Origin of the sequence: Methylibium rhizosphaerae, from assembly GCF_006386545.1 — a bacterium.
In the GTDB taxonomy this organism is placed as follows: Bacteria; Pseudomonadota; Gammaproteobacteria; order Burkholderiales; family Burkholderiaceae_C; genus Pseudorivibacter; species Pseudorivibacter rhizosphaerae.
The window spans coordinates 54871-110994 of record NZ_SWAR01000012.1; the positions used below are offsets into that span (position 1 = coordinate 54871).

Annotated in this window: 51 protein-coding genes and 1 riboswitch (2 of these 52 cut by a window edge); of the genes, 33 read left to right on the top strand and 18 right to left on the bottom strand. The window is 69.4% G+C overall.

What is annotated here, in order from left to right:
- From E8D38_RS11155 to E8D38_RS11195, 9 genes are all read left to right on the top strand, one after another.
- Window positions 1–270: the 3' end of a glutathione S-transferase family protein gene (locus E8D38_RS11155; protein WP_140629474.1), read on the top strand. Its footprint begins 378 nt before the window's first position; only the last 270 of its 648 coding nucleotides appear in the window; its start codon lies beyond the left edge, outside the window; it ends in the stop codon at window positions 268–270.
- Window positions 271–296: 26 nt separating this feature from the next.
- Window positions 297–1049: a sulfite exporter TauE/SafE family protein gene (locus E8D38_RS11160; RefSeq protein WP_140629479.1), complete on the top strand. Its 753-nt coding sequence runs from the start codon at window positions 297–299 to the stop codon at window positions 1047–1049.
- A 124-nt stretch (window positions 1050–1173) separates the two neighbouring features.
- Window positions 1174–1392 carry a TOBE domain-containing protein gene (locus E8D38_RS11165; protein ID WP_140629485.1) on the top strand — a complete coding sequence of 73 codons (219 nt, stop codon included), beginning with the start codon at window positions 1174–1176 and terminating at the stop codon, window positions 1390–1392.
- A gap of 199 nt (window positions 1393–1591) precedes the next feature.
- On the top strand, window positions 1592–2188 hold the full coding sequence (locus E8D38_RS11170) for an RBBP9/YdeN family alpha/beta hydrolase (RefSeq protein WP_140629492.1): 597 nt from the start codon (window positions 1592–1594) through the stop codon (window positions 2186–2188).
- 126 nt (window positions 2189–2314) lie between these two features.
- Window positions 2315–3337 (top strand): sulfate ABC transporter substrate-binding protein, encoded by a 1023-nt coding sequence (locus E8D38_RS11175; protein WP_140629497.1) that lies wholly within the window; start codon window positions 2315–2317, stop codon window positions 3335–3337.
- A 174-nt stretch (window positions 3338–3511) separates the two neighbouring features.
- Window positions 3512–4531, top strand: a complete 1020-nt coding sequence (locus tag E8D38_RS11180) for a sulfate ABC transporter substrate-binding protein (protein ID WP_140629500.1) — start codon at window positions 3512–3514, stop codon at window positions 4529–4531.
- 20 nt (window positions 4532–4551) lie between these two features.
- Window positions 4552–5397 carry a sulfate ABC transporter permease subunit CysT gene (gene cysT, locus E8D38_RS11185; RefSeq protein ID WP_140629504.1) on the top strand — a complete coding sequence of 282 codons (846 nt, stop codon included), beginning with the start codon at window positions 4552–4554 and terminating at the stop codon, window positions 5395–5397.
- Between the two features lie 8 nt (window positions 5398–5405).
- A complete protein-coding gene (cysW, locus tag E8D38_RS11190) occupies window positions 5406–6296 on the top strand; it encodes a sulfate ABC transporter permease subunit CysW (RefSeq protein ID WP_140629512.1) in 891 nt (296 codons plus the stop codon).
- A 103-nt stretch (window positions 6297–6399) separates the two neighbouring features.
- Window positions 6400–7467: a sulfate/molybdate ABC transporter ATP-binding protein gene (locus E8D38_RS11195; RefSeq protein WP_140629516.1), complete on the top strand. Its 1068-nt coding sequence runs from the start codon at window positions 6400–6402 to the stop codon at window positions 7465–7467.
- A 16-nt stretch (window positions 7468–7483) separates the two neighbouring features.
- On the opposite strand, the gene E8D38_RS11200 is transcribed toward E8D38_RS11195, so the two are convergent.
- Complete coding sequence (locus E8D38_RS11200) at window positions 7484–8365, bottom strand: DUF72 domain-containing protein (RefSeq protein WP_425462764.1); 882 nt, start codon at window positions 8363–8365, stop codon at window positions 7484–7486.
- An 84-nt stretch (window positions 8366–8449) separates the two neighbouring features.
- Window positions 8450–8545, top strand: a riboswitch (cyclic di-GMP riboswitch).
- Window positions 8546–8626: 81 nt separating this feature from the next.
- On the opposite strand from E8D38_RS11200, the gene E8D38_RS11205 reads away from it, so the two are divergent.
- Window positions 8627–8971, top strand: coding sequence for a hypothetical protein (locus E8D38_RS11205; RefSeq protein WP_140629522.1), 345 nt, complete (start codon window positions 8627–8629; stop codon window positions 8969–8971).
- A 19-nt stretch (window positions 8972–8990) separates the two neighbouring features.
- Here E8D38_RS11205 and E8D38_RS11210 read toward each other — a convergent pair whose 3' ends face one another.
- The 3 genes from E8D38_RS11210 to E8D38_RS11220 all read right to left on the bottom strand — a co-directional run bounded on the left by E8D38_RS11210 (window position 8991) and on the right by E8D38_RS11220 (window position 11678).
- On the bottom strand, window positions 8991–9935 hold the full coding sequence (locus E8D38_RS11210) for a CysB family HTH-type transcriptional regulator (RefSeq protein ID WP_140629526.1): 945 nt from the start codon (window positions 9933–9935) through the stop codon (window positions 8991–8993).
- A gap of 10 nt (window positions 9936–9945) precedes the next feature.
- Window positions 9946–10590, bottom strand: coding sequence for a peroxiredoxin (locus E8D38_RS11215; RefSeq protein WP_140629529.1), 645 nt, complete (start codon window positions 10588–10590; stop codon window positions 9946–9948).
- A gap of 107 nt (window positions 10591–10697) precedes the next feature.
- A complete protein-coding gene (locus tag E8D38_RS11220; protein WP_140629534.1) occupies window positions 10698–11678 on the bottom strand; it encodes a Bug family tripartite tricarboxylate transporter substrate binding protein in 981 nt (326 codons plus the stop codon).
- Window positions 11679–12110: 432 nt separating this feature from the next.
- Between E8D38_RS11220 and E8D38_RS11225 the strand changes: the two genes are divergently transcribed.
- The 4 genes from E8D38_RS11225 to E8D38_RS11240 all read left to right on the top strand — a co-directional run bounded on the left by E8D38_RS11225 (window position 12111) and on the right by E8D38_RS11240 (window position 18988).
- On the top strand, window positions 12111–15473 hold the full coding sequence (locus E8D38_RS11225; protein WP_140629541.1) for a response regulator: 3363 nt from the start codon (window positions 12111–12113) through the stop codon (window positions 15471–15473).
- A 162-nt stretch (window positions 15474–15635) separates the two neighbouring features.
- Window positions 15636–17153, top strand: a complete 1518-nt coding sequence (locus tag E8D38_RS11230; RefSeq protein WP_140629546.1) for a glycoside hydrolase family 113 protein — start codon at window positions 15636–15638, stop codon at window positions 17151–17153.
- The gene (locus E8D38_RS11235) at window positions 17140–18240 is read left to right on the top strand and encodes a sensor histidine kinase (protein ID WP_140629549.1); all 1101 of its coding nucleotides are present in this window, start codon (window positions 17140–17142) and stop codon (window positions 18238–18240) included. Before E8D38_RS11230 ends, E8D38_RS11235 begins: the two co-directional genes overlap by 14 nt.
- 22 nt (window positions 18241–18262) lie before the next feature.
- A complete protein-coding gene (locus E8D38_RS11240; RefSeq protein ID WP_181179059.1) occupies window positions 18263–18988 on the top strand; it encodes a LytR/AlgR family response regulator transcription factor in 726 nt (241 codons plus the stop codon).
- A 15-nt stretch (window positions 18989–19003) separates the two neighbouring features.
- Here E8D38_RS11240 and E8D38_RS11245 read toward each other — a convergent pair whose 3' ends face one another.
- From E8D38_RS11245 to E8D38_RS11260, 4 genes are read right to left on the bottom strand one after another with little or no spacing between them, the layout of a single operon-like run.
- Complete coding sequence (locus E8D38_RS11245) at window positions 19004–20173, bottom strand: ABC transporter permease (protein WP_140629558.1); 1170 nt, start codon at window positions 20171–20173, stop codon at window positions 19004–19006.
- 12 nt (window positions 20174–20185) lie between these two features.
- On the bottom strand, window positions 20186–21349 hold the full coding sequence (locus E8D38_RS11250) for an ABC transporter permease (protein ID WP_140629561.1): 1164 nt from the start codon (window positions 21347–21349) through the stop codon (window positions 20186–20188).
- 24 nt (window positions 21350–21373) lie between these two features.
- Complete coding sequence (locus E8D38_RS11255; RefSeq protein WP_425462765.1) at window positions 21374–22093, bottom strand: ABC transporter ATP-binding protein; 720 nt, start codon at window positions 22091–22093, stop codon at window positions 21374–21376.
- 13 nt (window positions 22094–22106) lie between these two features.
- Window positions 22107–23348: an efflux RND transporter periplasmic adaptor subunit gene (locus E8D38_RS11260; protein ID WP_140629567.1), complete on the bottom strand. Its 1242-nt coding sequence runs from the start codon at window positions 23346–23348 to the stop codon at window positions 22107–22109.
- Window positions 23349–23454: 106 nt separating this feature from the next.
- Between E8D38_RS11260 and E8D38_RS28895 the strand changes: the two genes are divergently transcribed.
- Complete coding sequence (locus tag E8D38_RS28895; RefSeq protein ID WP_246099438.1) at window positions 23455–24123, top strand: CAP domain-containing protein; 669 nt, start codon at window positions 23455–23457, stop codon at window positions 24121–24123.
- Here E8D38_RS28895 and E8D38_RS11270 read toward each other — a convergent pair.
- Together E8D38_RS11270 and mnmA are read right to left on the bottom strand one after the other, a co-directional pair.
- Window positions 24090–25697: a methyl-accepting chemotaxis protein gene (locus E8D38_RS11270; protein ID WP_140629570.1), complete on the bottom strand. Its 1608-nt coding sequence runs from the start codon at window positions 25695–25697 to the stop codon at window positions 24090–24092. The two genes, E8D38_RS28895 and E8D38_RS11270, sit on opposite strands and share 34 nt — an antisense overlap.
- A 153-nt stretch (window positions 25698–25850) precedes the next feature.
- Window positions 25851–26969 carry a tRNA 2-thiouridine(34) synthase MnmA gene (gene mnmA / locus E8D38_RS11275; RefSeq protein WP_140629575.1) on the bottom strand — a complete coding sequence of 373 codons (1119 nt, stop codon included), beginning with the start codon at window positions 26967–26969 and terminating at the stop codon, window positions 25851–25853.
- Window positions 26970–27105: 136 nt separating this feature from the next.
- Between mnmA and E8D38_RS11280 the strand changes: the two genes are divergently transcribed.
- Window positions 27106–27570, top strand: coding sequence for a ferritin-like domain-containing protein (locus tag E8D38_RS11280; protein WP_140629578.1), 465 nt, complete (start codon window positions 27106–27108; stop codon window positions 27568–27570).
- Between the two features lie 18 nt (window positions 27571–27588).
- On the opposite strand, the gene E8D38_RS11285 is transcribed toward E8D38_RS11280, so the two are convergent.
- Entirely contained in the window at window positions 27589–28092 is a 504-nt protein-coding gene (locus E8D38_RS11285) for an NUDIX hydrolase (protein WP_140629581.1), read from the bottom strand.
- A 160-nt stretch (window positions 28093–28252) separates the two neighbouring features.
- Here E8D38_RS11285 and E8D38_RS11290 point away from each other — a divergent pair, with 160 nt between their 5' ends.
- From E8D38_RS11290 to E8D38_RS11320, 7 genes are all read left to right on the top strand, one after another.
- Window positions 28253–29371: a Re/Si-specific NAD(P)(+) transhydrogenase subunit alpha gene (locus E8D38_RS11290; protein ID WP_140629587.1), complete on the top strand. Its 1119-nt coding sequence runs from the start codon at window positions 28253–28255 to the stop codon at window positions 29369–29371.
- A 9-nt stretch (window positions 29372–29380) separates the two neighbouring features.
- Window positions 29381–29743: an aspartate 1-decarboxylase gene (gene panD, locus E8D38_RS11295; protein WP_140629590.1), complete on the top strand. Its 363-nt coding sequence runs from the start codon at window positions 29381–29383 to the stop codon at window positions 29741–29743.
- Window positions 29744–29751: 8 nt separating this feature from the next.
- Window positions 29752–30072 (top strand): NAD(P) transhydrogenase subunit alpha part 2, encoded by a 321-nt coding sequence (locus tag E8D38_RS11300; protein ID WP_140629593.1) that lies wholly within the window; start codon window positions 29752–29754, stop codon window positions 30070–30072.
- On the top strand, window positions 30072–31508 hold the full coding sequence (locus E8D38_RS11305) for an NAD(P)(+) transhydrogenase (Re/Si-specific) subunit beta (protein WP_140629595.1): 1437 nt from the start codon (window positions 30072–30074) through the stop codon (window positions 31506–31508). Before E8D38_RS11300 ends, E8D38_RS11305 begins: the two co-directional genes overlap by 1 nt.
- A gap of 220 nt (window positions 31509–31728) precedes the next feature.
- Window positions 31729–33399, top strand: a complete 1671-nt coding sequence (locus E8D38_RS11310; RefSeq protein WP_140629599.1) for a long-chain-fatty-acid--CoA ligase — start codon at window positions 31729–31731, stop codon at window positions 33397–33399.
- 162 nt (window positions 33400–33561) lie between these two features.
- On the top strand, window positions 33562–34353 hold the full coding sequence (locus E8D38_RS11315) for a 5'-methylthioadenosine/adenosylhomocysteine nucleosidase (RefSeq protein ID WP_140629604.1): 792 nt from the start codon (window positions 33562–33564) through the stop codon (window positions 34351–34353).
- On the top strand, window positions 34353–34874 hold the full coding sequence (locus tag E8D38_RS11320; RefSeq protein WP_140629609.1) for a hypothetical protein: 522 nt from the start codon (window positions 34353–34355) through the stop codon (window positions 34872–34874). Before E8D38_RS11315 ends, E8D38_RS11320 begins: the two co-directional genes overlap by 1 nt.
- Before the next feature lie 27 nt (window positions 34875–34901).
- On the opposite strand, the gene E8D38_RS11325 is transcribed toward E8D38_RS11320, so the two are convergent.
- Complete coding sequence (locus tag E8D38_RS11325) at window positions 34902–36383, bottom strand: M20 family metallopeptidase (protein WP_140629616.1); 1482 nt, start codon at window positions 36381–36383, stop codon at window positions 34902–34904.
- A 130-nt stretch (window positions 36384–36513) separates the two neighbouring features.
- Here E8D38_RS11325 and E8D38_RS11330 point away from each other — a divergent pair, with 130 nt between their 5' ends.
- Both E8D38_RS11330 and E8D38_RS11335 read left to right on the top strand, forming a co-directional pair.
- Window positions 36514–36921, top strand: coding sequence for an XRE family transcriptional regulator (locus tag E8D38_RS11330; protein ID WP_140629728.1), 408 nt, complete (start codon window positions 36514–36516; stop codon window positions 36919–36921).
- Window positions 36918–38177 (top strand): type II toxin-antitoxin system HipA family toxin, encoded by a 1260-nt coding sequence (locus E8D38_RS11335; protein WP_140629622.1) that lies wholly within the window; start codon window positions 36918–36920, stop codon window positions 38175–38177. The genes E8D38_RS11330 and E8D38_RS11335 overlap by 4 nt, the downstream gene beginning before the upstream one ends.
- Here E8D38_RS11335 and E8D38_RS11340 read toward each other — a convergent pair.
- The gene (locus E8D38_RS11340; RefSeq protein ID WP_140629625.1) at window positions 38174–39073 is read right to left on the bottom strand and encodes a LysR family transcriptional regulator; all 900 of its coding nucleotides are present in this window, start codon (window positions 39071–39073) and stop codon (window positions 38174–38176) included. The two genes, E8D38_RS11335 and E8D38_RS11340, sit on opposite strands and share 4 nt — an antisense overlap.
- 103 nt (window positions 39074–39176) lie before the next feature.
- Between E8D38_RS11340 and E8D38_RS11345 the strand changes: the two genes are divergently transcribed.
- Both E8D38_RS11345 and E8D38_RS11350 read left to right on the top strand, forming a co-directional pair.
- Window positions 39177–40082, top strand: coding sequence for a DMT family transporter (locus tag E8D38_RS11345; RefSeq protein WP_140629628.1), 906 nt, complete (start codon window positions 39177–39179; stop codon window positions 40080–40082).
- Window positions 40083–40103: 21 nt separating this feature from the next.
- A complete protein-coding gene (locus tag E8D38_RS11350; protein WP_140629633.1) occupies window positions 40104–40877 on the top strand; it encodes a pirin family protein in 774 nt (257 codons plus the stop codon).
- Here E8D38_RS11350 and E8D38_RS11355 read toward each other — a convergent pair.
- Window positions 40861–41730: an alpha/beta hydrolase gene (locus E8D38_RS11355; protein ID WP_140629636.1), complete on the bottom strand. Its 870-nt coding sequence runs from the start codon at window positions 41728–41730 to the stop codon at window positions 40861–40863. The genes E8D38_RS11350 and E8D38_RS11355 overlap by 17 nt on opposite strands.
- A 358-nt stretch (window positions 41731–42088) precedes the next feature.
- Here E8D38_RS11355 and E8D38_RS11360 point away from each other — a divergent pair, with 358 nt between their 5' ends.
- Complete coding sequence (locus E8D38_RS11360; protein WP_140629639.1) at window positions 42089–42811, top strand: hypothetical protein; 723 nt, start codon at window positions 42089–42091, stop codon at window positions 42809–42811.
- A gap of 175 nt (window positions 42812–42986) precedes the next feature.
- Complete coding sequence (locus tag E8D38_RS11365; RefSeq protein WP_140629642.1) at window positions 42987–43613, top strand: chalcone isomerase family protein; 627 nt, start codon at window positions 42987–42989, stop codon at window positions 43611–43613.
- A gap of 10 nt (window positions 43614–43623) precedes the next feature.
- On the opposite strand, the gene E8D38_RS11370 is transcribed toward E8D38_RS11365, so the two are convergent.
- The 4 genes from E8D38_RS11370 to E8D38_RS11385 all read right to left on the bottom strand — a co-directional run bounded on the left by E8D38_RS11370 (window position 43624) and on the right by E8D38_RS11385 (window position 48839).
- Window positions 43624–44034, bottom strand: coding sequence for a zinc-ribbon domain-containing protein (locus tag E8D38_RS11370; protein WP_140629646.1), 411 nt, complete (start codon window positions 44032–44034; stop codon window positions 43624–43626).
- On the bottom strand, window positions 44031–45383 hold the full coding sequence (locus tag E8D38_RS11375; RefSeq protein ID WP_181179060.1) for a HEAT repeat domain-containing protein: 1353 nt from the start codon (window positions 45381–45383) through the stop codon (window positions 44031–44033). The genes E8D38_RS11370 and E8D38_RS11375 overlap by 4 nt, the downstream gene beginning before the upstream one ends.
- 2 nt (window positions 45384–45385) lie before the next feature.
- The gene (locus tag E8D38_RS11380; RefSeq protein ID WP_140629653.1) at window positions 45386–46606 is read right to left on the bottom strand and encodes an RtcB family protein; all 1221 of its coding nucleotides are present in this window, start codon (window positions 46604–46606) and stop codon (window positions 45386–45388) included.
- A gap of 670 nt (window positions 46607–47276) precedes the next feature.
- Complete coding sequence (locus tag E8D38_RS11385; RefSeq protein ID WP_140629659.1) at window positions 47277–48839, bottom strand: vWA domain-containing protein; 1563 nt, start codon at window positions 48837–48839, stop codon at window positions 47277–47279.
- A gap of 189 nt (window positions 48840–49028) precedes the next feature.
- Between E8D38_RS11385 and rtcR the strand changes: the two genes are divergently transcribed.
- The 4 genes from rtcR to E8D38_RS11405 form a co-directional block, all read left to right on the top strand.
- Window positions 49029–50633 carry an RNA repair transcriptional activator RtcR gene (rtcR, locus tag E8D38_RS11390; RefSeq protein WP_140629662.1) on the top strand — a complete coding sequence of 535 codons (1605 nt, stop codon included), beginning with the start codon at window positions 49029–49031 and terminating at the stop codon, window positions 50631–50633.
- A gap of 70 nt (window positions 50634–50703) precedes the next feature.
- Window positions 50704–51942, top strand: a complete 1239-nt coding sequence (locus E8D38_RS11395; RefSeq protein WP_140629665.1) for a diguanylate cyclase — start codon at window positions 50704–50706, stop codon at window positions 51940–51942.
- A gap of 49 nt (window positions 51943–51991) precedes the next feature.
- Window positions 51992–55129 carry an NAD(P)-binding protein gene (locus E8D38_RS11400; protein WP_140629669.1) on the top strand — a complete coding sequence of 1046 codons (3138 nt, stop codon included), beginning with the start codon at window positions 51992–51994 and terminating at the stop codon, window positions 55127–55129.
- A 70-nt stretch (window positions 55130–55199) separates the two neighbouring features.
- Window positions 55200–56124, top strand: partial view of an erythromycin esterase family protein gene (locus E8D38_RS11405; RefSeq protein ID WP_140629672.1) — the 5' portion only. 401 nt of this gene lie beyond the right edge of the window; 925 of the gene's 1326 nt are visible here — the first part of the coding sequence; its start codon is at window positions 55200–55202; its stop codon lies beyond the right edge, outside the window.

Consider the following 56124-nt stretch of genomic DNA (forward strand, 5'->3'; position numbering starts at 1 on the left):
TGGCTGGACCGTGTGCAAGGCCAGCTGCTGGCGGCCTGTGCCGCGCTCGAGGCCGAGGTGAAGCGGGTGCCGCTTGCGGCCACCAGCGACACCATCGACCAGGCCGGCCTCACCTGCGCGGTGGCCTGGCAGTTCCTGCAGCAGACGCGCCCGGGCCTCGTGCCGGTGGCCGACCATCCGGTGCTGCAGGCGTATTCGCAGCGTGTTGAGCAGCTGCCCGAGTTCGCCGCCGCGCCGCACGGCGACGGCACGGTGGCCGGGCGCGGCTGACGGCCTGGCGGCTCGCACGGCACGGCATGGATCCGGTGGTGGTGGCGTTGGTGGTGCTGGGCGCGGCGGTCGGCGGTTTCGTGCAGGGCCTCTCCGGCTTTGCCTTCAGCATGGTGGCCCTGTCGATCTGGGCCTGGGCGGTCGAGCCGCGCCTGGCCGCCGCGATGGCGGTGTTCGGCGGCCTCACCGGGCAGGTGCTGGCCGCCGTGACGGTGCGACGGGGCTTCGACCTGAAGCGGCTGCTGCCCTTCCTGGCGGGCGGCGTGGTCGGCATTCCGATCGGCGTGGCGCTGCTGCCGCACCTGGACGTCACGCTGTTTCGCGTGCTGTTCGGCTCGCTGCTGGTGACCTGGTGCCCGGTCATGCTGATGGCGCGCCGGCTGCCGCACCTGCAGGCCGGCGGGCGCTGGGCCGACGGCGTGGTGGGGGCCACCGGCGGGGTGATGGGCGGGCTGGGCGGCTTCACCGGTGCGGTGCCCACGCTGTGGTGCACGCTGCGCGGCTTCGACAAGGACGCGCAGCGCGCCATCATCCAGAACTTCAATCTCGCCGCGCTGGCCATGACGATGGCGAGCTACCTCGCCTGCGGCGTGATCACCCGCGACATGCTGCCCATGTTCGCCATCGTGGCGCCCGCCATGCTGCTGCCCGCGCTGCTGGGTGCGCGCCTGTACATCGGCATCAGCGAAGCGGCGTTCCGCAAGATCGTGCTGAGCCTGCTCACCGCCTCGGGCGTCGCCCTGCTGGCGTCGTCGCTGCCTGTGCTGCTGCAGCGGTGAGCGGCTCGGCGCGCTGCACATGAGCTTTCCTCATGTGCAGCGCCGATAAGGTTCGTTCCGCCGCGACCTGCCGGCTCATAAGGTGTGCTCTTCCCAACACCCGAACACGGGAGCACATCGAGCCATGAGCATCAGCGCCATCAACGTACGCAACCAGTTCCGCGGCAAGGTCCGCGAGATCATCGAAGGCCCGGTCGTCTCGGAGATCGACGTCGAGACGCCCGCCGGGCTGGTGGTCACCTCGGTGATCACCACCCGTTCGGTCAAGGAGCTCGGCCTCAAGGTGGGCAAGGACGTGATCGCACTGGTCAAGTCCACCGAGGTGTCGATCGCCACGCTATGAGGCGCCCTGTGTTTACCTGGATGTCGAGGGCCGAGCGCCGGGCCGCTCCCAAGCCGGCCCGCATCCCCCCGGGGGATCGGCCGGCGTACTCGCCGGACGAGGGGCAGACATCCCAGAGGGCCGAGCGCCGGGCCGCTCCCAAGCCGGCTCGCATCCCCCCGGGGGATCGGCCGGCGTACTCGCCGGACGAGGGGCAGACATGAGCGCACACGCTGTTCGCGTGCTCGTCGTGCCGGGCCTGCACGGCAGCGGGCCGGATCACTGGCAGAGCTGGCTGCAAGGCCACTACCGCCACGCCGTGCGGGTGGAGCAGGACGACTGGGCCACGCCCGACGTCGACCGCTGGGCCGAGCGGATCGCCGCCACGCTGCGCCGGCACAAGCCGGCCCGCTGGGTGGCGGTGGCGCACAGCTTCGGCTGCCTGGCGCTCGCCCGCTACGTGTCCCGGCAGGGCCGCGCCCAGCACCTGCCGGTGCGCGCGGCGGTCCTGGTGGCGCCTGCCGAGCCTGACAAGTTCGGCATTTCGGGCCTGCTGCCGTCGAGCCCGCTGCCGTTCGGCTCGGTGCTGGTGGGCAGCCGCAACGACCCGTGGATGCGCCTGGACCGCGCTCGCGAATGGGCCGGGTACTGGGGCAGCCAGTTCATCGACCTGGGCCATGCCGGCCATGTGAACCCGGCCTCGGGCTTCGGCCCGTGGCCCGGCGGCAAGGCGCTGGTCGAGCGGCGCATCCAGCTGCTGCAGCGCGAGCGGCGCTTCGAGCAGGCCCATGCCACCGAGCTGTCGTTCGCCATCTGAAGTGAAGCGCCGGCCCGCCCAATGTCGGAAACCGGATATGCATGGCCGTTTTCATTCGTTCGTCGCGCAGCCCCGGCTTCCTAGCATGCCGGTCATCTTTTCGTTCCCGACCTCGTCACCCCCATCATGAGCACCGCTTCCCGTTTCATCCGCCGAACGCTGGCCGCCGCGCTGGCCGTGGCCGCCGCCACCACCGGCGCGGCCTTCGCCAAGGACATCTCGCTGCTGAACGTCTCCTACGACCCGACCCGCGAGCTCTACCAGGAATACAACGCCGCCTTCGCGAAGCACTGGAAGGCCAAGACCGGCGACAACGTCACCGTGAAGCAGTCGCACGGCGGCTCGGGCAAGCAGGCCCGCTCGGTGATCGACGGCATCGACTCCGACGTGGTGACGCTGGCCCTCGCCTACGACATCGACGAAGTGGCCGAGCGCGCGAAGCTGCTGCCCGCCGACTGGCAGAAGCGCCTGCCGCACAACAGCTCGCCCTACACCTCCACCTACATCTTCCTGGTGCGCAAGGGCAACCCGAAGGGCATCAAGGACTGGGGCGACCTGGTGAAGCCGGGCGTGTCGGTCGTCACCGCCAACCCCAAGACCTCGGGCGGCGCCCGCTGGGGCTACCTGGCCGCCTACGGCTGGGCGCTCAGGCAGCCCGGCGGCAACGACGCCAAGGCGAAGGAGTTCATCAGCAAGCTGTTCGCCAACGTGCCGGTGCTCGACTCGGGCGCCCGCGGCTCCACCGTCACCTTCGCGGAGCGCGGCCTGGGCGACGTGCTGCTGGCCTGGGAGAACGAGGCCCACCTCTCGCTGAAGGAATTCGGCGCCGACAAGTTCGACATCGTCTACCCGCCCAGCAGCATCCTGGCCGAGCCGCCGGTGGCGGTGGTGGACAAGGTGGTCGACAAGAAGGGCACCCGCGAGGTGGCGACCGCCTACCTGCAGTACCTCTACACGCCCGAAGGCCAGGAGATTGCCGCGAAGAACTTCTACCGGCCGATCGATGCCAAGGTGGCCGCCAAGTACGCGAAGCAGTTCCCGGCGGTGAAGCTGTTCACCATCGACGACACCTTCGGCGGCTGGGCCAAGGCGCAGAAGACCCACTTCGCCGACGGTGGTGTGTTCGACCAGATCTACACCCGCAAGTAAGCGAGTCCTCGCGTCGCATGCCCCAGGCGCGCACCGGACACCCCGGAGCGCGCCCGGTCTTTTGTCGCAAAACGCATAACGATCGAACAAATCAGTTGTTCGGCGCTGGATAGCCCTTCCCTACGATGCGGGGCTCATCCAATTTCCGGCCGCCCGTTTGCGGGCCGAAACACCATGGCTTCCTCGTTCTCCCGCCGCTTCCTGCTGTCCACGCTGGCCGCTGCCGGCCTCGCACTGGCCGCTCCCGTCGTGCACGCCGGTGCGACCCTGCTCAACGTGAGCTACGACGTCGCGCGCGAGTTCTACAAGGAGATCAACCCGGCCTTCGCGCGCCAGTGGAAGCAGCAGACCGGCGAGGACCTCACGCTCAACCAGTCGCACGGCGGCTCGAGCAAGCAGGCGCGTGCGGTGCTCGACGGCCTCGAGGCCGACGTGGTGACGATGAACCAGTCGAGTGACATCGACGTGCTGGCCACCCGCGGCAAGCTGCTGCCCGAGGATTGGGCGAAGCGCCTGCCGAACAACGCGGCGCCCACCACCTCGGTCACCGTGATCCTGGTGCGCAAGGGCAACCCGAAAAAGATCGCCGACTGGACCGACCTCGCCAAGCCCGGCGTCAGCGTCGTGATCCCCAACCCCAAGATCACCGGCAACGGCCGCTACACCTACGTGGCCGCCTGGGGCTCGGTCATCAAGGCGGGCGGCAAGCCCGAGCAGGCGCGCGAGCTGGTGAAGAACATCTTCGCCAACGTGCCGGTGTTCGACGGCGGCGGCCGCGCGGCCACCACCACCTTCGCGCAGCGCCAGATCGGTGACGCGCTTGCCACCTTCGAGTCCGAGGTCAACCTCATCAAGGCCGAGTTCGGCGACAACTTCGACGTCGTCTATCCGAAGTCGACCATCCTGGCCGAGAACCCGGTGAGCGTGGTCGACAAGGTGGTCGACAAGAAGGGCACCCGCAAGCAGGCCGAGGCCTGGCTCAAGTTCCTGTGGACCGACGAGGCCCAGGAGATCGCCGCCAGGCACCAGCTGCGCCCGCGCTCGCCGGCGCTGCTGGCCAAGTACGCGAAGGACTTCCCCAAGGTCAACACCTTCACCATCGACGAAGTGTTCGGCGGCTGGACCAAGGCCCAGAAGGAGCACTTCGACGACGGCGCGATCTACGACCAGATCCTCGGTGCCGGCAAGCGCTGACCGCAAGAAGGCGCGCCGTCATGATCTTCTCGCGCACCCTGCTGCGCAGGCACAGCGTGCTGCCGGGCTTCGACCTGGCGCTGGGCTTCACGCTGCTGTACCTCTGCCTCATCGTGCTGGTGCCGCTGTCGGCGGCCTTCCTGAAGACCGCCACGATGACGTGGCCGGCCTTCTGGGAGGCGGTGGCCTCGCCGCGCGTGGTGGCCTCCTACCGGCTCACCTTCGGCGCGTCGTTTGCCGCCGCGCTGCTCAATGCCTTGTTCGGCCTCATCGTGGCCTGGGTGCTGGTGCGCTACGACTTCCCCGGCCGCCGCCTCGTCGATGCGCTGGTGGACCTGCCGTTCGCATTGCCCACCGCGGTGGCCGGCATCGCGCTCACCGCGCTGTATTCGGCCAACGGCTGGATCGGCCAGTACTTCGCGATGCTGGGCATCAAGGTCGCCTTCACGCCGCTGGGCGTGTTCGTGGCCCTCACCTTCATCGGCCTGCCGTTCGTCGTGCGCACGCTGCAGCCGGTGCTCGAAGACCTGTCGAAGGAGCTGGAGGAAGCCGCCGCCACGCTGGGCGCGAGCCGCTGGCAGACCTTCAGCCGGGTGATCTTCCCCATCCTCACGCCGGCGCTGCTCACCGGCTTTGCGCTGTCCTTCGCGCGTGCGCTGGGTGAGTACGGCTCGGTGATCTTCATCGCCGGCAACCTGCCGATGGTGTCGGAGATCACGCCGCTGCTCATCATCACCAAGCTCGAGCAGTACGACTACGCCGGTGCCACCGCCATCGCGGTGGTCATGCTGGTGGCCTCGTTCGTCCTGCTGCTGCTGATCAATGCGCTGCAGGCGTGGACGCGGCGCCGGCAAGGCGGGGTTTGAACAACCACATGAACACAACCACCTTGTCTGCCCCTGCAGCGGCCAACGCCGCGCCGCTGGCGCCCACCCGGCCCGCCACCACCGAGCCGGCCTGGGTGCGCCGCGCGCTCATCGCGGTGGCGCTGCTGTTCCTCACGCTGTTCCTGTTCGTGCCGCTGGTCGCGGTGTTCGTCGAGGCCTTCAAGAAAGGCTGGAGCGTCTACCTCGCGGCCATCGTGGAGCCCGATGCGCTGTCGGCCATCAAGCTCACGCTCATCACGGCGGCCATCGCGGTGCCGATGAATCTGGTGTTCGGCGTGGCCGCTGCCTGGACGATCGCCAAGTTCGACTTCCGCGGCAAGAACATCCTGCTCACGCTGATCGACCTGCCGTTCTCGGTGTCGCCGGTGATCTCGGGCCTCATCTACGTGCTGGTGTTCGGCCTGCAGGGCTGGCTGGGCGAATGGCTGCGCGACCACGACCTCAAGATCATCTTCGCCGTGCCCGGCATCGTGCTGGCCACGGTGTTCGTCACCTTCCCGTTCGTCGCGCGCGAGCTGATCCCGCTGATGCAGGCGCAGGGCCAGGAACAGGAAGAAGCCGCCCGCGTGCTCGGCGCCTCGGGCTGGCAGATGTTCTGGCGGGTCACGCTGCCCAACATCAAGTGGGCGCTGCTGTACGGCGTGATCCTGTGCAATGCGCGGGCGATGGGCGAGTTCGGCGCGGTGTCTGTGGTCTCGGGACACATCCGCGGCCAGACCAACACGATGCCGCTGCACATCGAGATCCTCTACAACGAGTACCAGTTCGCCGCCGCGTTCGCGGTGGCTTCACTGCTGGCCTTGCTGGCGCTGGTGACGCTCGTGTTGAAGTTCCTCGTCGAGCGACGGGTGAATGCTGCGAAGGAATTGCTGCAATGAAACACAGCCACCAGGCCGGGCGGGCCGCCGCGCCGGGCCGCCCCAAGCAAGGCCCGACCCTCTCGGAGGGTCGATCGACGTACTCGGCGAGCGGGGAGTCGGCATGAGCATCGAAGTCAGAAACCTCAACAAGCGGTTCGGCAACACCGTCGTCTGCGACAACCTGAACCTGTCGCTGCCCAGCGGCGAGCTCGTCGCGCTGCTCGGCCCGTCGGGCTCGGGCAAGACCACGCTGCTGCGCATCATTGCCGGGCTCGAAGTGCCCGACAGCGGCAGCGTGCATTTCCATGGCGAAGACGCCACCGGCACCGACGTGCGCGAGCGCCAGGTCGGCTTCGTGTTCCAGCACTACGCGCTGTTCGGCCACATGAGCATCTTCGAGAACGTGGCCTTCGGGCTGCGGGTGCGGCCCAAGGCCACCCGCCCGAGCGAAGCCGAGATCAAGAAGCGGGTCATGGAGCTGCTGGAGCTGGTGCAGCTCGACTGGATCGCCGACCGCTTCCCGCACCAGCTGTCCGGCGGGCAGCGCCAGCGCATCGCGCTGGCCCGCGCGCTGGCGGTGCAGCCCAAGGTGCTGCTGCTCGACGAGCCCTTCGGCGCGCTCGATGCGAAGGTGCGCAAGGAGCTGCGCCGCTGGCTGCGCCGCCTGCATGACGAGGTGCATGTGACGAGCGTGTTCGTCACGCACGACCAGGAAGAAGCCATGGAAGTGGCCGACCGCATCGTCGTGATGAACCATGGCCGCATCGAGCAGGACGGCCCGCCCGACCAGGTGTACGACCATCCGGCTTCGCCCTTCGTGCTGCAGTTCCTGGGCGACGTGAACCTGTTCCACGGCCGCCTGGGCCATGCGCCCGGCGGCGCCGCGGCCAAGGGCGAGGTGAGCTATGTGCGCCCGCACGAGCTGCAGGTGCTCGGCGCGGCCGAGGAGGGCACGCTGCCGGTGACCCTGTCGCAGACGCTCACCGTCGGGCCGCAGACCCGGCTGGAATTCAAGCGGGTCGACGACGGCAGCTATGTCGACGTGGAACTGCCGCGCGCCGAGTACAACGCGCTGCGCGAGCAGCTCGGCCTGCAGGCCGGCAGCACGGTGTACCTGAAGCCACGCAAGCTCACCCGCTTTGCGCCCGGCGCCGCCGAAGAGCAGAACGACCCGGCGGCCATGATCTGAGCCTGGAGGCGAGCACTCAGGCCGCGCCTTCCGGCGGCGTCCACCCCAGGCGCTGCAGCAAGGCCATCGCCGCCGCCGGCGCGCGTTCCTTCGCGCCGCTGATCATGTAGATGAACACCTCGCGCGACTTCGCGGTCGCCTTGGCCGGCGGGTCTTCCACCCGCGGCAGCTCCGCCGGCTCCTCGCCGGCAGCCCAGGCGCGGGCATGTTTCGCCCAGTCGTCCAGCGCCTTCGGGCCATAGCCGGTGGGCACGTCCGACTTCGTGCGCATCAGCCGCGCATAGACGAAGTCGCCGGTCACGTCCGAGAACGACGGGTAGTCGTCCGAGTCGGTGAACACCGTGCCCACCTTGTACTTGCGTGCGAGCGCGAGGTACTGCGGCACCAGGAAGCTTTCATGCCGCACGTCCATCACATGGCGCAGCCTGAAGCCGTCCACGTCGTGGGGCAGCAACTGCAGGAAGGCCTCGAAGTCCTCGGCCTCGAACTTCTTGGTGGGCATGAACTGCCACAGCACCGGCCCGAGCTTGTGCTTCAGCTGCGCGATGCCGCTGTCGATGAAGCGCGACACCGAGTCGCCCGCCTCGGCCAGCACCTTGCGGTTGGTGGCAAAACGCGAAGCCTTGAGCGAGAACACGAAGCCGTCGGGGGTTTCGTCGTGCCATTTCGCGAAGCTCTCGGGCTTCTGCGTGCTGTAGTAGGTGCCGTTGATCTCGATGGCGCTCAGCTGGCGGCTCGCATATTCGAGCTCGCGCTTCTGCGGCCAGCCCTTGGGAAAGAAGTTGTTGCGCCAAGGCTCGTAGGTCCAGCCGCCGACGCCGACGTGGATGTTGTTGAGCTGCGGCTTCCTGGTCGTGGCCATTGCGGTGCTCTCGCCTTCGGGTTGCAGGGCGCACATGATGCCAACTTGTTCACGCCCTTGCGTGGCGGACGGCCGAGCGGCCATGCACGCAGGCGTTGCAGATGGATACGATCGACACCGTCGATGACAAGGCACACCCGGACGAAAGCCGGGGTCGCAAAGCTTCCGGTCTAAAGCATCTCTTGCGAGGGGTGCCACGACAGCGGGGTTGCCGGTGCGGCCACGCACCGTGTCCTCCCACGGCAGCCGATGCAATGCGCCGGGTCTTCGAGCCATGCAAGCCCAGGAGACCTCGCCATGCTGCCTCTCACCGTTCGCCAGACCCTGCACAACGACGGCAGGTCGATCATCGTGACGGCCGTCGACCCCGACCAGCGGGAATTCGTCGGCGTCGCTCGCCGCCACGGCGAAGCGCAGGACCACGACTTCGTCTTCATGCAGGTCGACCGGGTGACGCTGATGGAATACGACCGCGGCCTGGTGGACCTGCGCACGGTGATGGACCAGCGCTGCTCGGGCATGGTGGTCGAGGCCACCGGCTATGGCGAACTCGACGAGGTGATGACCGGCGCCGTGGTGCACTCGGCCTTCGGCGAGCTGCCGATGCCGGGGCCGGTCGTCTCGTGCGACCTCGAACTCTGACCTGAGCTGACCTCCGAGGTCAGATCTCGAACAGCGCGCCGGGCTCCCGGTTGAGCGCCTGCTCGACCACCGGCCGCGTGAGCGGCGAGGCAAACGTCTCGATGAAGTCGTAGACATAGGCGCGCAGCCAGGTGCCGCGCCGCAGCGCCAGCCGCGTCATGTTCACCGCGAACAGATGGCGCGCATCCACCGCGCGCAGGTGCTGGTCGCGCTCCTCGTCGTAGGCGATGGAAGCGACGATGCCCACGCCCAGTCCCAGCTCCACGTAGGTCTTGATCACGTCGGCGTCCATGGCGGTGAGCACGAACTGCGGCGCGAGCCCTTGCTTGCGGAAGGCCTCGTCGATGTGGGTGCGGCCGGTGTAGCCCGCGTCATAGGTGATGAGCGGGTACTGCGCCAGCCGCTCGAGGGTGAGCGGCCCACCGCCCAGCAGCTCGTGCCCGGGCGGCACCACCACCGAGTGGGTCCAGCGGTAGCACGGCAGCGCCACCAGCGACTCGTATTGCGCGAGCGCCTCGGTGGCGATGCCCAGGTCGGCCTCGCCCTCGAGGAGCATCTGCGCCACCTGCCGCGGCGAGCCCTGGTGCAGGTTGAGCTGCACCTTCGGGTGGCGCGCGCGGAAGTCGCGCACCGCGGTCGGCAGGGCATAGCGGGCCTGCGAGTGCGTGGCGGCGATGGTGAGCTGGCCGTGGTCCTGCTGGTTGTAGTCCTCGCCGGCGCGCCGCAGGTTGTCGGCTTCCAGCAGCAGCCGCTCGACGATGGGCAGCACCACCTCGCCGGGCGGCGTGAGGCCGGTGAGCCGCTTGCCGGCGCGCACGAAGATGTCCACGCCCAGTTCTTCCTCGAGCTCGCGGATCTGGCGGCTCACGCCGGGCTGCGAGGTGTGCAGCGCGTTGGCCACCTCGGTGAGGTTGAAGCCGCGGCGCACCGCCTCGCGCACCGAGCGCAATTGCTGGAAGTTCATCGCGCGCCTGCTAGGCCTTGTTCGGCTGCGGCGTGAGGCGCAGGTAGGACGTCACCGCCCGGTAACCCTTCGGGAACTTCTGCCGGATGACTTCGGGGTCCTGCAGCGAAGGCACGATCACCACGTCGTCGCCGTCCTTCCAGTTTCCCGGCGTCGCCACGCTGTGGTACTCGGTGAGCTGCAGCGAGTCGATGACGCGCAGGATCTCGTCGAAGTTGCGTCCGGTGCTGGCCGGGTAGGTGATGGTGAGGCGGATCTTCTTCTGCGGGTCGATGACGAACAGCGAACGCACGGTGGCGGTGGTGCTCGCGTTCGGGTGGATCAGGTCGTAGAGCTCCGACACCTTGCGGTCCGCGTCCGCCAGGATCGGGAAGTTCACCACCGTGTTCTGCGTGGTGTTGATGTCGCCGATCCACTTCCGGTGCGAATCGACCGGGTCCACCGACAGCGCGATCACCTTGACGTTGCGCCGGGCGAATTCGTCCTTCAGCTTGGCGGTGAGGCCGAGTTCGGTGGTGCACACCGGGGTGAAGTCGGCGGGGTGCGAAAACAGCACCCCCCACGAGTCGCCCAGCCATTGGTGGAAGCGGATGGGCCCTTCGGAAGAGTCCTGCTCGAAGTCCGGGGCCGTGTCGCCCAGTCGCAAGGAAGCCATGAACCTTCTCCTGAATCGATATGCGATCGGAGCATTATCAAAAGCCTCGCTTATGCGATGAACGACAGATTGCTTCTATCCTTAGGCGGCAGCTGAATAAACCGGGCTCAGTCGGCCTCGATCTTCGACGTCTTCACCACCTGGCTCCAGCGGGTGTATTCGCCACTGGTGAAGTCAGCGAACTGCTGCGGGTTCATGAAGTCGGCCTTGGCGCCTTGCTCGGCGGCCTTCTGCTCGAAGGCCGGCGTGGCCAGGATCTTCGCGATCTCGCTGCTGAGCCGGTCGACCACCGGCTGCGGCGTTTTCGCCGGCACGAAGACGCCGAACCAGGAACTCGCATCCAGCCGGGGCAGCCCGGCTTCGGTGGCGGTCGGCACGCTGGGCAGCGAGCCCAGCCGCGCCTTGCCCGTCACTGCCAGCGCCCGCAGCTTGCCCGACTGGATGTGCGGCATGAACGGAGGCGGCGTGCCGAAGGTCAGGTCGATCTGTCCGCCCAGCAGGTCCTGCAGGGTCGGTGCCGTCCCCTTGTAGGGCACGTGCGTCATCTGGATGCCGGCCTGCTGCTCGAGCATGGCGCCGGTCACGTGCTGCAGCGAGCCGTTGCCGGACGATCCATACGTCAGCTTGCCGGGGTTGGCCTTGGCATAGGCGATCAGCTCGGCCATGGTCTTCACCGGCAGCCCGTCGCGCACCACGATCACCTGCGGCGCGCTCAGCACGTTGGCCACCGGCCGGAAGTCGGCGGTGCTCCACTGCGCCGGCTGCCGGCTCACGTGCGGCGTGATCACGTGGTAGCCGGAGTACTGCATGAGCAGCGTGTAGCCGTCGGCCTCGGCACGCTTCACGGCCACGGCGGCCAGGTTGCCGCTGGCGCCCGAGCGGTTGTCGACCACCACCGTCTGGCCCAGCGCCTTGCCCAGCGGCTCCGCGAGCATGCGCGCCGCGATGTCGGTGGTGCCGCCGGCCGCGGCCGGCACGATCATCGTGACGGTCTTGTTCGGATAGCCGGTGCCCTGGGCGGCGGCCGGCAGGGCGGCTGCCGCCAGCACGGCGCTGGCGGCGATGAGGTGAAGCAGCTGGGTGGCCATGGTGTCTCCTGAGGTCTCGTGATGCGCCGGAACGGTGGTGCGCATTGTTGAAACGCGCCCGCGGTCGCGGAATGACCGAAACGAGAGGCGAGCTTTCGCGAAACGCAAAAGCGATTGCGGGCAAACCCGCAGACACACCGCCGGCCGGCGGTGTCAGGCGAGGCGATGTGCGGGTTTCCATAGGAGGCTGGAGGCGCCATCGCTGACATCATCGAATGCCGTGAGGCCGCCCGAACCGGACCTGGGCCGCCGCCCCGAGACCGGTCCCAGCCCGCAGCGCCGAAGCGACACGTAGCAAGCGATGAAAAGGATCCACCTGGCCATCACCGCCGCCGTGTCGCGGGCCCCATCCGCAGCCGCGGCGCAGGCCGCCGGGCCGGTGGCCAGCCCGAGCCCGCAAAGGTGAAAGGCGCCTGCGTTCGATGGGTTTGCGTGCTGGCGGGCTCGCTGCAGCTCGTGTGTGCGCACGGCCTGGCCGCCCCCATCGACGACTGGCGCCAGCGTGCCGCCGCGGTGCGCAAGCTGGCCGACAACGACGCCCCGGCGGCGTACCAGCAGGCGCAGCGCCTGCATGCCGAACTGCCGTCCGACGCGCCCGCTGCCGATCGGGTGCGCGCGCTCAATCTGCTCGCCCGCCTGGGTGTCCACCTGGCCAGGACGTCCGAGGCCATGGCCCATGCCGAGCAGGCGCTGCACGAAGCGGTGGCCACCGGCGACCGCGCGGCCCAGGCCGAAGCCAACATGAACATCGGGCTCGCCGCGGTGAACCGCAACGACGTCGGCCGGCTGGTCGAGGTGACCGAGCAGACCCTCGCCGCACTCGAAGGGGTGGACCGGCCCGACCTGCTCGCCGAAGCCCTGTTCCGGGGCGCCCTGGTGTACCGCCGCGTCGGCCGGCTCGAAGAGGCGGTGACGATGGCGCTGCAGGCACAGGACGCGGCCCAGCGCTCGGGCGAGCCGCTGGTGCTGGCGTACGCCCATCACGGCCTGGCGGTTTCATACCTGCATAGCGGGCGCCGTGTCGAAGCGCTGCAGCAGGCGCAGGAGATGCTGCGCCAGGCGCAGGCCGCGAGTTCGAAGCTGCAGGAAGGCTATGCCCTCGTGACCCTGTTCGAGGCCACCTACCAGCGCGACGCCCCGACCGAGGCCGAGCGTTACCTCGACCAGGCCATCCAGACCTTCAGGGCCGTCGGCTCGCCCACTGCAGTGGGCGTTGCCCTGAACCTGCGGGCCGAAACGGCGCTGCGCGAAGGGCGGCTGAAGGAGGCGCTGGCCGCCAACGAGGAGGGGCGCTCCATTCTCAAGATCACACGGCTGCCTGCCGGCCTGTTCTTTTCAGCGCTGCAGCGCAGCCAGATCGAACAAAGGCTCGGGCGCCCGGCCGAAGCGCTGGCCGAAGCCGAAGATGCCTACCGCCGCGCGCTCGAACTGGCGCAGCCGCTGCACCAGTCGCTGGCGACGCGCCGGCTGGCCGAGCTGGCAGCGGCGGCCGGCGATGCGCCGCGTGCCTATCGCCTGTCCATCGAGGCCGCCGACCTGATGGTCAAGGCCAGCACCGAGCGCAGCGCCGAGCGGCTGCTGGGCGCCGCCCAGCGTCGCCGCGACGAGGCGCGCCGCCAGCAGCTGGCCGAACTGCAGCGCCGCGGTGAGCAACAGGCCGCCGAGCTGCGGGCGCGCGAACTGAGGCAGCGTTGGCTGTGGACGGTGCTGGCCGGCAGCCTGCTCGCGCTGGGCAGCACCGTGTTCTTCCTGATGCGGCTGCGCCGCTCGCGGGCCGAGGTGCGGGGCCTGGCGGACACCCTGGAGCAGCGGGTGCGCGAGCGCACCGCCCAGCTCGAACACGCGCAGCATGCGGCCGAGGCGGCCACCCGGGCCAAGAGCGAGTTCCTGGCCAACATGAGCCACGAGATCCGCACGCCGATGAACGCCATCCTGGGCATGTCGTACCTCGCGCTCCGGAGCGGGCTGGACGCGCGGCAGCGCAACTACATCGAGAAGGTGCATGGCGCGGCTGAGTCCTTGCTGCACATCGTCAACGACATCCTGGACTTCTCGAAGATCGAGGCCGGCAAGCTGGAGATCGAGAACATCGCATTCGAGCTGGGCGACGTGTTCGAGCAACTGGCCAACCTGCTGGCCATGCGCGCCGAGGAGAAGGGCCTGGAGCTGCTGTTCGTGCTGCCGCCGGACCTGCCCACAGCGCTGGTGGGCGACCCCGCGCGGCTGGGCCAGATCCTGCTGAACATGGGCAACAACGCCATCAAGTTCACCGAGTGCGGCGAGGTGACGGTAGCGGTGTCGCTCGTCAGCCGCGAGGCGTTGCACGCGACGCTGCGCTTCGAGGTGCGCGATACCGGCATCGGCATGACCGCTGGGGCGCGCGAGCGCCTGTTCCAGCCGTTCACGCAGGCCGATGCGTCGACCAACCGGCGCTACGGCGGCACCGGCCTGGGGCTTGCGATCTGCCGTCACCTCGTGCGGTGCATGGGCGGCGACATCGGCGTAGACAGCGAACCGGGCCGCGGCAGCTGCTTCCACTTCACGCTGCCCCTGGGTCTGCAGTCCGGTGAGCAGCCGGTCGCCGAGGCTGGCGGGCTGCGGGGTGCGCGGGTCCTGGTGGTGGACGATCATCCCGCCACCCGCGAGCTGCTGCAGGTATTGATGGTGTCGCTGGGCATGGAGGTCCAGGCCGCGGCCGACGGCGGGTCGGCGCTCGCCGCCGTCGCGCAGGCCGACGCGGCCGACCGCCCGTTCAAGCTGCTGCTGCTCGACTGGCGCATGCCGGGCATGGATGGCATCGAATGCCTGGCGCGGCTGGCGGGCGGCCGCCATCCGCCGCCGACCGTGCTGATGGTCACGGCCTTCAACCGCGACCAGGCCGAGCGCCAGCTGCAGGCGCGCGGGCTGCAGGTCGGGGCCTTGCTGCCCAAGCCCGTCACGCCCTCGACGCTGCTGGACGCCTGCCTCGTCGCGCTCGGCCGCCCGGCGGTGCACCACCGTCGCCTCGAACAGCGCCAGGAGCTGCTGCAGACGCGCCAGGCCGGCCTGGCCGGCAGGCGCATCCTGCTGGTGGAGGACAACTCCATCAACCAGGAGCTGGCCTGCGATCTGCTGCAGCGCGCCGGCATGGCCGTCGACGTGGCGGCCGACGGCCGCGAGGCGCTGGCCGCGCTCGACGATGCGCGCTACGACGCGGTGCTGATGGATTGCCAGATGCCGGTGATGGACGGCTACGCGGCGACGCGCGCGTTGCGTGAGCGCCCCGGGCTGCAGGACCTGCCGGTGATCGCCATGACCGCCAACGCCATGGCCGGCGAGCGCGAGAAGGTGCTGGCCGCCGGCATGAACGATCACGTGGCCAAGCCGATCGACGTGGACGAGCTGTTCGCCACGCTGGTGCGCTGGGTGCGACCGCCGGAGGCGCCCGCGGCGCCACCGGGGCTGGACCGCCAGGCCGGCCTGGCCGCGCTGAATGGCAACGAGGCCTTGTACCGGAGGCTGCTCGGCAAGTTCCGCCTGCATGAGGCCGATTTCGAGGCCCGCCTGCGCGATGCGCGTGCACGAGGGGACGCCGAGTCCGCCATACGCTGCGCCCACGATCTGAAGAGCGTGGCCGGCACGCTGGGCATGCCCGGCCTGCAGCGGGCGGCCCAGGCGCTCGAAGCGGCGCTGGTCGTCGTGCATGAGCAGGCGGCCGGCGAGGCGGCGATCGAGCCGCTGCTGCAGGACGTGATGCGGCAGCTGGAGCCGCTGATGCGCGCTTTGCCGCAGCCCGTGGCAGGCACCAGCGCTTAGCGGCAGCCTGACCGGCGGCCCGCAAGACCCGGGCGCCGCGCCGTCCAACCCTTGTTTCATGCAGTCCGAGGGGCGGCATCGACCGTTCGCCGGGCTGCCGCTTCCCGCGGTGGCGGCGGCTGCGCAGCATGCGCGCCTGCACAAGAACACCGGAGGAAAGGCATGGATCGAAGGAGCTTCTCGCTGTGGGCCGCCGCAGCCGCGCTGAGCGGCTGCGGCGGCAGCGACGAAGGCGATACCGCCGTGGTAGACGATGGCGGCGGCCCCGGCTCGGGCACCAGCGTGGTGAAGCACGTGGCCGAACCCAACCCCACCGGCCTGCGATGGGGTTTCTGGGAGGTCTACAACCAGCAGGCCGCCACGCTGGCGGCCGTGGGCCGGCGCCCCAGCGCGCGGGTGAGCTTCGACGGCTGGGCCGCCATCGAGCAGCGCCCTGGCATCCATACCTGGCCCGACCCGGCCCGTTATGCCGACACCCACCTGCATGGCGAAACCATCCTCGGTGCGGTGAACGTGAGCTTCAAGGTACCGGCCCACTACGCCGACGACATCACCGACGCCACCACGCGCCGCGCCGCCCTGGACTTCGTGCGTGCCTATGTGCAATGGCTGCTCGGCAACTTCGGCGCGGCCGTGCTCACCATCGACTACGAGATCGTCTCCAACTACCGGCTGCAGCAGCCGGGCAGCGAGCCGCGCGCGCAGGAGTGGGCGGCCTGGTACCTGGAAGCCGCCGCGGCCGCGCGCGAGGCTGCGGCGCAGCTGGGCAAGTCGGCGCTGCTCGCGCTGCAGCCCATCTTCAACGGCGACCCCTTCCTGGCCGACAGTCCCATCGCCAAGGGCGGCGCGCACAACCCCTGGCTGCGCGACGTGGTGGCAGCCTCCGACTACCTCGCGCTGGACACCTACCACCGCGACACGACGCGCCCGCTCACCGACGCGAACCGCACGCTGGAGATCATCCGTTTCTGGATCGACGAATTCGCCGGCGACCGCGAGGTGGTGGTCACCGAAAACGGCTTCTCCACCGCCGCCGACGGCGCCCCCGGCGTGCCGCTGGACCCGCGCAAGTACAAGGGCACCGAAGCGGAGCAGGCGGGCTACTACGCCGACCTCTTTCCCAAGCTGCTGGCGGCCAACCAGCGCAGCGGCGTGTTCCGCAACCGGCTGCGGGGTTTCCACATCTGGTCGATCACCGACAACCCGAAGGCCGATGACCTGGACGACCGCCACTTCGGTCTCGTCACTGCCGAAGGGCGTGACAAGCCCGCCGCACCGATCGTGCGCGCGGCCATCGCGCGGGCCGAGGCCGACCCCTTCCATCGCCCGTACCACACCGCCGCGCTGGACGGTCGCAACCTCGCCGACAAGCTGGCCGCCGGCAGCGAAGCGGTGAGCCTGTCGTTCGCCGAAGGCGACCGCTTCGAGTTCCTGCGCTGGCAGGGCAGCGGGCCGCAGTCGGCCGGCGAGGTGCGGCTGCAGGTGGCCTTCGCGACCCTGGGCAACCTGCTGGTCAACGTCAACGGCCATTGGCGGCTCGAGCAGAACCGTTCGGCGTTCGACATCGACATTTCGGCACACTACCGGCCGGGCGGGCCGAACGTGATCGACGTGCATGCCACCGCCCCCGCCTTCCCCGTGAACCAGCAAGTGCTGTCGCTGCGAGTTGTCTACGCCTGAGTCCTTTCCTGCCGACCGCTCCGACTCCGTCGCCGCCCCGCGCGCGCTGGAGGGCTATGCCGTGGTGCTGGCGCCGCTGGGGCTGGGCCTGGCCGCGCTGGTGGTGGCGCTGGCCACGCGCAACCCGCGGGTCGCGGTGTACCAGGTGCTGCCGGCGGTGCTGGCCATGCTGCTGGGGGGCGGCGCTGCGGCCCTGTGGCTGCTGCGCCGGCGTGTCCCGCTGTGGTTGCTGCTGCCCGGCGCGGCGCTGGCCACCTGGGCGGCCCTGGTGGCCACGGTGCTGGCCATGGCCACGCTGTACGGCCGGCCGATCGAGTACGTCTTTGCGCGGCCGGTGGTCGAGCGCGGCATGGTCGGCGCGCCGGTGCTTGGGGCCCTGATGGCAGCCGGCCTGTGGCTGCTGGAGCGGGCCCGGCAGCGCGAGCGCGCCGCCTGGGAGGCCGAACGCGCGGCCCGGGTGCAGCAACAGCAGCTGCAGCACGAGCGCACGCTGGCCCACCTGCAGCTGCTGCAGGCCCAGATCGAGCCGCACTTCATCTACAACACGCTGGCCAACCTGCGCCAGCTGGTGCGCACCGACAGCGCCCGGGCCCTGCAGATGCTCGACCACCTGATCCGCTACTTCAAGCTGGTGCTGCCGAGCTTTCGCGCCGACCGCCTGCCGCTGCGCGACGAGCTGGCGCTGGTGCAGGCCTACCTGGACCTGCTGCGCGAGCGCATGGACCGGCCGATGCACCTGGTGGCCGATGTGCCCGAGCCGCTGGCCGGGTTTGCACTGCCGCCGGGGGCGCTGCTGTGCCTGGCCGAAAACGCGGTCAAGCACGGGCTGCCCGAGGACGGCGAGGCGCTTTCGCTGCACATCGCCGCCCGCCTGGTGGGCGAGCACCTGCTGGTGACGGTGCGCGACAACGGCGGCGGCCTCGCCGCCGTGCCGCCAGGCGCGGCACGCGCAAGCGGCAGCGGCACCGGCCTCGCCAACCTGCGCGAGCGGCTGCGCCTCCTGCATGGCGACGCGGCCAGCCTGCAGCTGCACAATGCCCGCCCCGGCTGCGAGGCCGTGCTCACGCTGCCGTGGCGGGCGAGCTGAAAGGGAAAGAGGGGGAGGCCGCATGCGCGCACTGATCGCCGACGACGAACCGCTGCTGCGCGCCGAGCTGCGCGAGGCGCTGGCCCTGGCATGGCCCGAGCTGCGCATCGTGGCCGAGGCCGCCGACGGCCGGCGCGCGCTGGCGGCCGTGCTGGAGCACCGCCCCGAGGTGGCCTTCCTCGACGTGAACATGCCGCACCTGGACGGCATGGCCGCCGCGCGGCAGATGCGCGAACGCGGCTATGCCGGCGAGATCGTCTTCGTGACCGCCTACGACCAGCATGCGCTGCAAGCCTTCGAGGCGCGTGCCATCGACTACCTGGTGAAGCCGCTGGAGCCGGCTCGCCTGGGCGACACGGTGACGCGGCTGAAGGCACGCCTGGCCGGCCTGCCGCAGGCTGCCGCCCTGCCGGCGGCAGAGGCGGCGTCGCCCTGGCTGCGGGTGACGCGCGGCACACAGACGCAGCTGCTGCGCCTGGAAGACGTGGCCTGCCTGCGCGCGGTGCCCGGCTACACCCAGCTCGTCACCCGTGACGGCGAGCACCTGGTCGAGCTGCCGCTCAAGGCGCTGCAGCCGCGCCTGGACCCGCTGGCCTTCGTGCAGGTGCACCGCGCGGCCATCGTGAACCTGCACTTCGTGGCGCGCATCGTGCGCGACCGCCCGGGTCACTGCGTGGTGGAGCTCAAGCACGGGCTCGGGCAGGTGGAGGCGAGCCGCGCCGGCGCCGAGTTGCTGCGTTCGCTGTAACCGGCCGGCGGGGCGCTACGCCTCGCGCAGGCAGTCCACGATCTTCAGCCGCCCGGCCCGCCAGGCCGGGATGAAGCCGCCCACGAAACCCATCACCAGCGAAAACGCGAGCGTCTGCACCGCGATCGCCGGCGTGAGCTTGAACTGGAAGGCCAGCTCGGAGAAGGTCTGGAAGTTGGTGGTCGAGATGTTCACCGCCTGCATCAGCGAGGCGGCGGCCAGCCCGGCCACGCCGCCCACCAGGGCCAGCAGCAGCGACTCGGCGAGAAAGGCCGTGAGCACCGCGCTGCGCCGGAACCCGAGGGCGCGCAGCGTGCCGATCTCGCCCACGCGCTGGGCCACCGCGGCAAACATGGTGATCATCGCGCCCACCACCGCGCCGATCGAGAAGATGATGGACAGCGCGAGCCCCAGGTAGCGGATGAAGGTGGCCAGTGCGCGCGACTGCTCCTCGTAGAACTGCCGCTCCGGCTTGGCGTCGAGCGACAGCCGGGGGTCGGCTTCGAGCGTGGCCCTGGCCCGCTCGAACTGGCCCGCATCGGCCAGCCTGAAGATCACGCTCGAATACGAGTTGCGCCGGAAGGCCTGCATCATCTGGTCGGCATCGCCCCAGATCTCGGAATCGAAGCCGGTGCGGCCGGCATCGAACACGCCCACCACCGTCCAGTCGCGCCCGGCGAAGCGCAGCGTCTCGCCCAGTGCCGCGCCGCTGAAGCCGCGCGCGATCGCGCTGCCGGTGACGATCTCGCTGCTGCCGGGGCGGAACGGCCGCCCTTCGACCAGCCGCACCTGCGGCCGCAAGGCAAACCCCAGCCCGGAGGTGCCGCGCACCGTCACGTTGCTGGGCTTGCCGCTGCCGCGCTTGGGCAGGTTGTTCAGCACCACCGGCTCCTTGGAGACGATGCGCCGGCCCTGCCCGTCGGTCGCGATGCCGGCCAGGCTCTCGACGATGGCGGCCTGCTCGCGGCTCACGCCGGAGTTGATCTCGGCGCCCGCGCCCTTGCGCAGCACGATCACGTTGTCCGGCTGCCCGGTGGCCACCAGCGTGGCCTTGATGCCCTCGCTCATCATCAGCACGGTGGCGAACACGTAGACCACCAGCGCCATGCCGCCGGCGGTGAGCGCGGTGGTGACGCGGCGCACCCAGAGGTTGCGGGCGATGTAGCTGAGGGGGAGGGGTTTCATCGCTTCACCGCGCTACGCCACGTGCCTCAACCCCTGCACGATGTCGATGCGGCTCATCTTCCACGCAGGCCAGGCTGCAGCCACCACGCCCACGACCAGGCAGGCCCCAAGCTGCAGCGCCTGCGTCAGGGCGCTCACCTCGAACACCGGGAACAGCGTGCCCACCGCGTTCTTGAACGCGGCCGCCACCGGTAGCGTGACCAGCAGCCCCAGCCCGCCGCCGAGCAGCGCGATCAGCAGGCTTTCGCCGAACAGCAGCTTCACCACGAAGCCCGGTGAAAAGCCCAGGGCCTTGAGCGTCGCGTATTCGGCCAGCCGCTCGCGGGCCGTCATCGTCATGGTGTTGGCCATCACCGCCATGATGATCACCACGATGATGAAGCTCACCGCCTGCACCGCCACCAGGATGGCCTCGCTCATCGACACGAAGCTCAACTGGAACGCGCTCTCGGTTTCGGTCAGGGTTTCGGCCAGCGAGTTCTTGAAGAGCCCGTCCACGCGCAGCGAGACGGCGGCGGCGTTTTCGGGCTGGTCGATGCCCAGCACGTACACGCCCACGAAGTCGACGTTGCGCGCCGTCTTCACACGGGCACGGAAGGTCTCGGTGAGGTACTTCCAGTGGAACAGCATCTGCTGCTCGTCGGTCTTGGCCTCGGCGCCGTCGTAGATGGCGCGCAGCGTGAAGTTCCAGGTGCCGGGGTAGATGGTGCCCTTGAGCGGGATGGTGTCGCCGACCTTCCAGCCGAACTTGTCGGCCAGCTTGCGGCCCACCATCGCGCCCTGGCGGTCGCGCAGGAAGGCCTGCCGCTCGCCGTCGCTGATGCGGTACTCCGGGTAGAGCGCGAGGTAGGTCGGCGCATCCACCGCGAACTGCGCGAAGAAGTTGCGCGGCTCGATGTAGATGCCGCCGAACCAGTTGGCCCACGACACGCTGCTCACGCCGTCGACCGCGCGGATTCGCTCGGCATAGTGCAGCGGCAGCGGAAAGGTGAGCGAGATGGCGCTGCGGGTGACCAGCCGGGTGCTGGAGCTGGCCTCCACGCCGGCGTACCAGGCGTCGACGATGGTGCGCAGCAGGCCGAAGGCGCAGATCGCCACCACCAGGCCCACCATCGTGAGCAGGGTGCGCAGCTTGTGGCGGAAGGCGTTCTTCAGCAGCAGCTTGAAGAGGAACATCGCCGCTCCGGTTTTCCGTTCGCGTCAGGCCGGGCCGGCCTCGCCGTCGGGCACCAGCACGCCTTTCTCGAGGTGCACCAGCCGCCGCGCCCGTGCCGCGGCCTTGGGGTCGTGCGTGACCATGACGATGGTCTTGCCCAGCTCGGTGTGCAGCTCGTCCATCAGGCGCAGCACCTCCTCGCCGGTCACCCGGTCGAGGTCGCCTGTGGGCTCGTCGGCGACGATGAGCATGGGGTCGGTGACGAGTGCGCGTGCAATCGCCACGCGCTGCTGCTGCCCGCCCGAGAGTTCGTTCGGGTAGTGGTCCATGCGGTCGGCCAGGCCCACCGCGTCGAGCGTGGCTTCCACGTGTTCGCGGCGCTTGCGGGCCGACAGGCCGGTGAGCAGCAGCGGCAGCTCCACGTTCTCGAAGGCGGTGAGCACCGGCATCAGGTTGTAGAACTGGAAGATGAAGCCCACGTTCGCCGCACGCCAGTCGGCCAGCTCGCCTTCGCTCAAGGTGGCGATGTCCACGCCGCCGATCTCGATGGTGCCGCTGGTGGGCTTGTCGATGCCGGCGATCAGGTTGAGCAGCGTGCTCTTGCCCGAGCCGCTGGGGCCCATCAGGGCGATGAACTCGCCGCGCTGCACGTCGAGGTCGACGTCGAGCAGCACCGGGATCTGCTGTCCGCCGCGCTGGTAGGCCTTGCGCAGCGACCGGATGCGGATCATGACGACCCCCTGCTCGTCGCTTGCGCCTGGCATCGCGCAGGCATGTTCACTTTGCAGCCACCGCGACCTTGGTGCCGGCCTGCAGCTTGTCGGCCGGCTTGAGCACCAGCTGCTCGCCCGACTTGAGCGCGCCCGACACCTCGAGCACGTCGCCCAGCCTGCGGCCCGGCGTGACCTGCACCGCCTCGAGCACCTCGTCTTCGCCCTGCCTGGCCAGCCGCAGCACCACCTTCGCGCCGCCGCGTTCGGTCACAGCCTCCGGGTTCACCGCCAGCACCGGGCGCTGGTCGGCATCGGTGGCGGGCTGCGACAGGAAGGTCACCTTCGCGCTCATCTCCGGCAGGATCCGCGTATCGAGCTTCTCGAAGCGGATCTTGGTCATGACGGTGGCCTTGGCCCGGTCCACCGTGGGCACGATGCCGCCCACCTGGCCGCGAAAGCGCACGTCGGGCAGCGCATCGAGCGTGATCTCGACCGGCTGGCCGATCCTCGCCTTCGACAGGTTGCTCTCGGACACATCGGCCTCCACCTCCAGCGTGCTCATGTCGGCCATGGTCACCACCGCGCCCTGCGAGCCGGCCGCGCTGGAGAACGGCGTGATGATGTCGCCCACGTTGGCGTTCTTCACCAGCACCACGCCGTCGAAGGGGGCGCGGATCTCGGTGAAGTTCTCGTTGACACGCTGCACGTTGACCTGCGCACGCGCCTGCGCGAGCCCGGCCTCGGCCGAGGCCACGGCGGCCCGCGCAGCGTTGGCACGGGTGAGCGCCGCATCCACGGCCTGGGGCGACACGAAACCCTGTGCCTGCAGGCCCTGGGTGCGCCTGAGTTCGGCGTCGGCGTTGGCCGCTTCCACTTTCGCCTGTGCCAGCGCCGCTTCGGCCTGGCGCACGCCGGCCTGCGCAGTGGCAATGGCAGCCTGCACGTCGCTGGCGTCGAGCCGCGCGATCACCTCGCCCTTCCTGACCTGCGAGCCTTCGCGTACGTTCAGCTCCAGCAGCCGGCCGGTGGCCTTGGAGGCGACCGCGGCGCGCCGCTGCGCCACCACATAGCCGGACGCGGTGAGCTGCGCGTACTGCATCGACGGGTAGCTGGTCAGCACGGTGGTGGTCTGCACCTCGGCCTTGCGCGGCGCGAAGGCGAGGCCGGCGGCCGCCAGCAGCACCAGCGCTCCGACGATCCACTTCCAGCGCCCGCGGCGCCGGCGTGCCGGCGCGAGGCCGGTGCGATCGATGCGCAGTTGCGACAACTTCGAGGCAGCGGCGGAAGGCTGGTCTTCGTCGGCCATGGCGTTGGGAGCGAGGCGGTGGAGGCGGTGCGATTGTGCACAGGCCCGCCCGCGGTTGCACTTTGTCATCCCTGCATACACCGCTCTCGAGCAAGCTGGGCTGCCTATGCAGGACAACTTCGCGCAACAGAACAACGACAGTGCCGCACCTCGGCGTCAACGGCTCGCCCTGGGCTGGCTGGTGGTGGCCGTGCTGGCCTTGCAGGCCTGCGGCGGCGGTGACGACAACGCCAACGCGCCGCCTCCGGCGAGCGGCGGCCCGACGCCGACCCCGGCGCCAGGCCCGACACCGACCTCGAGCCCGAGCCCGAGCCCGAGCCCCGCACCCCCGGCCGCCCATACCTGCGGCCTGTCGAACTTCCAGTCGCAGATGCTGCAGCTGGTGAATGCACGGCGTGCTGCCGGGGCCAGCTGCGGCAGCCGCGGCAGCTTCGCCCCGGCCACGGCCCTCACGTGGAACACCCGGCTCACCGATGCGGCCTACGGCCATTCACGCGACATGGCCGACAACAACTACTTCTCGCACACCAGCCTCGACGGCCGCACGCTCGGCCAGCGGGTCACGGCTGCGGGCTACAACTGGTCGGCGCTGGGCGAAAACATCGCCGGCGGCCCGAGCACGGTGCAGCAGGTGGTGGACGGCTGGATGGCGAGCGACGGCCACTGCGCCAACATCATGAGCGCCAGCTTCACCGAGATCGGCGTGGCCTGCGCGAGCAACGCGTCGAGCCAGTGGGGCCGCTACTGGACCATGGACCTGGCCCGGCCGCGATAGCCTGCGCCGCGCGAGGCGCTGGCAGCCCCCACGTTGAACACGGACACCACCTCGGCCAGACGGCGGGCCTGCTCGCTCATCGCCGCAGCCGCGGCGGCCGACTGCTCCACCAGCGCGGCATTCTGCTGCGTCATTTCGTCGAGATGGTTCACCGCCTGGTTCACCTGGCCGATGCCGTCGCGCTGTTCGGTGGCTGCCGAGGAGATCTCGCCCATGAGGTCGTTGACCCGGCGCACGCTGTGCACGATCTCCTGCATCGCCGCGCCGGCCTCCCCGACCTGACGCGAGCCGGTCTCGACCGTTTCGACCGAGGCGGTGATGAGCGTCTTGATCTCGCGTGCCGCCTGCGCGCTGCGCTGGGCCAATGCGCGAACCTCGTTGGCCACCACGGCGAAGCCGCGGCCCTGTTCGCCGGCACGTGCGGCCTCCACGGCGGCGTTGAGCGCCAGGATGTTGGTCTGGAAGGCGATGCTGTCGATGACGCCGATGATGTCGCTGATGCGTTTGGATGCGTCGGTGATCTGCTGCATGCTGGCCACCGCCTGGCTCACCACGTCGCCGCCGCGCGCCGCGGCGTCGGCCGCGGTGGTCGCCAGCTGATTGGCTTGGGCGGCCGTGTCGGCCGACTGGCTCACGGTGCCGTTGAGCTGCTCCATGCTGGCCGCGGTCTGCTGCAGGTTCGAGGCCGTCTGCTCGGTGCGTGAAGAGAGGTCCTGGTTGCCGGAGGCGATCTGCGCCGATGCGGTGGATACCGAATCCACGCCGTTGCGCACGTCGCACACCACGCCGTGCAGCTTGTCCACCATGGTGCCCAGCGTGCGCTGCAGATCGGCGATCTCGTCGTGCCCGTTCACCTGCAGGCGCTGCGTCAGGTCGCCGGCCGCCACGGCCTGCGCCAGCCGCACCGCGTCGCCCAGGGGCCGCGTGATCATGCGGGTGATGGCGAATGCCAGCACGGCGCCGGCCAGCATCGAAACGGCGAGCAGGCCGATGATCATCAGCCGGCTGTTCGCATGGATGCGGTCGCCGGCCTCGGCGGCGGCCTGCGCGCCCCTTTCGTTGAGGTCGGCCAGCTCGCGCAGGGTCTGCTGCGCAGCGGTGTACTTCGGCACACCTTCCTGCAGCAAGGTGATGCGTGCGGCGTCGTGCTGCCCGCCTTCGGCCTGCGCCAGGAAGGTCTTGCTGGCGCTCAGGTAGTCCTGCCACTCGGCCTTGAAGCGCTCGTACAGCGCACGCTCATCGGGCGAGCTGATGAGCGGTTCATAGGCCGCCTCGTAGCGTCCGTACTGCGCCAGCGCGTCATTCATCAGCGCCACCGCTTCTCGCGCCTTGACGGGGTCGCCCAGCTCGGCTTCGAGCCGGAATTCACGCTGGCGATAGCTCGTGACCGCCTGCGCCATGCTCAGCGTGTGCTTCACCGACGGCAGCCAGTTGGTCGCCATTTCGGCGGCGGCGTCATTCACACGGCCGAGCTGGAAGATGGAAAACAGACCGCTGGCGACCATCAGGATCAACACGGCGGCAAACGCAGCGCCCAGCTTGGCGCCCACCGGCATACGGCTCATCAGGCTCATGGGAAGGATCTCGCGAATCAGAGGATTTATGGGTCCGCCCCGCCGTCGCGGCAGGGTGAGAGACAGGCCATATCGGCGGCTCGCGAGGCCGGCTTGATGACTGTTACGTGAGCGCTTGCTCCAGAGAAGGGGCAGCAGGTGTGAAGGTTCTTGTCAGTCGCGGCGGGCGATGAAGCCGCCGCCCAGGCACACGTCGCCGTCGTACAGCACGGCCGACTGCCCCGGCGTCACCGCCCACTGGGGCTCCTGGAAGGCCAGTTCGAAGGCGCCGTTGGCGCCGGCCTTCAGCACACAGGCCGCGTCGGCCTGGCGGTAGCGGGTCTTGGCCGCCATCGCACCCGGCGCGGGCGCTTCGCCGGCCACCCAACTGGCCTCATCGGCAGCGAGTTCCAGGCTCTGCAGCCACGGGTGGTCATGGCCCTGCACCACGTACAGCGTGTTGTTCTCGATGTCCTTGCGCGCCACGAACCACGGCTCGTGTTCACCGCCGCCGCGAGGCGCGCCCTTTTCCTTCACGCCGCCGATGCCGATGCCCTTGCGCTGGCCCAGCGTGTAGAACGACAGCCCCACGTGTTCGCCGATCACGCGGCCGCGGTCGTTGCGGATCGGCCCGGGTTGGTTGGCCAGGTAGCGGTTGAGGAACTCGCGGAACGGCCGCTCGCCGATGAAGCAGATGCCGGTGGAGTCCTTCTTCTTCGCATTGGGCAGGCCGATCTCGGCCGCGATGCGCCGCACCTCGGTCTTGCGCAGCTCGCCCACCGGGAACAGCGTCTTCGACAGCTGTGCCTGGTTGAGCCGGTGCAGGAAGTAGCTCTGGTCCTTGCTCGCATCCAGCCCCTTGAGCAGCTCGAAGCGGCCGTCGCGCTCGCGCACCCGGGCGTAGTGGCCGGTGGCGATCTTCTCGGCGCCCAGGCGCATCGCATGGTCGAGGAACGCCTTGAACTTGATCTCGGCGTTGCACAGCACGTCGGGGTTGGGCGTGCGGCCGGCCTGGTATTCGCGCAGGAACTCGGCGAACACGCGGTCCTTGTATTCGGCCGCGAAGTTCACGTGTTCCATCTCGATGCCGAGCACGTCGGCCACCGAAGCGGCGTCGAGGAAGTCCTGGCGCGACGAACAGTATTCGTCGTCATCGTCGTCTTCCCAGTTCTTCATGAAGATGCCGACGACGTCGTATCCCTGCTGCTTGAGCAGGTGGGCGCTCACCGCGGAGTCGACGCCGCCGCTCAAGCCGACCACCACGCGTTCCTTCGTTGATTCCTTCGTTGCCATGGGGCGCGATTTTAGGAAGTGCCCGCCCGGGCGGCCCCGCACCGCCTCCATGGCCCCACGGCGCGGCCGAACGGGCACGGCTTGTGCCGCGGAAGTCGGGTCCTAAACTGTACTGAGCACTTCACCGGAGCCCCCCATGCCCGCTGCACCCAAGCAAGAAGAAGTGGTCGCCGTGCTCAACCGGCTGCTGGAGGCCGAACTGGCCGGCGTGGTGCGCTACACGCACTATTCCTTCCTGGTGTTCGGCTTCGGCCGCATTCCCATCGTGGGCTGGCTGCGCGAGCAGGCCAACGAGTCGCTGCTGCATGCGCAGCAGGTCGGGGAATGGATCACCACGCTGGGCGCTTACCCGTCGCTGGCGATCGGGCCGCTCCTGGATTCGCACCAGACCGACGTCGGCGCGATGCTGCGAGAGTCGCTCGAAGCCGAAGGCAACGCGCTGCGCCTGTACCGCGACCTGCTGGCGCTGGTGGAGGGCCACTCGGTCGGGCTGGAGGAATTCGCCCGGCAGATGATCCACGCCGAGGAGATGCACGCGGCCGAGGTGGACAAGATGCTGCGCAAGCCCGGGCAGCTGGCGGCGTTTGCGCCGCCGCCTTGATCGGCCGGGCCGCCGACATCAAAGTGCAGGCCGCTTGATCTCCGGGTCGAAGACGGTGGGATCGGTGGTCAGCAGTTCCAGCGGGTAGCGCTTGCCCGCCAGGTAGTCCTCGACGCACCGCAGCACCAGCGGGCTGCGGTGGCGCCCGGTCGATGCCCGCACCTCGTCGGCGGTCAGCCACAGGGTGCGCACGATGCCGCAGTCGAGCACCCAGCCCGGCGCCGGCTCGCTGACGGCGCCGCAGAACGCCAGGCGCAGGTAGGTCACGTCCTCACCGGTGGCTTCGCGGCGAAAGCGCGACAGGTACACCCCCACCAGCGCCTGCGGCTGGAACACGCAGCCGGTTTCCTCGAGCGCCTCGCGCACCACGCCCTGCTCGGGCGACTCGCCCGGGTCCAGGTGGCCGGCCGGGTTGTTGAGCTTCAACCCCTCCGGGGTTTCTTCCTCGACCAGCAGGAAACGGCCGTCCTGCTCTATCACGGCCGCGACAGTGACACTGGGTTTCCATCGCTCTTCGGTCATGGGGCGCATGGTAGCCACGCCCGGCAGCAGGCGCTCCTTCGGGGGATTGCATGCACGACGGTCACAACTGCTGAAAGTGCACACCCCCGCCGGAACTGCCGCATTCTTTGTGTAAGCTCCGCGCAAGTCAGCGTGCTGCCTCAAGAACCAGGAGGGTTTGATGCTCATCGGAGTACCGCTCGAAACAGCGGCGGGTGAAACTCGTGTTGCCGTAACACCGGAAACCGCCAAGAAACTCAAGGCCCAGGGGCACGTCGTGCGCATTCAGTCGGGCGCCGGCACGGCAGCCGCCGCGCCCGACGAGGCCTACACCGCGGTGGGCGCCGAGATCACCGACGCTGCCGGCGCCCTGGGTGCGGACCTGGTGCTCAAGGTGCGTTCGCCCGGCGCGGCCGAGCTGGCGCAGATGAAGCCGGGCGCGGCGCTGGTGGGCATGCTGAACCCGTTCGACCGCGACGGTCTCACCGCGCTCGCCAATGCGAAGCTGACCGCCTTCGCGCTGGAGGCGGCGCCGCGCACCACGCGCGCGCAGAGCATGGACGTGCTGTCCTCCCAGGCCAACATCGCCGGCTACAAGGCCGTGATGATCGCGGCCGACAAGTACCAGCGCCTGTTCCCGATGCTCATGACCGCCGCCGGCACGATCAAGGCGGCCCGCATCGTGATCCTGGGCGTGGGCGTGGCCGGCCTGCAGGCCATCGCCACCGCCAAGCGGCTGGGCGCGGTGATCGAGGCGTCCGACGTGCGGCCTTCGGTGAAGGAGCAGGTCGAGTCGCTGGGCGCCAAGTTCATCGACGTGCCCTACGAGACGGCCGAGGAGAAGGAGGCGGCCGAAGGCGTGGGCGGCTATGCGCGCCCCATGCCGCAGAGCTGGCTCGACCGCCAGAAGGTCGAGGTGGCCAAGCGCGTGGCGGCGGCCGACATCGTCATCACCACCGCGCTGATTCCCGGACGTGCCGCGCCGGTGCTGGTGACCGAAGAGATGGTCAGGAGCATGAAGCCGGGATCGGTGATCGTGGACCTGGCCGCCCCGGCCGGCGGCAACTGCCCGCTCACCGAGGCGGGCAAGACGGTCATCAAGCACGGCGTCACCCTCGTGGGTGAGACCAACCTGCCGGCGCTGGTGGCGGCCGACTCGAGTTCGCTGTATGCCCGCAACGTGCTGGACTTCCTGAAGCTGGTGCTCGAGAAGGAAGCTGCCGCACTCAAGATCGACCTCGAAGACGACATCGTGAAGGCCTGTCTGATGTGTCGTGACGGCCAGCTGCTGAGGGCCTAGGGCGCCGCCATGAACCGCATCATGCTGCGCGCGAAGCTGCATCGCGCCACCGTCACCGAAGCCGACCTGCACTACGAAGGCTCCTGCGGGATCGACGAGGACCTGCTCGAGGCCGCCGACATGCACGAGTTCGAGAAGATCGAGCTCTACAACGTCAACAACGGCGAGCGGTTCTCGACCTACATCATCAAGGCGCCGCGTGGTTCGGGCGTCATCTCGCTCAATGGCGCGGCGGCACGCAAGGCGCACGTGGGCGACCTCTTGATCATCTGCACCTACGCACCGATGAGCGACGACGAGGCCCGCAAGTTCAAGCCGCGTGTCGTGCTGCTCGGCGAGAACAACCGCATCAGCGAAATCAAGAAGATCTAGGAGCCACCATGGACGCGATCAGTCCGACGATCATCAACCTCATCATCTTCGTGCTCGCCATCTACGTGGGCTACCACGTGGTGTGGACGGTCACGCCTGCGCTGCACACGCCGCTGATGGCGGTGACCAACGCCATCTCGGCCATCGTGATCGTGGGCGCCATGCTGGCGGCCGCGCTCACCGAAACCGGCCTCGGCAAGAGCATGGGCGTGCTCGCGGTGGCGCTGGCGGCGGTCAACATCTTCGGCGGCTTCCTCGTCACGCGCCGCATGCTCGAGATGTTCAAGAAGAAGGACAAGCCTGCCAAGGCCGCCGAGGGGAGCAAGTGATGAGTCTCAACATCGTCACCCTGCTCTACCTGGTTGCGAGCATCTGCTTCATCCAGTCGCTCAAGGGCCTGTCGCATCCGACCACGTCGATCCGCGGCAACGTGTTCGGCATGGTCGGCATGACCATCGCGGTGTTCACCACCGCGGCGCTGATCCTGAAGCTCGCGCAGATGGCGGGCCAGAACGGGCTGGCCGGCATGGGCTGGGTGCTGCTGGGCCTGCTGGCCGGTGGTGCCTACGGCGCCTGGCGCGCCAAGACGGTCGAGATGACCAAGATGCCCGAACTGGTGGCCTTCTTCCACAGCATGATCGGCCTGTCGGCCGTGTTCATCGCGGTGGCGGCGGCGGTCGAGCCGTGGGCCTTCAACGTCACCGTCAAGGGCGGCGCCATTCCAGTGGGCAACCGGCTGGAGCTGGCCCTGGGCGCGGCCATCGGCGCCATCACCTTCAGCGGCTCGGTCATCGCCTTCGGCAAGCTCTCGGGCAAGTACAAGTTCCGCCTGTTCCAGGGCGCGCCGGTGGTGTTCAAGGGCCAGCACCTGCTGAACCTGGTGCTCGGCCTGGCGATGCTGTTCTTCATCGTCGGCTACACGGTCAGCGAAGCGAAGATCGACTTCTGGCTGCTGCTGGCCATCGCCTTCGTGCTCGGCGTGCTGATCATCATCCCGATCGGCGGTGCCGACATGCCGGTGGTGGTGTCCATGCTCAACAGCTACTCGGGCTGGGCGGCCGCGGGCATCGGCTTCTCGCTCAACAACAGCATGCTGATCATTGCCGGGTCGCTGGTGGGCTCCTCGGGCGCGATCCTGAGCTACATCATGTGCAAGGCGATGAACCGCTCGTTCTTCAACGTGATCCTGGGCGGCTTCGGCGGCGACGCCGGCGCCGCGGCCACCGGCACGCAGGAGCAGCGGCCGGTCAAGAGCGGCAGCGCCGACGACGCGGCCTACATCCTGGGCAACGCCGAGACCGTGATCATCGTGCCGGGCTACGGCCTGGCGGTGGCGCGCGCGCAGCATGCAGTGCAGGAACTGGCCGAGAAGCTCACCCACAAGGGCGTGAACGTGAAGTACGCGATCCACCCGGTGGCAGGCCGCATGCCCGGCCACATGAACGTGCTGCTGGCCGAAGCCGAGGTGCCCTATGACCAGGTGTTCGAGATGGAGGACATCAACGGCGAATTCGGCCAGGCCGACGTGGCCATCATCCTGGGCGCCAACGACGTGGTGAACCCGGCCGCGCTGCAGAAGGGATCGCCGATCTTCGGCATGCCGATCCTCGAGGCCTACAAGGCCAAGACGGTCATCGTCAACAAGCGCTCCATGGCCGCTGGTTATGCCGGCCTCGACAACGAACTCTTCTACATGGACAAGACCATGATGGTCTTCGGCGACGCGAAGAAGGTGGTCGAGGAAATGGTCAAGGCGGTGGAGTGATCCGCAGGCACGCACGCTCGGCGTGCAAACGCCACGGGCCGGCTCATGCCGGCCTTTTTTGTGCCCGTGTTTCCCGCGCCGCCTAAGGAGATGCCTCTAGGCGGTGTATCGAAACACCTGATACGGGCGCTGTCAGCCCTCGGTCAGAATCGCGCGACCCTGGGTGGCCTTGCCCGGCACTCTTCATCTGACGAATCACCTCTTCCAAGAAAGACAAGCCATGGAGAAGATCTGGCTCAAGCACTACCCGCCGGGTGTGCCGCATGAAATCAACCCCGACCAGTACTCCTCGCTGGTGGCACTGCTGGAAGAGAGCTTCAAGAAGTACGCCGAGCGGCCGGCCTACAAGTTCATGGGCAAGACGGTCACCTACCAGCAGGTGGACGACCTGTCGCGCGCCTTCGGCGCCTACCTGCAGAGCCTGGGGCTCGAGAAGGGCGACCGCGTGGCGATCATGATGCCCAACACGCCCCAGTACCCGGTGGCGGTGGCCGGCATCCTGCGCGCCGGCTACGTGGTGGTGAACGTCAACCCGCTGTACACGCCCCGCGAGCTGGAGCACCAGCTCAAGGACTCGGGCTCCAAGGCCATCGTCATCATCGAGAACTTCGCCTCCACGCTGCAGCAGTGCATCGCCAGCACGCCGGTCAAGCACGTGGTGCTGGCGGCCATGGGCGACCTGCTGGGCCTGCTCAAGGGCAGCATCGTCAACTACGTGGTGCGCAACGTGAAGAAGATGGTGCCGGCCTATTCGCTGCCGGGCGCCGTGCGCTTCAACGACGCGGTGAGCCGTGGCCGCGCCGCCGCCTTCCGCGCGCCCACCATCACGCGCGACGACATCGCGGTGCTGCAGTACACCGGCGGCACCACCGGCGTCAGCAAGGGCGCGGTGCTCAAGCATCGCAACATCATCGCCAACGTGCTGCAGTCCGAAGCCTGGAACGCTCCCGCGCTCAAGCACGTGCCGGCGGGCGAGCAGCCCACCACCATCTGCGCGCTGCCGCTCTATCACATCTTCGCGTTCACCGTGAACATGATGCTGTCGATGCGCATCGGCGGCTGCAACGTGCTGATCCCGAACCCGCGCGACCTGCCCGCGGTGCTGAAGGAGCTGTCGCAGCACAAGTTCCACAGCTTCCCGGCGGTGAACACCCTGTTCGGCGCACTGGCCAACCACAAGGACTTCAACACGGTGGACTGGTCGAGCCTCAAGCTCAGCGTGGGCGGCGGCATGGCGGTCACCTCGGGCACGGCCAAGCTGTGGCTCGAGAAGACGCACACGCCGATCTGCGAGGGCTACGGCCTGTCGGAAACCTCGCCGTCGGCCAGCTGCAACCCCGTGGACAGCAAGGCCTACACCGGCACCATCGGCCTGCCCATCCCGTCGACCGAATTCAAGCTGCTCGACGACGACGGCAACGAGGTGCCGATGGGCACGCCTGGCGAGATCTGCATCCGCGGCCCGCAGGTGATGGCCGGCTACTGGCAGCGGCCCGACGAAACCGCCAAGGTCATGACGGCCGACGGCTTCTTCCGCACCGGCGACGTCGGCACGGTGGACGAACGCGGCTACTTCAAGATCGTCGACCGCAAGAAGGACATGATCCTGGTGTCGGGCTTCAACGTGTACCCCAACGAGGTCGAGGACGTGGTCTCGCAGCTCGAAGGTGTGCTCGAGTGCGCGGCCGTCGGTGTGCCCGACGAGAAGTCCGGCGAGGCGGTGAAGCTGGTCATCGTCAAGAAGAACCCGGCCCTCACCGAAGCCGACGTGCGTGCCTTCAGCGAAGCCAACCTCACCGGTTACAAGCGGCCCAAGGTGATCGAGTTCCGCACCGAGCTGCCCAAGACGCCGGTCGGCAAGATCCTGCGGCGGGAGTTGCGGGTGAAGTGAGGCCCACCCCCGTAGCGCCTGCGGCACTCCCCCTCAAGGGGGCGACGCCGATGGACCGGCGGAGCCGGATCCATGGCGTCCACTCTGATCGACAAAGGGCCGCAATGCGGCCCTTTGTCTCTCTCTGGTCGTGGTTGGGGTGTGGTGCGACACTGCGGGGCTATGACGCTTGCCATCGTTGCTGCCATGCACGAGGAACTGCGTGCGCTGCTGCCGGCTCTGGAGTCGGCGCGCGTGGTTCACCATGCCGGGCGCGAATTCCATTGCGGCCGGCTCGATGGCCATGAAGTGGTGCTGGTGCTCTCGCGCATCGGCAAGGTGGCCGCGGCCACCACGGCGGCTTTGCTGGTCGAACGGTTCGACGCGCGGCGGGTGCTCTTCACCGGGGTGGCCGGCGGCCTGGGCCCGGCGGTCAGGGTGGGCGACGTGGTGGTGGCGCGCGAGCTGCTGCAGCACGACATGGACGCCTCGCCGCTGTTTCCGCGCTACGAGGTGCCGCTCACCGGCCGCGCCCGATTTGCCACCGATGCGCCGATGAGCGACGCGCTGGTGGCGGCCGCGCGCGAAGGCGTGTCCAGGGTGCTGGAGCTGGCCGGGCCGCTGCACCGGCTGGCCGACTTCGGCATCGGTGCGCCGGGCGTGCACGAAGGCCTGGTGGTGAGCGGCGACCGGTTCGTCGCCACCGCCGGTGAAGGCGAGATCCTGCGCGCCAACCTGCCCGACGCGGTGGCGGTCGAGATGGAGGGGGCGGCGGTGGCCCAGGTGTGCCACGACTGCGACGTGCCGTTCGCCGTGCTGCGCAGCATCTCCGACCGTGCCGACGACAGCGCGCACGTCGACTTCACCCGGTTCGTCGAGGCGGTGGCCAGCCGCTACACGGCCACCATCGTGCGGCTGTGGCTGCGCCGCTGGCCGGCGCCCGGCGCCTCGCCGGACGCCGACGAAGCGCTGTGATGCCGACCCCGCTGCGATGGTTGTGGCGTGCGCTGCGCGGCGTGGCCGTGGGGCTGCTGGCGGCGCTGGTGTTCCTCGAGGAATGGGGCTGGCGCCCGCTGTCGGCGGCGCTCGGCCGGCTGGCGAAGTGGCCGCCTCTGGCCTGGCTCGAAGCCCGCATCCGCAACGCGCCGCCGGCGGTGGCGCTGGTGCTGTTCCTGCTGCCCACGCTGCTGCTCTTCCCGGTCAAGCTGGCCGCCCTGTGGTTCATCCAGCAGGGTCATGCGGCATTCGGCCTGGCGGTCATCGTGGCGGCCAAGCTGGCGGGCACGGCGCTGGTGGGGCGGCTCTTCGTGCTCACCCAGCCGCAGCTGATGCGCTATGCGTGGTTTGCGCGGGCGCTGGCCTGGTGGGTGGCACTGAAGGCGCGCGTGGGCGCCGCGGTGCGCGGCTGGGCGCTCTGGCAGCAGATGCGCCGCCTGGGTCAGCGCATGCGCGCCTGGTGGCGGCTGCGCATGCGTTCGTCCTCTTCGTTGCGGTAGGGCAGCGGCGAGCGCAAGCCTCGGCGCTCAGGGCATGGCGGCCATGGCCTGCGCCACCGCCGCGGTGAGCCGCTTGCCATAGGGCACGTGCAGGAACTCGTTCGGGCCGTGCGCGTTGCTCTTCGGGCCCAGCACGCCGCAGACCATCATCTGCGCCTTGGGGAAGCCCTTTTCCAGCATGTTCATGAGCGGGATGGTGCCGCCCTGGCCGATGAAGCCGAGCGGCGCGCCCCAGTGCCGTTGCGAAGCCGCGTCGAGCGCGGTCTCGAGCCATGGCGCCAGGGACGGCGCGTTCCAGCCATTGGCGCCCATCGCATCCATGCGGCCGTCAGCCGCGAAGGTGACCTTGGCGTGGTACGGGGCGTTGTCTTCGAGCAGGGCCTTCAGGCGCTGCGCCGCCTGGTTGGCGTCGACCAGCGGCGGCAGGCGCAGGCTGAGCTTGAACGCGGTGTAGGGGCGCAGCACGTTGCCGGCGTTGCCGATGGGCGGGAAGCCGTCGGCGCCGGTGACCGACAGCGTGGGCCGCCAGGTGCGGTTGAGCAGTGCCTCCATCGGGTCGGTGGTGGTGGGCAGCGCGCTGCCGCCGTCGGCGGCGCAGGCCCACGGGAAGCGCTTCCACACCTCGTCCTTGAGGATGGCCGCGGTGGCGCGGGCCTGGTCCAGGCGCTCGGCCGGGATCTCGCAATGGAAGCTCTCGGGCAGCAGGCGGCCGGTCTTGCTGTCTTCGAGCCGGTCGAGCACCTGCCGCAGGATGCGGAAGCTCGACGGCACCAGGCCGCTGGCGTCGCCGGAATGGATGCCTTCGGTGAGGATCTCCACCTTCAGCGTGCCGGTCACGTTGCCGCGCAGCGAGGTGGTGAGCCACAGCTGGTCGTAGTTGCCGGCGCCGGAGTCGAGGCAGACCACCAGCGACACGTCGCCCAGCCGGGGGCCCAGCGCGTCGATGTAGGCCGGCAGGTCGCCCGAGCCGCTTTCCTCGCAGGTCTCGATGAGGCCGACGATGCGCGGGCGCGGCACGCCCTGCTCGTCGAGCGCGCGGATCGCGGCCACCGAGGCATAGATGGCGTAGCCGTCGTCGGCGCCGCCGCGGCCGTAGAGCTTGTCGTTCTCGTACTTGGGCGTCCAGGGTCCCAGGTCGCTGCGCCAGCCGGTGAACTCGGGCTGCTTGTCGAGGTGGCCGTACATCAGCACCGTGCCGCTGGAGCCGGCCTTGGTGGCCGGCACTTCGAAGAAGATCACCGGCGTGCGCGGATTGCCGGCGTCGTCGTGCAGCCGCACGACTTCGAGCTTGAGGCCGGCGATCTTCTGCGCCTCCACCCAGGCGGCGGCGCGGCGTACCACCGTGTCGATGTGGCCGTTGGCCGCCCATTGCGCATCGAACAGCGGGCTCTTCGCCGGGATCTCGATGTACTGGGTCAGCTCGGGCACGATCTGGCGGTCCCAGGCCGTGTCGACGAAGCTGGACAGGCGCTGCAGGTCGAGCGCGGGTAGGCGATCGGGGGCGTTCATTCGGGCTCCTTCGTGGGGAGGGGAAAAAGGGGGGTGGTGGGGGAGTATAGGCAGGCGAAGATGCCCGCTGTGGCAGCGTTTGAGATCACATATATTTGACCAAAAGCTGCGAATCGATAAACTCTATGTGATGCCAAGAAGCCCGCAAGCCCTCGCCACCCTGCCGCCTGCCGCCTCCGAGGCCCTGCGCCGGCTGGGGGCCAACCTGGCCATTGCACGCGTGCGCCGCAAGGAGTCGCAGCGGCTGTGGGCGCAGCGGCTGGGCGTCTCGGTGCCCACGCTCATCCGCATGGAACAGGGCGATGCCGGGGTGAGCATCGGCATCTATGCCACCGCGTTGTGGCTCATGGGCCGGGTGCAGGCGCTGCCTGAGCTGGCCGACCCGGCCCAGGACCGCGGCGCGCTCGAGATGGACGTGCGCGAAGCGGTGAAGCGCCGCGCGGTGCGCTCGGCCGCTTCGGCCGAAGCCCGCCTGGCACGACAGGCGCCAACCTCCGACGCGCCCGCGCCGGCGCCCAGGAAAGCGAAGCCGGCATGAACGCGCGCGCCGAGGCGGCCGCCCGCTACAAGCCGGTCGACCAGCTCTACCTCTGGCTGCTGACCCGGCCCGCTCAGCCGGTGCTGATCGGCGAGCTCAACATGGTGCGCACCTCGCGAGGCGTTTCGCTGCGCTACGACGCGGGCTGGATCGAGCGGGGCTTTGCGCTTTCCGAAGACCTGCCGCTGCTGGCCGGCGAGGAGTTCCTGCCGCACGAGAAGGACACCGCCGCCGGCGCGGTGGACGATGCCCGGCCCGACCGCTGGGGCGAGCGTGTCATCAAGTTCCTCGACAAGCCGCCGCGCCTGTCGCTGCTCGAATACCTCTACTTCGCCGGCGACGATCGTTTCGGTGCGCTGGGCGTGTCGACTTCGCGCGAGCGCTACGAGCCGCGCCGCATCGGCCCGCTGCCGCGCCTGGCCGATGCGCCTGTGCTGCACGAGCTGGTGCACAAGGTGCTGGCCAACGAGCCCATCGCGGCCGAGCAGCGGCGGCTCGTCACGCCCGGCGTCACCATGGGCGGCGCGCGGCCCAAGGGCCTGCTCAGCATCGACGGCGAGGAGTGGGTGGTGAAGTTCGCCGACGGCGATGCCACCGACACGCCGCTCATCGAGCACGCCACCATGACGCTGGCAGCCCGGGCCGGCATTCGCGTGGCCGCCACCCGCGCATTGCGCCTGGTGCACGGCCACGCGGTGGCGGTGCGCCGCTTCGACCGCGACGGCGCACTCCGCCTGCATGCCCTGTCGGCCAACGTGGCGCTCAAGGCCGCGGCCGAACCGCTGGGCTATCCCGAGCTCGCCCAGCTGCTGCGTCGCCGCGGCGTGGCCGAAGGCGGGGTGAACGTCGAGCAGATGCGCGAGCTGTTCCGCCGCATGGTGTTCAACATCCTGATCGACAACACCGACGACCACGAGAAGAACCACGTGCTGCTGGTCAACGACGCCCAGCAGTACGAGTTGTCTCCCGCGTTCGACGTGCTGCCCTCGGGCCAGGCGCTGGGCTACCAGCAGATGCGCGTGGGTGAAGACCAGGCCGATGCCACGCTCGACAACGCTCTGTCGATGAGCGCGCTGTTCGGGCTCAGGAAGAACGAGGCACAGGCCGAGGTGTCGCGCGTGGCCGCCGTGGTGGCCGGCTGGAAGCAGCATTTCGCCGCGCAGGGGGTCGCTGCGCGCGACATCGAGTTCCATGCCGGGCAGATCGACCGCGACTTCCTGCGCGACCAGCGGCGGGCCTTCTCGAAGGAGCGTTAGCCGCCTTCGCGCAAGGCCGCTTCCACGAAGTCGAGGAGGCACTGCACCTTCATCGGCAGGTGGCGCCGCTGCGTCGTCACGCCGAACACGCCATGGGCCGGTGGCATGCACTGCGGCAGCAGCGCGACCAGCTTGCGCGAGGCCAGCAGGTCGTCCACCACGAACAGCGGCGTCAGCGTCACGCCCAGGCCGGCCAGCAGCGCCTCGCGCAGCATCAGGCTGTTGTCCACCTGCAGCCGGCCGGTCACCGGCACGCTGAGCTGCCGGCCCTGCACCACGAACGGCCAGCGGCTGCCGGTGCCGGAGGTGGCATACACCAGGGTCTGGTGGTCGGCCAGGTCGGCCGGCGTGCGCAGCGGCGGCGCCCCCTTCAGGTAGCGCGGCGACGCCACCAACACCCGCGGCATCTGCCCCAGCCGCCGGGCGTACAGCGATGAGTCGTCGAGTGCGCTGCTCACCCTCAACGCACAGTCGAAGCGTTCGGCCACCAGGTCCACGAACCGGTCGCTCAGCGCCAGGTCCAGCTCCAGGCCGGGGTGGCGGACCATGAAGTCGGGCAGCCGCGGCGACAGCCAGCGCAGTGCGAACGAGGTGGGCACGGCCACGCGCAGCCGCCCGGTGGGCCGGCCGCCCTGCTCGCGCAGCCGCTCGACCGCGGACTCGGTCTCGTCCAGCACCCGCACCACCGACTCGTAGAAGCCTTCACCGGCCTCGGTGAGGGCGAGCGTGCGGGTCGTGCGCTGCAGCAGCAGCACGCCCAGCTCCTGCTCCAGCCCCGCCACCAGCTTGCTGACGGCGCTGCCGCCCAGGCCCAGCCGCACCCCGGCGCGCTTGAACGACTTCTGCTCGACGACGGCCCGGAAGGCCCGCATGCCCTGAAGGGAAGGGTGGCTCATGTTGGTTCCAAAGGCGACCTGATCAAGTTCCGATGAATGCTAACCACTGCCCCGGAGGAATTTCTACAGTGACCGCATCGATCAACGCCTGGAGACCCCCGCCATGCAGCCGACCGCTTCCTCCTCCCCGCCCTGGGCCCTGCTCGGCGCCACCGGCTTTGCGCTCGGCGTGGGCGTGCCGCTGGGCAAGCAGGCGGTCGCCCACGGCGCCGCACCGCTCGCGTTTGCGCTGTGGCCGGCGCTGTCCACCGTGGTGGTGCTAGGACTGCTGGCATGGCGCCGCCATGGCCTGCCGGCGGCCCCGGCGCGGCTGCTGCGCTTCGGCCTGCTCGCAGGCCTGCTGGGCGCAGCGGTGCCCAACACGCTGGCGGCCTGGGTGGCGGTGGAAGCCGGGGCCAGCATCACCGCGCTGGCCTACACCCTGCCGCCGCTGTTCACCCTCGCTCTGATGCTGCTGCTCGGCTTCGAGCCTTTGCGCTGGCAGCGCCTGTCCGCCGTGGTGCTGGCTTTCGCCGGCGCGTTCTGGCTGGCGAGCTCCCGGGTCGCCGACGGCGCGCTGCGGCCCGAGGCCGCGATCGGTCTGCTGGCCATCCCGCTGTCGCTTGCCGGGGGCAATGTGTTCCGCGCGCGGTGCCTGCCGCAGGGCGTGGCGGCCGAATGGCTGGGCGTTGCCACCGCGGCCGGCGCGGCCGCCCTGCTGTTGCCGGCCTGGGCCGTGACCGGCGCACGCGCGGTGCCTCTCGAAGCCTGGCCCTATGTCGCCGCCCAGATGGCAGCGGCTCCGCTGGCCATGCTCTTGTACTTCCGCCTGCAGCAGCGGGCCGACGCCATGACGATGAGCTTCATCGGCTATGCCATGGCGCTGTGCGCCGCGCTGCTGGGCACCGTGCTGCTCGGCGAGCGGCTGCCGTGGCAGCTGGCGCCGGCCGCCGCCCTGATCGTCGCGGGCTTCTGGTGGATGCAGCGCACGGCACCCATGCCGGCCGCGGCCTTGCCCGCGCATCGCTGAATCGACGAGGGGACACCCGCCATGCAAGCAATGGATCTGCGCCGCGCCGGCACCCGTGGCGCCCAACACGCCGACTGGCTCGACGCGCGCTTCAGCTTCGCCTTCGGCGACTACCGCGATCCCGCGCGGATGGGTTTCGGCGTGCTGCGCGTACTCAACGACGACCGCATCCAGCCAGGCGCCGGCTTTCCGATGCATCCGCACCGCGACATGGAGATCCTGATGCTGCCGTTGTCAGGCGCGATCGCGCATGCCGACAGCCTGGGCAACTCGCTGGTGGTGCAGCCCGACGACGTGCTGCTGATGAGCGCCGGCGCCGGCATCCGGCACAGCCAGATGAACGCCTTGCCGGATGCGGTGGACCATCACCTGCAGCTGTGGCTGCTGCCGCGCCGGCGTGGCACCGCGCCGCGCATCGAGCATCGGCGGTTCGACCCGGCTGCCCGCCGGGGACGCTGGCAGCTGATCGCCTCGCCCGATGGCGCCGACGGCAGCCTGTGCATCGACCAGGATGCCCGGGTGTGGCGTGCCGCCCTGCCGCCGCGGTCGGTGCTTTCCTTCGTGCCGGAGCCCGGGCGCAGCGCCTACCTCCATGTGGCCACCGGGCATGTCGGGCTCGCGACGCAAGCGCCGGGGCCGGGGCCAGCCGTTGCACTGGAGGCCGGCGATGCAGTCGCCTGGCGCGAGGCCGCCCGGTTCGAACTCGGCACGGCGCACGACGGCACCAGCGAGCTGCTGCTGTTCGACCTGCCGGCGCTGACCGACGACGGCCTGGGGCTCAGCGGGGGAAGGTGAAGTCGAGCCACTCGCGCAGCCGCTGCAGCACCTGCGCCTGCTCGGGCTCGTTGAAGATCTCGTGCGACAGCTGCGCGAACTCGTGATGCGCCACCACGTCGGGCGGCGCGGCGTTGGCAAAGGCGGCGCTGCCGCGCGGCGCCACGCAGCGGTCGGCGCCGGCCCACATGAGCAGCGTCGGCGTGTTCCAGGCGGCAGCCCGGGCACGCGTCACTTCGCCGCCATCGACGATGAAGCGCACCAGCTTCGCGGTCACCCGGTCGTGCACCATCGGGTCGGCCTTGTAGGCCGCCACCACGGCCGCATCGCGCGACACCCAGGCGGGATCCAGCCCGTTGCCGACCGCGGTGTTCGGTGCCACCGCGCCCATCAGGCCCAGCAGCTGCTTCTGCAGCGCATTCATGCCGGGATCCAGCGCCGGCGACGACATCACCAGCGCGTCCACCGGCCGGGCCCAGCCGGCGCGCGGCGCGCCGGCGGGCTGCGCCTGCTCGGCCACGAAGCGCCCCACCAGCAGGCCGCCCATGCTGTGGCCCAGCAGCACCAGCGGCTGGTCCGGGTGCTGGTGGCGCAGGTGGTCGACGAGCGCCGCCAGGTCCCACAGCAGGTCGTCGCCCTGTGCCAGGCCGCCCCGCGGGCCGGGCGAGCGGCCGTGTCCGCGCTGGTCGTAGCCGGTCACTTCCCAGCCGGCCGCGTTGAGCATGCCCGCCACGTGCACATAGCGGCCGATGTGTTCGCCCAGCCCGTGCACCAGCACCACCTGACCACGCGGCCGGTTGCCCGCCGGCAAGGGCCAGTGGCGCAGGTGCAGCTCGAGCCCGTCGCGGGTGGTGAGGCTGGTGATGGTGGTCATGGGGGCGCAGTCTAGGCCTGTTCACGTTGATGGGCACTGCCGGCCGGCGGGTGCCTGCCATGCCGCAACGCAGCATCGGCGTGGTGTGGGCAAGCCCGCCGATGGGGCATTTCCACGCCACCTACATGCGGGGGTTTTTCACGCTGACAGCGCCTGGCGGCGACCGCCACGATAGTTGCGGTGTGTTCATCGCGGTTCTGCAGGCGTATCCTCGATCCGGCCCGCTTGGTCGAACCACAGGAGTTCTGCTGTGATGTCGCCACCGTCCTTCGCATGTCGTCCGCGGCCTGTGCCGGGCCCGGCGGCGCTGCGCAGTGCGTGCTGGGGGCCATGGCGCCCTGCGTCGGTCGCGGCTCTCGTGCTGTGGGGCGCAGGCGGGGTGCAGGCCGACCCGCTGAACGAAGCCGGCAGCGCGGCGGAAGCCGAAGTCGTGCAACGACCCTTCGTCGTCGAGTGGGGCAGCCCGCTGCCCACTCAGGCTGCCCTGCCGGCGCACTTCGACACCCGTGTGGACGACTGGCGCCTGGGTGAGCGCCGCCTGCTGCCCCGCCAGACCGGCGGCAGCCTGCTGGTGTCGCGCACACGCCTTGAAGCCGAGACGTCCCGGCGTGACGGAGCCCCCGGCGCAGAGCCCTTGGGGGCCGCGGCCCTGCCCCAGCGTGCCGGCGTGGACATGGACAACGTTGCCTACCGCTGGTGGTTCGCCCGCCGGGGCCAGAGCATTGCGCTGGGCGTCGGCGCGGCCACCTACCGCGTGCAGGCTGTCGATGAGAGTCCGCTGCATGAGTTCGGCCATGCCACGGCGAGCTCGCCCCTCATCAGCGTAGGCCTGCGGCAACAGGTGTCGGAGTCGGCGCTGCTCTATCTCGACGCGGCCAGCGCCCGCCGCCTGAGCGCCGACGATGCCGGCGGCGACTACTACGGCGCCCGCGCCGGCGTGGAATGGCAGACCTCGCGCAACGGCACCTTCGCGCTGGAGCAGGGGCGCGTGCGCGTGAGGCTCTATTCGGGCACCCGTTCGCAGATGTCGCTGCGGATGAAGCGCGGCGGGCCGATGCTCGTTTACCGCCTGAGCTTCTGAGCCGCCCACCCTCGCCCGCGCGTTGCGGCGAGGCGACAACTTCGTGCTGCGCTGCGCACCGCCGCCAGGCCGACAGCCTCAAGTCAGTGGCCTCGGACGATGATGTGCGGGCGTGCGGCCCATGCACGCCATCTGCCTTTCAAAGCAACAACAACACCGCCTCCGAGGAGACGCCATGACCCGCCAGCCGCCGCTGGTGCGCCGCGATCGCACCCCCTTCGTCCTGATGGCTTCGGCGCTTGCCTTGGCCGCCGCCCTGCAGGCCGCCGACGCGCTGGCCGCCCCCACCGCCACCAGGTTCGAGCCGGTGGCCCAGGTGCAAGGCACCCGGCTGCAGCTCAACGGCGCCGGCACCCGCTACAAGGCCGGCATTTTCAAGGTCTACGACATGGCGATGTACACGACCAGGAAGGTGAGCTCCGCCGAAGAGCTGCTGGCGCTTGCCGGCCCCAAGCGGCTCGACTTCACCGCGCTGCGCGAAGTGCCCGGCACCGACCTGGGCCTGCTGTTCGTGAAGGGCCTCTCGGAAAACTCGCCGAAGGAGCAGGTGCAGAAGCACACCGTGGCCACCACCCGCCTGATCGAGATCTTCTCGGGCCGCTCCAAGCTCAAGCCCGGCGACACCTTCGCGATGGAGTTCGTGCCGGGCAAGGGCACCACCTTCTTCATCGTCGGCGAGCCGCAGGGCGGCGCCGTGGGCGACGATGAATTCTTCGAGATGGTGCTGCGCATCTGGTTCGGCAAGTCGCCGGCCGACAAGGGCCTGAAGGACGCGCTGCTGGGACTCGACCAGAACCGCTGAACCGGGCGGCTCAGCGGTCTGTCCCCGCCTTGCCGGCCTGGGCCAGCAACTTGCGCCTCATGCCTTCTTCCGAGACGCGGCGCGCGTCGGCTGAGCGGGCCTGATCGGCGCGCCGGCACGGCCGGCATCGCACGGCCGTGCTGTTGATGTTGCCCAGCGCCACCTCGTACCACCACTTCTGCTGCTTGGCGGTCCACACCTCATGGCTGCCGCAATCGCGGCAGGTGAACTCCCGGTCGACGTAGTACAGCGGCAGGCAGCCGCAGGTGTTGTTGTGGCGCGCGAGTAGCTCGCGGTCGGCCTCCAGCACGCCGAGCGGGACGCGCGGGCGCCGCAAGTGCGGGTCGAAGTTGACGAACTTCGCAGCCCGCTCGCGGCGGCGCTGCATGATCTCTTCGCGGCGTTGCTTTCCGCTTTTCATGTCGATCTACCCAGCCCGAAGGCATGGAGGTGGAATTCGATCCGCGACGCGAGCCCGGCGTCGAGGCAGGCGCGCCATTCGGGCCAGGCCGTTGCGAGGAGCTCCTGGTGCCGGGCTGCGGGCTGCACGAAGGTGCGCGTCATGTCGGCGCACCAGGCCTGCAATGCCTGGACCACCCGCTCGGTCGCCGCTTGGTCCGGGGCCGCCATGCGAGCCTGCAGCCTCAGCAACACGAGCAGGCGATCCCACGGGGAGGTGTGCACCAGCACCGACAGCATGCTGCGCAGCAGCTCGGGCCGCGCTGCAAGTGACTCCAGCGCGGCGAGCGGCGGCGGCTCGGCGCCTCGGCCGACGTAGTCCACCGCAAGCCGGCGCACCTTCGCCGAAGGATCCGAAAGCATCTGCAGGACGAGCCCGCTGCGCACGTCTGCTGCCGAGCGCGACCAAAGCACGGCATACCCGGCCCGGCGCAACACGGCGGCTGGCGACCGGATGGCTTTGGCGCAGGCTTGCAGCGCATCCGCCGGTCGTGCGGCGCTGATCAGCTGCAGGGCAACCGCCCCTTCGCGCGCCGTGTGGGAGCCGCTGCGCAAGGTCGCGGCCGCTCGCTCCAGCACCCCGGCCAGATCGTCGCCCACGGCCGCCAGGGCGATCGACCGCACCAGCGGGCTCGCGTCCATGCACATCTCGCGCACCAGGCTCGGAGTGGAGACCTGGGGACTGCAGAGCAGTTCGCGCAAGCCTGCCGCCCGCACCTTCGCGAAGCGGGAAAGGCAGGCGGCCCCCAGGAGGTTGTCGCGCGGCGTGCCCGGCGGCATGCCCCGGGCGGCTGCCAACGCTGCGCCAGCGATGCCGATGTCGGACGACATCAGTCCGTCGCGCACGAGCGAGAGCCGTGTTGCGGCCTGCAGGACATGGCGCGCGCGAAACGCAAAGAGCCATCGCGCGGCGACATGACTTGTGGCGTGCTGCACTGACGCCAGCCGCTCCAGGTTGCCCGGACGGGCGAGGAACGCCTCGATGCGAAGGAGCAGCCCGGAGTGGTCTGCACGCCGCGCGCGGCTGAGTGCCGCCAGCTTCGGCAGCGCGGCGATCCACCCGTCGATGCAGTCGTCTCGCAGGAACGATTCGATGGCGACCCGGGCCGCATGACGTACCTGCGACACCCAGTCGTTCGCCCGTGCCAGCAGTTGCGGCAACACGCGGGGGTCGCCGATTTCCGCCAGCGCCTCGACCGCGGCTTGACGCGTGTAGCCGTCGGCCGCGTACACAAGCGCGAGGAGTTCCTCGAGCGTGGGTATCGGTCCTGACGCGTCTGCGTGGGCGAGCAGCTTCAGCCAGCGGTTCACGTTCATCCTTTCACGCACACCACCTGCTTCAGGGTGTGCACCACCTCGACCAGGTCCTTCTGCGCCTCCATCACCGCGTCGATGTCCTTGTAGGCCGCGGGCGTCTCGTCGATGACGTCCTTGTCCTTGCGGCATTCGACGCCTTCGGTGGCGGCGCGGTGGTCGGCCAGCGTGAAGCGGCGCTTCGCTTCGCCGCGGCTCATGGTGCGGCCGGCGCCGTGCGAGCAGGACTCGAAGCTCTCGGCGTTGCCCTTGCCGCGCACGATGTAGCTGCGCGCGCCCATGCTGCCGGGGATGATGCCCAGCTCGCCCTGCTTCGCGCTCACCGCGCCCTTGCGTGTCACGTACACGTCGTGGCCGAAGTGGCGCTCCTGCTGCACGTAGTTGTGGTGGCAGTTCACCGCCTCGATGTGGCTCTGGAAGTTCTTGTGGATCACCGTCTTGGCGGCCTCGATCACGCGGCGCATCATCACCTCGCGGTTGAGTCGCGCGAACTTCTGCGCCCAGCCCACGGCGCGCACGTAGTCGCCGAAGTAGCGCGAGCCTTCCTCGAAGTAGGCGAGGTCGCGGTCGGGCAGGTTGGCGTTGTTTCGCATCGCGTCCTGCTTGGCCAGCTCGATGAACATGGTGCCGATGAAGTTGCCCACGCCGCGCGAGCCGGAGTGCAGCATGAACCACACGAAACCCTGCTCGTCGAGGCAGACCTCGATGAAGTGGTTGCCGGTGCCCAGCGTGCCCAGGTGGCTGCGGTGGTTGGTCTTCTCCAGCTTCGGGTAGTCGCGGCACAGCTCGGTGAACTCCGGCTCCAGCTGCGCCCAGGCCGTGTCGACCGCACCCGGCACCTTGTGCCAGGCGCCGGGGTCGCGCGAGCCCGGCGCACGGCCGTGCGGCACGGCGCGTTCGATGGCGCTGCGCAGCGGGGCCAGGTTGTCGGGCAGGTCTTCGGCGGTGAGCGTGGTCTTGCACGCGATCATTCCGCAGCCGATGTCCACGCCCACTGCGGCCGGGATGATGGCCTTGAAGGTCGGGATCACCGAACCCACGGTGGCGCCGATGCCGAAGTGCACGTCGGGCATGGCCGCGATGTGCTTGAACACGATGGGCAGGCGCGCCGCGTTGGCGAGCTGGCGCTTCGCCTCGTCCTCGACGGGCACGCCGCGCGTCCACATCTTCACCGGCACGCCGCCGGGGACTTCCTGAATTTCGTAGTTGTGCTGACTCATGGGCTTCTCACTCATTGAGAGCAGTGACAAGGGGGATGAAACGATCACTCCGCCATCCATTGCTGGACCGGGATTCGAACCCGGGCGCCCCGCGCATCAACGCGCGGAGCACGCGATCTGCTCGCGTGCGTCTACCTGTAGTTCCATCTGCATTCACTGCAAGAAAGTTGATGTCTCGTTGCGACGAGGATCGGCGAAACGTTCGTGCTCTATCCAACTGAGCTACGGTCTTGCGACCGGCGGGACTCGAACCCGCGACCACGAGATTAAGAGTCTGTAGTTCCACCTGCATTCGCAGCGCGACATCAAGACGAACAGCGCGACAAGGGGCGGCAGGACGCCTGCCAAAGCCGGTTGCCCGGCTGGGGATTCGAACCCCTCGGCTCCAATGTAGTCCTGCCTGCATTCGCGCAAAACTTCATGTCTTTGCCGTGCTCGTATCCGGCGACGAGTGTCGTTCGCGGGACGCGTACATGGTTGATGTAGTCCCGCAAGGCATTCGCCAGGCACGAGCAACTTGTTGTTCATCCATCCGGTCGGTGCCGCAGGCGACCAGATCCGCAAGAGCTGCCGGCCGGTTTCCCGGTTGCGGGCTTGCGGGCCCGCTTGGCATGGTGGCGCTGTACTCCTGCGCGCATTCGCATGCGGCACCTTCCTTTCATTCACTCCATCACTGCGATTCGAGCGAGATCTTTTCGATCTCGCCGACCCAGTGATCGGGTCCGGACTTGCCTTCGGCAAACGCGGACACCATGTCGAACACGGCGTCGGAGAAGCCGCCGACGTTCAGGACGTCGGCGCGCTCCTGCGCCTGCGTGGTGCCATACGGCTGGATGTCGATGCACACCAGGCGCGCGTTCGGGTTGCGCTGCTTCAACGATTCCCACTCGCGCATGGTCTGCGTCGCGCCATGCCGCTTTGCATCGACCCACGACTCGTTGTCCGACACGATGACCACCACGTCCACCAGCGCACGCTCACGGTTCAGCAGTGCCAGTGGTGCGCTGCAGCTGGTACCTCCGCCACCGATGGAGGCCAGCGCCTGAGCGTTGGTCATCACCGAATCGCGCGGGTTCAGCGACAGCTTCACCACGTCCTGCTCGAACGGCAGCACGCGTGCGGCCGGGTTCTTGCGCAGCACGGCTGCCGCCACAAGAGCCGCCACGTCGATGCAGCGCACGCTCGAAGTCGCCGAACCGCGATGACCGGTGACTGCAGAGCTCATCGAGCCTGACACGTCCGGGCACACGACCACACGGCCGGCAAAGCTCGGCACGTTGACCAGCGCGAGCTCCATGGCGTCCTGCAGCGCTTCACGCACAACCGCCGGCACTTCGTCGCCTGCGACCTTGAACGCTGCCAGCAGCTGGTACGGCAGCACGCGGGCCTTGGCCACGGCGTGTGGGTCGCGCAGCTTCGCTGCGATGGCGTCTGCCATGCCTTCGATCTCGAACACGCCGTGACGGGCAAAGGTGTTCAGGTTCTGACGCACCATCTGCCATGAACCGGCGCGGGCGATCTGGGCCCACTGCTCGCGGGTCAGCTCCAGTGCCGTCAGCATCTGGAATGGCACGTCCGGCAGCTCCCCGGTTCGCTCACGCTTGAAGCGCTCGAAACCTTGCGTGATCGGCGGCAGTGCCGCTTCATCGAAAGGCTTGCCGATCAACCACGCAAACCAGGCTGCGCGCCACGTCTGTGCAGGCTTCGGGTGAACCATCTTCACCACGTCGGCCAGCGAAGGCGTGTTGCCCACAGAGGCGTTCAGCAACTGCTTCTCGCTCGCGCCCAGCAGCCACTGCTGCACCAGCTTCTTCGGGCGCGTACCCAGCGACTTGCGGCCCACCGCGCCGCTGCGCACGACCTGCACGAAGTTGCGCAGCATCTTGCCGTTGTCGACCACGCGACCGAACACCTTGCCGAGCAGCTGCACATCGCGGACAGCCAGTGAAGCGGAGAGGACGGCCGGCATGTCCTTCATGTGACCTGCCTGACGCGCGTAGACCGCCGTCTTTGCCACGAAGGCGGGCTCGACCTCGCGCGCCAGTTGGTGCACGGTCTCGAGCTGGACTTCGGCCGTTGCGTAGAAGGTCTGGTTCATGCAGCCGGTCGCCGCCAGCTGTGCCAGGCGATGACGGGGTCCATAGGCGTAGGCCGCGGCCTGTTCGTGGTTGCTCGCATCGGCGGCAGGCAGCAGAACGCCCTTGAGCGTCTGGAAGAGTTGGGTGTTGACCATGTTTCTTTCCCTCGTGCATTCAACTTTGTTGTGCTGCCTGTATCGCAATGCGTGTGCCAGCTCCGGTGTTCGCTGCAATGGAGCGGTAACTTGTTGTCGTGTAAGGATTTTTCGCGACGTGCTCCCGCTCGCCATGGGAGCGGGAGCACTGCCTGGCTAGAATCATTGCTAGGAAACTAGCTGCGCAGAATGACCAAACCCACCGTCGCCATCGGCTTCCTCGGCAGCCAGCTCGACGCCGGCCGCGGCGCCGGGCGCTGGGAGAAGTGGCGTCCCACCGTCTCGCTGGCGCAGCACGCCGGCCAGCCGCTGCACCGGCTCGAGCTGCTGCATGCGCCGCAGCACATCGACCTCGCCCGCCGCGTTGCCGACGACATCGCCAGCGTCTCGCCCGACACCCGGGTCAACCTCGTCGAGATCGAACTGGCCGACCCGTGGGACTTCGGCGAGGTCTACACCGCGCTGTACGACTGGCTGCGCAACTACCGCTTCGACACCGGGCGCGAGCGGTACTGGGCCCACATCACCACCGGCACGCATGTGGCACAGATTTGCCTGTTCCTGCTGGTGGAGGCGCGCTTCCTGCCCGGCGTGCTGGTGCAGACGGCCCCGCCGAAGAAGCAGCGCGCCGGCGATCCGGGGTCGCTCGCGCTCATCGACCTCGACCTGTCGCGCTACGACGGCATCGCGCAGCGCTTCCACCAGGAGCGCAGCGATGCGCTGGCCTTCCTGAAGAGCGGCATCGCCACCCGCAACGCCCGCTTCAACGCGCTCATCGAGGAGATCGAGCGGGTGGCCGTGCGCTCGCGGTCCCCCATGCTGCTGGTGGGGCCCACCGGCGCAGGCAAGTCCTTCCTCGCGCGGCGCATGTACGAGCTCAAGAAGGCGAGGCACCAGCTGGCCGGCCCGTTCGTCGAGGTCAACTGCGCGACGCTGCGCGGCGACGGCGCCGCCTCCACCCTCTTCGGTCACCGCAAGGGCTCGTTCACCGGCGCGGTGGCCGACCGTGCGGGCCTCCTGCGCACCGCGCACCAGGGCCTGCTGTTCCTCGACGAGATCGGCGAACTCGGCCTCGACGAGCAGGCCATGCTGCTCAAGGCGGTGGAGGAAAAGCGCTTCCTGCCGGTGGGTGCCGACCGCGACGTCGAAAGCGACTTCCAGCTGGTGGCGGGCACCAACCGCGACCTGCGCGTCGAGGTGGCGGCCGGGCGCTTTCGCGACGACCTGTTCGCCCGCATCAACCTGTGGACCTACGACCTGCCCGGCCTCGCACAGCGCACCGAAGACATCGAGCCCAACGTCGACCACCTGCTGGCCCTCGCGGCGCAGGAAACCGGCCGCGCGGTGCGCTTCAATGCCGAGGCCAAGGCCCGCTACCTGCGCTTCGCGCAATCGGCCGATGCGGCATGGGCCGGCAACTTCCGCGACCTGGGCGCCTCGGTCACGCGGCTGGCCACGCTGGCCGAAGGCGGGCGCATCTCCGAAGGCCTGGTCGAGGCCGAGATCGAGCGCCTGCGCTGGCTGTGGCGGCGCTGCGCCGCGCCCGCCGCCGCGCAACCGGCGGACCTGGCCGCCTGGCTGGGCGAGCCGGCGCTCGGGCAGCTCGACCTGTTCGACCGGCTGCAGCTCGAGGCGGTGATCGGCGTGTGCCGCACGTCGCGCAGCCTGTCGGAGGCCGGGCGCAGGCTGTTCAACGTGAGCCGCTCGCAACGCAGCGTGGTCAACGACGCCGACCGGCTGCGCAAGTACCTCGCGAAATATGGCTTGAACTTCGAGCAGCTCGTCACCGGTTGACGGCCGGCCGTGCGCAAGTTGCTTGCGCTGGAACCGTTGCACAACGTAGCCTGCGCCCCTCGAACAAACCATGCAGATCAAGGCGCGTCTCAACCTGGCATTGGCCCTGTGCTCGCTGGCAACCCTGGCGGCCGCGGGTATTGCCGTGCATTTCGACCTGCGCGAGCAGGCGCTGCGCGAAGTGCGGCGCGAGGCCGAGCTGCGCATGCGCGCCGCGCAGGCGGTGCGCCGCTACACCACCGAGCATGTGCGGGCGCTGGTGCCGGTGGACAGCGCCACCTTCCACCCGATCAGCGTGCCTTCGTTCGCCGCCACCACCACCATGCGCTACCTGCATGCCGGCTACCCCGGCGTGTCGTACCGCGAGGTGGCGCTCAACCCCACCAATCCGGCCAACCTGGCCACCGGCGACGCGGCCGAGGTGGTGCAGGCCCTGCGCAAGGACGGCAGCGGCACCCTGCAGCGGGTCACCGGCGGGCCCGGCGAACAGGTGCTGCACTTTGCGCAGGCCATCCGGGTGAACGACCCCGACTGCCTGGCCTGCCACGGCTCGGCGGCCACGGCGCCTTCGGCGCTGGTCATGCGCTACGGCATCGACGGCGGCTTCGGCTGGAAGGTGGGCGAAGTGATCGGCGCGCAGATCGTCTCGATGCCCATGTCGCTGGCCTTCGAGCGCTCCAACGCCACCCTGCTGCGCTTCCTGGCCGGCGCCGTGACCGTGATCTCGGTGATGTTCGTCGTGCTCAACGTGATGCTGCGCCGCATGGTCATCAACCCGATGACCACGCGCATGGGCGCGCTCAAGCGCCTGGCCGCGGTGGACGCCCTCACCGGCGCCGTCAACCGGCGCGGCTTCAACAAGTTCCTCGGCGGCCACCTGCGGCGGGCGCGCGAGCAGGGCACGCCGCTGTCGGTGGTGATGATCGACCTCGACCACTTCAAGCAGGTCAACGACCGCTTCGGCCATGCCGCTGGCGATGCGGCGCTGCGCGAGCTGGTCAGGCGGGTGCGCTCGCGCAGCCGCGGGCGCGACGTGCTCGGCCGCCTGGGCGGCGAGGAGTTCGCCCTGGTGCTGCCCAACACCGCATTGCCCGATGCGCTCAGCGCCGCGAAGGCCGTGCTGGCCGAGGTGACCGACCCGCCGTTCGAGGGCGTGGGCCAGATCACCGCGAGCCTGGGCGTGGCGCAGTGGAACGGCAGCGAGTCGCTGTCGCAGCTGCTGGAGCGCGCCGACGCGGCGCTGTACGCCGCCAAGCACAAGGGCCGCGCGCGCATCGAATGCGCCGAGGTTCCCGTCCCGGCGGGCTGAGGCGCCGCTACCATCGCCGCCCATATCAACACCAGCGAGGGCAGGGGCGATGGCACAACAGGCGAGACCCGACTACATCTACTCCGGCGGCAACGTGCTCATGCACTCGCCGCTGTCGCTCGGCGAGTCCGAGATGTACGGCTTCTTCGTGCGCGGCGACCGCGCGAAGCTGCAGCGCTCGGTGGACGAGACGCTCAACACCGCGGCTGCCGGGCGCATGCACTTCCAGGTGCTGTCGCCCTTCGTGCTGCTCACCTTCACCAGGGTGGGCCATGCGCAGTCCACCCACCCGCGCGACGCGGCCAAGGGCTGGGGCATCGAGACCGACATCGTGACCTGGGTGATGGTGGGCCAGGTGCTGCCGGGGCAGACCCGGATCAACCACATCTACATCTGGCCGTGCCACATCTTCGTGGACGACACCATGGCGCTCATCAACGGGCGCGAGCTCTACGGCTACCCGAAGTACGGCTGCGAGTACACGATGCCCGCACCGGGGGAGGCGCCGCGCAGCTTCAGCCTCGCCGCCAAGGGCTTCCAGCCCTTCAGCCCCGAGACGCAGCTCGCCATGCACCCGCTGCTGGCGGTGGAGGCGACCGACACCTCCCGGCCGCACCAGCCGCTCAAGGGTTGGGAAAGCTTCGTCAGGCAGCTGGTCGAGCTGCTGTCCAGCGAAGCCGATGCGCTCGACCTCGACGCCGCCGGCTGGGAGCAGGTGGCGCAGGCCTTCCTGAAGCCGCAGCTCGACCAGATCTTCCTGAAGCAGTTTCCCGACAGCGCGGGCGAGAAGGCCGTCTACCAGGGCATCGTCAGCGCCCCGGCGGTGGTGAACAAGCTGCACAGCGTGGAACTGCTGGGCTGGCAGTATCAGCTCACGCTGCAGCCCTTCGCCAGCTTCCCGCTGGCCGACACCCTGGGCCTGGCGCCCGGCGCGCAGCCAGCCATCCTGCCCTTCCACCTCACGATGGACTTCGAGGTCACCCAGGGCGAGGAGCTGGTCGACAACTCGACGATCGCCCCGAAGAAGATCGCCATCCTGGGCGGCGGCGTGGGCGCCATGACCGCCGCCTTCTGGCTGACCGACCAGCCCGGCTGGCAAAACCGCTACGAGATCACGCTCTACCAGATGGGCTGGCGCGTGGGCGGCAAGGGCGCGAGCGGCCGCAATGCCGCGCTGGGCCAGCGCATCGAAGAGCACGGCCTGCACATCTGGTTCGGCTTCTACGACAACGCCTTCAACACCATCCAGAAGGCCTACGACCTGCTGCAGCGCCCGCCCGGCGCGCCGCTGGCCAGCTGGACCGACGCCTTCAAGCCGCAGCACTTCATCACGCTGACGGAGTTCGTGCAGGGCCAGTGGAAGACCTGGCCGATCGACACGCCCATCAAGCCCGGAACGCCCGGCCAGGGCACCGAAAGCGTGGGCCCCTGGGCCATGGCCAGCACGCTGTATGCGTGGATCCAGTCATGGCTGGGCCAGCTCAAGGACGCGGCCGCGTTCACCGAGCCGCGGCCGCTCACGCCGCCCGACCAGGAACACGAGGGCTGGCTGCACGGCCTCGCCCGGCACGTGGAGCAGGACGTCGAACACCTCGCCGCCGACGTGGAACATGCGGCCCAGGCCCTGGTGCAGTTCAGCCAGGCGCTGGCAGAGGACGCACGCAGCCACGACGCCGAGCACCATGAGCTGATGCATGCGGCGCTGCAGTCGCTGCGCGGCTGGCTGCACGATGCGGTGGCGGCCGAAGGCGCAGGCGACGACCTGCGCCGCCTGTACATCGTGATCGACCTCGCCTGCACCGCGCTCATCGGCATGTTCGAGGACCGCGTCTTCACCCGGGGCTTCGACGTCATCAACGACATCGACTTCTACGACTGGCTCACCCGGCACGGCGCCAACGAGAAGCTCACCGTGCACTCTGCGCCGGTGCGCGGCTTCTACGACCTGGTGTTCGCCTACGAGAACGGCGACTTCGAGCGGCCCAACATCGAGGCCGGCACCATGCTGCGCGGCATGCTGCGGGTGGCGGTGGCCTACCACGGCGGCATCATGTGGGAGATGCAGGCCGGCATGGGCGACACGGTGTTCACGCCGCTGTACCAGGTGCTCAAGTCGCGCGGCGTGCAGTTCAGGTTCTTCCACAAGGTCGAGGAGCTGGTGCCCGCGGCCGACGGCAGCAACCTGGTCGACCAGGTGCGCCTCACGCAGCAGGCCGCCGTGACCGGCGGTGCCGGCCACTACCACCCGCTGGTCAACGTGAAGGGCCTGGCCTGCTGGCCCAGCGGGCCCGACTACGCGCAGATCGTGCCGGAGCAGGCCGCGCTGCTGCAGCAGCACGACGTGAACCTGGAGTCGAACTGGAGCAACTGGCCGCAGCTCTATGCGCAGCACTTCGGCCAGCCGCTGCCCACGCTGACGCTGCAACGAGGGGTCGACTTCGATCTCGTCGTGTTCGGCATCTCGGCCGACGGCGTGAAGGACCTCTGCCCGCAGCTGGTGGCCCGCAGTCCGGCGCTGCAAACCATGGGCGAGAAGATCAGGACGGTGGCCACCCAGGCCTACCAGGTGTGGATCGACTGCGACCTCGAAGCCATGGGCTGGACGAGCTTCGGCGCCAACCGCCAGGAGCCGGTGCTCAGCGGCTTCGTCGAACCCTTCGACACCTGGGCGCCGATGGACCAGCTGCTGCAGCGTGAAGCCTGGCCGCCGGCGCAGACGCAGCCGAAGAACGTGTCGTACTTCTGCAGCGCGCTGCCCATCAACGACTACCCGCCGTACAGCGACCACGGTTTTCCGGCGCGTTGCGCGGCGGCGGTCAAGCAGTCGGCGATCGACCAGCTCGAGACCCGGATCGGCGCGCTGTGGCCCGGAGTGGCCGGCAGCGGCGGCTTCCGGTGGGGCTGCCTCGTCGACCCGGAACAGGGCAGCGGCACGCAACGCTTCGGCCGCCAGTATTGGCGCGCCAACGTCGACCCGTCGGAGCGCTACGTGCTGTCGGTGGTGGGCAGCAGCGCCTGCCGGCTTACGACCGATGGCTCGGGCTTCGCGAACCTCTACCTCACCGGCGACTGGATCCGCACCGGCCTGAACGCCGGCTGCGTGGAGGCGGCGGTGATGGCCGGCATGCAGACCTCGCGGGCCATCAGCGGGTGGCCGAAGGTGATCCGCGGCGAAAGCGACTTCTGAGGTAGCCGGCCAGAACCCGGTTCACGCGGCGGCTCGGTATGCTGCGCCCTTCCTTGCCGGAGGACGCGCCATGCCGATGCCCCACCCGTTCGCGATGCTGCTGGCCGGTGCCGTGGCCCTGGGGGCTGCATTGCGGGCCGCGGCGTCCGAAGACACGGCGCGCGACTGGCTGCAGACCAACGCCCGGCCGATGGCCGCCACGAGCGCCGAGGCCATCGACGACGCCGCGCTCGAGGCCTTCGGCGCCGCCGTGGGCGATGCCCGGGTGGTGGGCCTGGGCGAGCAGACGCACGGCGGCCGCCAGGAGTTCGAGCTGAAGCTGCGGCTGCTGCGCTACCTGCACGAGCGCCGCGGCTTCGACGTGCTGCTCATCGAAAGCGGCCTGTTCGACGTGGACCAGGTGACCCGCGCGGTGGCCCGCGGCGAGGGCAGCCTCGATGCGCTGGCGCCGGGCAGGCTGTTCTACATGTACTCGAAGAGCGACGCCGGCCGCGAGCTGCTGCGCTACCTGGACGAGCGCCGCCGGGCGCCGCGCCCGCTCGCGGTGGCCGGCTTCGACAGCCAGCTCACCGGCGAAGCCAGCCAGCGGTCGCTGCTGCGCGGCCTGCGCCGCCAGCTTGCGGCCCGCGACGCGCGCGCCGCCCGCAACATCGACTGGCCGCTGGTGGAGCGGCTGGGCGAGCGGCTGTTCAAGCTCGATCGCGAAGCCCCCGCCGCCGAGGAACGCCGCCGCTTCGATGCGGCGCTCGCCGCGCTGCACCGTGCGCTGTGCCGCCCCAGCCGAACCGATGCCGGCACCATGCTCTGGTGCCGCAGCGTGGCTGGCCTGCAGGCGCAGGCGCGCACCGTGTGGGACGGCGACTACCAGCGCGACCATGCGATGGCGGACAACCTGCTGTGGCTGACCGAAGAGGTGTACGCCGGCCGCAAGGTGGTGGTGTGGGGCCACATCGCGCATCTCGGCCGCGGGCTGCAGCGCGATGCGCAGCATCGCC

Bases quoted from the DNA above. Each gene is read 5' to 3' on its own strand.
- E8D38_RS11160 (WP_140629479.1), top strand. From the start codon at position 297: ATGGATCCGGTGGTGGTGGCGTTGGTGGTGCTGGGCGCGGCGGTCGGC.
- E8D38_RS11165 (WP_140629485.1), top strand. From the start codon at position 1,174: ATGAGCATCAGCGCCATCAACGTACGCAACCAGTTCCGCGGCAAGGTC.
- E8D38_RS11170 (WP_140629492.1), top strand. From the start codon at position 1,592: ATGAGCGCACACGCTGTTCGCGTGCTCGTCGTGCCGGGCCTGCACGGC.
- E8D38_RS11175 (WP_140629497.1), top strand. From the start codon at position 2,315: ATGAGCACCGCTTCCCGTTTCATCCGCCGAACGCTGGCCGCCGCGCTG.
- E8D38_RS11180 (WP_140629500.1), top strand. From the start codon at position 3,512: ATGGCTTCCTCGTTCTCCCGCCGCTTCCTGCTGTCCACGCTGGCCGCT.
- cysT (WP_140629504.1), top strand. From the start codon at position 4,552: ATGATCTTCTCGCGCACCCTGCTGCGCAGGCACAGCGTGCTGCCGGGC.
- cysW (WP_140629512.1), top strand. From the start codon at position 5,406: ATGAACACAACCACCTTGTCTGCCCCTGCAGCGGCCAACGCCGCGCCG.
- E8D38_RS11195 (WP_140629516.1), top strand. From the start codon at position 6,400: ATGAGCATCGAAGTCAGAAACCTCAACAAGCGGTTCGGCAACACCGTC.
- E8D38_RS11200 (WP_425462764.1), bottom strand. From the start codon at position 8,365: ATGTGCGCCCTGCAACCCGAAGGCGAGAGCACCGCAATGGCCACGACC.
- E8D38_RS11205 (WP_140629522.1), top strand. From the start codon at position 8,627: ATGCTGCCTCTCACCGTTCGCCAGACCCTGCACAACGACGGCAGGTCG.
- E8D38_RS11210 (WP_140629526.1), bottom strand. From the start codon at position 9,935: ATGAACTTCCAGCAATTGCGCTCGGTGCGCGAGGCGGTGCGCCGCGGC.
- E8D38_RS11215 (WP_140629529.1), bottom strand. From the start codon at position 10,590: ATGGCTTCCTTGCGACTGGGCGACACGGCCCCGGACTTCGAGCAGGAC.
- E8D38_RS11220 (WP_140629534.1), bottom strand. From the start codon at position 11,678: ATGGCCACCCAGCTGCTTCACCTCATCGCCGCCAGCGCCGTGCTGGCG.
- E8D38_RS11230 (WP_140629546.1), top strand. From the start codon at position 15,636: ATGGATCGAAGGAGCTTCTCGCTGTGGGCCGCCGCAGCCGCGCTGAGC.
- E8D38_RS11240 (WP_181179059.1), top strand. From the start codon at position 18,263: ATGCGCGCACTGATCGCCGACGACGAACCGCTGCTGCGCGCCGAGCTG.
- E8D38_RS11245 (WP_140629558.1), bottom strand. From the start codon at position 20,173: ATGAAACCCCTCCCCCTCAGCTACATCGCCCGCAACCTCTGGGTGCGC.
- E8D38_RS11250 (WP_140629561.1), bottom strand. From the start codon at position 21,349: ATGTTCCTCTTCAAGCTGCTGCTGAAGAACGCCTTCCGCCACAAGCTG.
- E8D38_RS11255 (WP_425462765.1), bottom strand. From the start codon at position 22,093: ATGCCAGGCGCAAGCGACGAGCAGGGGGTCGTCATGATCCGCATCCGG.
- E8D38_RS11260 (WP_140629567.1), bottom strand. From the start codon at position 23,348: ATGGCCGACGAAGACCAGCCTTCCGCCGCTGCCTCGAAGTTGTCGCAA.
- E8D38_RS28895 (WP_246099438.1), top strand. From the start codon at position 23,455: ATGCAGGACAACTTCGCGCAACAGAACAACGACAGTGCCGCACCTCGG.
- E8D38_RS11270 (WP_140629570.1), bottom strand. From the start codon at position 25,697: ATGAGCCTGATGAGCCGTATGCCGGTGGGCGCCAAGCTGGGCGCTGCG.
- mnmA (WP_140629575.1), bottom strand. From the start codon at position 26,969: ATGGCAACGAAGGAATCAACGAAGGAACGCGTGGTGGTCGGCTTGAGC.
- E8D38_RS11280 (WP_140629578.1), top strand. From the start codon at position 27,106: ATGCCCGCTGCACCCAAGCAAGAAGAAGTGGTCGCCGTGCTCAACCGG.
- E8D38_RS11285 (WP_140629581.1), bottom strand. From the start codon at position 28,092: ATGACCGAAGAGCGATGGAAACCCAGTGTCACTGTCGCGGCCGTGATA.
- E8D38_RS11290 (WP_140629587.1), top strand. From the start codon at position 28,253: ATGCTCATCGGAGTACCGCTCGAAACAGCGGCGGGTGAAACTCGTGTT.
- panD (WP_140629590.1), top strand. From the start codon at position 29,381: ATGAACCGCATCATGCTGCGCGCGAAGCTGCATCGCGCCACCGTCACC.
- E8D38_RS11300 (WP_140629593.1), top strand. From the start codon at position 29,752: ATGGACGCGATCAGTCCGACGATCATCAACCTCATCATCTTCGTGCTC.
- E8D38_RS11305 (WP_140629595.1), top strand. From the start codon at position 30,072: ATGAGTCTCAACATCGTCACCCTGCTCTACCTGGTTGCGAGCATCTGC.
- E8D38_RS11310 (WP_140629599.1), top strand. From the start codon at position 31,729: ATGGAGAAGATCTGGCTCAAGCACTACCCGCCGGGTGTGCCGCATGAA.
- E8D38_RS11315 (WP_140629604.1), top strand. From the start codon at position 33,562: ATGACGCTTGCCATCGTTGCTGCCATGCACGAGGAACTGCGTGCGCTG.
- E8D38_RS11320 (WP_140629609.1), top strand. From the start codon at position 34,353: ATGCCGACCCCGCTGCGATGGTTGTGGCGTGCGCTGCGCGGCGTGGCC.
- E8D38_RS11325 (WP_140629616.1), bottom strand. From the start codon at position 36,383: ATGAACGCCCCCGATCGCCTACCCGCGCTCGACCTGCAGCGCCTGTCC.
- E8D38_RS11330 (WP_140629728.1), top strand. From the start codon at position 36,514: ATGCCAAGAAGCCCGCAAGCCCTCGCCACCCTGCCGCCTGCCGCCTCC.
- E8D38_RS11335 (WP_140629622.1), top strand. From the start codon at position 36,918: ATGAACGCGCGCGCCGAGGCGGCCGCCCGCTACAAGCCGGTCGACCAG.
- E8D38_RS11340 (WP_140629625.1), bottom strand. From the start codon at position 39,073: ATGAGCCACCCTTCCCTTCAGGGCATGCGGGCCTTCCGGGCCGTCGTC.
- E8D38_RS11345 (WP_140629628.1), top strand. From the start codon at position 39,177: ATGCAGCCGACCGCTTCCTCCTCCCCGCCCTGGGCCCTGCTCGGCGCC.
- E8D38_RS11350 (WP_140629633.1), top strand. From the start codon at position 40,104: ATGCAAGCAATGGATCTGCGCCGCGCCGGCACCCGTGGCGCCCAACAC.
- E8D38_RS11355 (WP_140629636.1), bottom strand. From the start codon at position 41,730: ATGACCACCATCACCAGCCTCACCACCCGCGACGGGCTCGAGCTGCAC.
- E8D38_RS11365 (WP_140629642.1), top strand. From the start codon at position 42,987: ATGACCCGCCAGCCGCCGCTGGTGCGCCGCGATCGCACCCCCTTCGTC.
- E8D38_RS11370 (WP_140629646.1), bottom strand. From the start codon at position 44,034: ATGAAAAGCGGAAAGCAACGCCGCGAAGAGATCATGCAGCGCCGCCGC.
- E8D38_RS11380 (WP_140629653.1), bottom strand. From the start codon at position 46,606: ATGAGTCAGCACAACTACGAAATTCAGGAAGTCCCCGGCGGCGTGCCG.
- E8D38_RS11385 (WP_140629659.1), bottom strand. From the start codon at position 48,839: ATGGTCAACACCCAACTCTTCCAGACGCTCAAGGGCGTTCTGCTGCCT.
- rtcR (WP_140629662.1), top strand. From the start codon at position 49,029: ATGACCAAACCCACCGTCGCCATCGGCTTCCTCGGCAGCCAGCTCGAC.
- E8D38_RS11395 (WP_140629665.1), top strand. From the start codon at position 50,704: ATGCAGATCAAGGCGCGTCTCAACCTGGCATTGGCCCTGTGCTCGCTG.
- E8D38_RS11400 (WP_140629669.1), top strand. From the start codon at position 51,992: ATGGCACAACAGGCGAGACCCGACTACATCTACTCCGGCGGCAACGTG.